55 protein-coding genes and 2 pseudogenes (2 of these 57 running past the window's edge) are annotated in these 55,184 nt (G+C 60.0%); 17 read left to right on the top strand and 40 right to left on the bottom strand.

Features of this window, described 5'->3' with window-relative positions; genetic code table 11:
- Nucleotides 1-301: the 5' end (the start) of a PhoX family protein gene (locus tag ACSQ3G_RS25910; protein WP_436112278.1), read on the bottom strand. 1,694 nt of this gene lie to the left of the window's left edge; the window shows 301 of its 1,995 coding nt (coding positions 1-301); its start codon is at nt 299-301; the stop codon falls past the left edge of the window.
- A 337-nt stretch (nt 302-638) separates the two neighbouring features.
- Complete coding sequence (locus ACSQ3G_RS25915) at nt 639-1,529, bottom strand: alpha/beta fold hydrolase (RefSeq protein ID WP_436112279.1); 891 nt, start codon at nt 1,527-1,529, stop codon at nt 639-641.
- 196 nt (nt 1,530-1,725) lie between these two features.
- Here ACSQ3G_RS25915 and ACSQ3G_RS25920 point away from each other — a divergent pair, with 196 nt between their 5' ends.
- Complete coding sequence (locus ACSQ3G_RS25920) at nt 1,726-3,279, top strand: MFS transporter (protein WP_436112280.1); 1,554 nt, start codon at nt 1,726-1,728, stop codon at nt 3,277-3,279.
- Nucleotides 3,280-3,590: 311 nt separating this feature from the next.
- Nucleotides 3,591-3,788, top strand: coding sequence for a hypothetical protein (locus tag ACSQ3G_RS25925; RefSeq protein WP_436112281.1), 198 nt, complete (start codon nt 3,591-3,593; stop codon nt 3,786-3,788).
- A 6-nt stretch (nt 3,789-3,794) separates the two neighbouring features.
- On the opposite strand, the gene ACSQ3G_RS25930 is transcribed toward ACSQ3G_RS25925, so the two are convergent.
- Nucleotides 3,795-4,679 carry an AraC family transcriptional regulator gene (locus ACSQ3G_RS25930; protein ID WP_436112282.1) on the bottom strand — a complete coding sequence of 295 codons (885 nt, stop codon included), beginning with the start codon at nt 4,677-4,679 and terminating at the stop codon, nt 3,795-3,797.
- Between the two features lie 154 nt (nt 4,680-4,833).
- Here ACSQ3G_RS25930 and ACSQ3G_RS25935 point away from each other — a divergent pair, with 154 nt between their 5' ends.
- The 3 genes from ACSQ3G_RS25935 (at nt 4,834) to ACSQ3G_RS25945 (ending at nt 6,629) form a co-directional block, all read left to right on the top strand.
- Complete coding sequence (locus tag ACSQ3G_RS25935) at nt 4,834-5,220, top strand: nuclear transport factor 2 family protein (RefSeq protein WP_436112283.1); 387 nt, start codon at nt 4,834-4,836, stop codon at nt 5,218-5,220.
- Between the two features lie 72 nt (nt 5,221-5,292).
- The gene (locus tag ACSQ3G_RS25940; protein WP_436112284.1) at nt 5,293-5,664 is read left to right on the top strand and encodes a nuclear transport factor 2 family protein; all 372 of its coding nucleotides are present in this window, start codon (nt 5,293-5,295) and stop codon (nt 5,662-5,664) included.
- 302 nt (nt 5,665-5,966) lie between these two features.
- Nucleotides 5,967-6,629 (top strand): SPL family radical SAM protein, encoded by a 663-nt coding sequence (locus tag ACSQ3G_RS25945; protein ID WP_436112285.1) that lies wholly within the window; start codon nt 5,967-5,969, stop codon nt 6,627-6,629.
- A 60-nt stretch (nt 6,630-6,689) separates the two neighbouring features.
- Here ACSQ3G_RS25945 and ACSQ3G_RS25950 read toward each other — a convergent pair whose 3' ends face one another.
- Nucleotides 6,690-7,232 carry a cysteine hydrolase family protein gene (locus tag ACSQ3G_RS25950; RefSeq protein WP_436112286.1) on the bottom strand — a complete coding sequence of 181 codons (543 nt, stop codon included), beginning with the start codon at nt 7,230-7,232 and terminating at the stop codon, nt 6,690-6,692.
- A gap of 90 nt (nt 7,233-7,322) precedes the next feature.
- On the opposite strand from ACSQ3G_RS25950, the gene ACSQ3G_RS25955 reads away from it, so the two are divergent.
- Complete coding sequence (locus ACSQ3G_RS25955) at nt 7,323-8,246, top strand: GlxA family transcriptional regulator (protein WP_436112287.1); 924 nt, start codon at nt 7,323-7,325, stop codon at nt 8,244-8,246.
- A 32-nt stretch (nt 8,247-8,278) separates the two neighbouring features.
- Here the strand turns inward: ACSQ3G_RS25955 and ACSQ3G_RS25960 are convergent, their stop codons facing one another.
- From ACSQ3G_RS25960 to ACSQ3G_RS25990, 7 genes are all read right to left on the bottom strand, one after another.
- Complete coding sequence (locus ACSQ3G_RS25960; RefSeq protein ID WP_436112288.1) at nt 8,279-8,803, bottom strand: cupin domain-containing protein; 525 nt, start codon at nt 8,801-8,803, stop codon at nt 8,279-8,281.
- Nucleotides 8,804-8,922: 119 nt separating this feature from the next.
- Entirely contained in the window at nt 8,923-9,606 is a 684-nt protein-coding gene (locus ACSQ3G_RS25965) for a hypothetical protein (RefSeq protein ID WP_436112289.1), read from the bottom strand.
- 48 nt (nt 9,607-9,654) lie between these two features.
- Nucleotides 9,655-10,176, bottom strand: a complete 522-nt coding sequence (locus ACSQ3G_RS25970; RefSeq protein WP_105403349.1) for a cupin domain-containing protein — start codon at nt 10,174-10,176, stop codon at nt 9,655-9,657.
- A 1-nt stretch (nt 10,177) separates the two neighbouring features.
- Complete coding sequence (locus ACSQ3G_RS25975) at nt 10,178-11,071, bottom strand: class I SAM-dependent methyltransferase (protein WP_436112290.1); 894 nt, start codon at nt 11,069-11,071, stop codon at nt 10,178-10,180.
- A gap of 190 nt (nt 11,072-11,261) precedes the next feature.
- Nucleotides 11,262-11,756 carry a hypothetical protein gene (locus ACSQ3G_RS25980; RefSeq protein ID WP_436112291.1) on the bottom strand — a complete coding sequence of 165 codons (495 nt, stop codon included), beginning with the start codon at nt 11,754-11,756 and terminating at the stop codon, nt 11,262-11,264.
- 171 nt (nt 11,757-11,927) lie between these two features.
- Complete coding sequence (locus ACSQ3G_RS25985) at nt 11,928-14,408, bottom strand: two-component system VirA-like sensor kinase (RefSeq protein ID WP_436112292.1); 2,481 nt, start codon at nt 14,406-14,408, stop codon at nt 11,928-11,930.
- Nucleotides 14,405-15,469 (bottom strand): cytochrome-c peroxidase, encoded by a 1,065-nt coding sequence (locus ACSQ3G_RS25990; protein WP_436112293.1) that lies wholly within the window; start codon nt 15,467-15,469, stop codon nt 14,405-14,407. Before ACSQ3G_RS25990 ends, ACSQ3G_RS25985 begins: the two co-directional genes overlap by 4 nt.
- A gap of 69 nt (nt 15,470-15,538) precedes the next feature.
- Here ACSQ3G_RS25990 and ACSQ3G_RS25995 point away from each other — a divergent pair, with 69 nt between their 5' ends.
- Nucleotides 15,539-16,270 (top strand): response regulator, encoded by a 732-nt coding sequence (locus ACSQ3G_RS25995; RefSeq protein ID WP_436112294.1) that lies wholly within the window; start codon nt 15,539-15,541, stop codon nt 16,268-16,270.
- A 456-nt stretch (nt 16,271-16,726) separates the two neighbouring features.
- On the opposite strand, the gene ACSQ3G_RS26000 is transcribed toward ACSQ3G_RS25995, so the two are convergent.
- Entirely contained in the window at nt 16,727-17,809 is a 1,083-nt protein-coding gene (locus tag ACSQ3G_RS26000) for a methyltransferase (RefSeq protein WP_436112295.1), read from the bottom strand.
- Between the two features lie 340 nt (nt 17,810-18,149).
- Here ACSQ3G_RS26000 and ACSQ3G_RS26005 point away from each other — a divergent pair, with 340 nt between their 5' ends.
- Nucleotides 18,150-18,974, top strand: a complete 825-nt coding sequence (locus ACSQ3G_RS26005) for a DUF2189 domain-containing protein (RefSeq protein WP_436112296.1) — start codon at nt 18,150-18,152, stop codon at nt 18,972-18,974.
- 28 nt (nt 18,975-19,002) lie between these two features.
- Here ACSQ3G_RS26005 and ACSQ3G_RS26010 read toward each other — a convergent pair whose 3' ends face one another.
- The 12 genes from ACSQ3G_RS26010 to ACSQ3G_RS26065 all read right to left on the bottom strand — a co-directional run bounded on the left by ACSQ3G_RS26010 (nt 19,003) and on the right by ACSQ3G_RS26065 (nt 29,530).
- The gene (locus tag ACSQ3G_RS26010) at nt 19,003-19,365 is read right to left on the bottom strand and encodes a cytochrome C oxidase subunit IV family protein (RefSeq protein WP_436112297.1); all 363 of its coding nucleotides are present in this window, start codon (nt 19,363-19,365) and stop codon (nt 19,003-19,005) included.
- 7 nt (nt 19,366-19,372) lie between these two features.
- A complete protein-coding gene (locus ACSQ3G_RS26015) occupies nt 19,373-20,092 on the bottom strand; it encodes a heme-copper oxidase subunit III family protein (protein WP_105403356.1) in 720 nt (239 codons plus the stop codon).
- Nucleotides 20,093-20,128: 36 nt separating this feature from the next.
- Complete coding sequence (locus tag ACSQ3G_RS26020; protein WP_436112298.1) at nt 20,129-20,848, bottom strand: cytochrome c oxidase subunit 3; 720 nt, start codon at nt 20,846-20,848, stop codon at nt 20,129-20,131.
- Complete coding sequence (locus ACSQ3G_RS26025) at nt 20,845-22,623, bottom strand: cytochrome c oxidase subunit I (protein WP_436112299.1); 1,779 nt, start codon at nt 22,621-22,623, stop codon at nt 20,845-20,847. Before ACSQ3G_RS26025 ends, ACSQ3G_RS26020 begins: the two co-directional genes overlap by 4 nt.
- Before the next feature lie 49 nt (nt 22,624-22,672).
- A complete protein-coding gene (locus tag ACSQ3G_RS26030) occupies nt 22,673-23,488 on the bottom strand; it encodes a cytochrome c oxidase subunit II (protein ID WP_436112300.1) in 816 nt (271 codons plus the stop codon).
- Between the two features lie 130 nt (nt 23,489-23,618).
- On the bottom strand, nt 23,619-24,008 hold the full coding sequence (locus ACSQ3G_RS26035; protein WP_436112301.1) for a c-type cytochrome: 390 nt from the start codon (nt 24,006-24,008) through the stop codon (nt 23,619-23,621).
- Between the two features lie 835 nt (nt 24,009-24,843).
- The gene (locus ACSQ3G_RS26040) at nt 24,844-25,062 is read right to left on the bottom strand and encodes a hypothetical protein (protein ID WP_172724371.1); all 219 of its coding nucleotides are present in this window, start codon (nt 25,060-25,062) and stop codon (nt 24,844-24,846) included.
- A 90-nt stretch (nt 25,063-25,152) separates the two neighbouring features.
- Nucleotides 25,153-25,848: a TfuA-like protein gene (locus tag ACSQ3G_RS26045; RefSeq protein ID WP_436112302.1), complete on the bottom strand. Its 696-nt coding sequence runs from the start codon at nt 25,846-25,848 to the stop codon at nt 25,153-25,155.
- Nucleotides 25,845-26,996 carry a YcaO-like family protein gene (locus ACSQ3G_RS26050; protein WP_436112303.1) on the bottom strand — a complete coding sequence of 384 codons (1,152 nt, stop codon included), beginning with the start codon at nt 26,994-26,996 and terminating at the stop codon, nt 25,845-25,847. The genes ACSQ3G_RS26045 and ACSQ3G_RS26050 overlap by 4 nt, the downstream gene beginning before the upstream one ends.
- Before the next feature lie 19 nt (nt 26,997-27,015).
- Complete coding sequence (locus tag ACSQ3G_RS26055; RefSeq protein WP_105403364.1) at nt 27,016-27,234, bottom strand: hypothetical protein; 219 nt, start codon at nt 27,232-27,234, stop codon at nt 27,016-27,018.
- 31 nt (nt 27,235-27,265) lie between these two features.
- Complete coding sequence (locus tag ACSQ3G_RS26060; RefSeq protein WP_436112304.1) at nt 27,266-29,020, bottom strand: tetratricopeptide repeat protein; 1,755 nt, start codon at nt 29,018-29,020, stop codon at nt 27,266-27,268.
- Between the two features lie 69 nt (nt 29,021-29,089).
- Nucleotides 29,090-29,530 (bottom strand): helix-turn-helix domain-containing protein, encoded by a 441-nt coding sequence (locus ACSQ3G_RS26065; RefSeq protein WP_436112305.1) that lies wholly within the window; start codon nt 29,528-29,530, stop codon nt 29,090-29,092.
- Between the two features lie 367 nt (nt 29,531-29,897).
- Between ACSQ3G_RS26065 and ACSQ3G_RS26070 the strand changes: the two genes are divergently transcribed.
- Nucleotides 29,898-30,854, top strand: a complete 957-nt coding sequence (locus ACSQ3G_RS26070) for a Bug family tripartite tricarboxylate transporter substrate binding protein (protein WP_436112306.1) — start codon at nt 29,898-29,900, stop codon at nt 30,852-30,854.
- Between the two features lie 92 nt (nt 30,855-30,946).
- Nucleotides 30,947-32,350 (top strand): MmgE/PrpD family protein, encoded by a 1,404-nt coding sequence (locus tag ACSQ3G_RS26075; protein ID WP_436112307.1) that lies wholly within the window; start codon nt 30,947-30,949, stop codon nt 32,348-32,350.
- Between the two features lie 52 nt (nt 32,351-32,402).
- Here the strand turns inward: ACSQ3G_RS26075 and ACSQ3G_RS26080 are convergent, their stop codons facing one another.
- The 3 genes from ACSQ3G_RS26080 to ACSQ3G_RS26090 form a co-directional block, all read right to left on the bottom strand.
- Nucleotides 32,403-33,899 (bottom strand): tripartite tricarboxylate transporter permease, encoded by a 1,497-nt coding sequence (locus tag ACSQ3G_RS26080; RefSeq protein ID WP_436113193.1) that lies wholly within the window; start codon nt 33,897-33,899, stop codon nt 32,403-32,405.
- A gap of 4 nt (nt 33,900-33,903) precedes the next feature.
- Complete coding sequence (locus tag ACSQ3G_RS26085; RefSeq protein ID WP_436112308.1) at nt 33,904-34,362, bottom strand: tripartite tricarboxylate transporter TctB family protein; 459 nt, start codon at nt 34,360-34,362, stop codon at nt 33,904-33,906.
- A gap of 433 nt (nt 34,363-34,795) precedes the next feature.
- Nucleotides 34,796-36,154 carry an MmgE/PrpD family protein gene (locus tag ACSQ3G_RS26090; RefSeq protein WP_436112309.1) on the bottom strand — a complete coding sequence of 453 codons (1,359 nt, stop codon included), beginning with the start codon at nt 36,152-36,154 and terminating at the stop codon, nt 34,796-34,798.
- Between the two features lie 69 nt (nt 36,155-36,223).
- Here ACSQ3G_RS26090 and ACSQ3G_RS26095 point away from each other — a divergent pair.
- Nucleotides 36,224-37,161, top strand: a pseudogene (locus ACSQ3G_RS26095) (LysR family transcriptional regulator).
- A gap of 11 nt (nt 37,162-37,172) precedes the next feature.
- Here ACSQ3G_RS26095 and ACSQ3G_RS26100 read toward each other — a convergent pair.
- Both ACSQ3G_RS26100 and ACSQ3G_RS26105 read right to left on the bottom strand, forming a co-directional pair.
- Nucleotides 37,173-37,361, bottom strand: coding sequence for a hypothetical protein (locus ACSQ3G_RS26100; protein WP_205837133.1), 189 nt, complete (start codon nt 37,359-37,361; stop codon nt 37,173-37,175).
- 19 nt (nt 37,362-37,380) lie between these two features.
- Nucleotides 37,381-37,659 (bottom strand): hypothetical protein, encoded by a 279-nt coding sequence (locus tag ACSQ3G_RS26105; RefSeq protein ID WP_436112310.1) that lies wholly within the window; start codon nt 37,657-37,659, stop codon nt 37,381-37,383.
- Nucleotides 37,660-37,984: 325 nt separating this feature from the next.
- On the opposite strand from ACSQ3G_RS26105, the gene ACSQ3G_RS26110 reads away from it, so the two are divergent.
- Both ACSQ3G_RS26110 and ACSQ3G_RS26115 read left to right on the top strand, forming a co-directional pair.
- Nucleotides 37,985-38,794, top strand: a complete 810-nt coding sequence (locus ACSQ3G_RS26110; protein ID WP_436109894.1) for a sulfite exporter TauE/SafE family protein — start codon at nt 37,985-37,987, stop codon at nt 38,792-38,794.
- Between the two features lie 42 nt (nt 38,795-38,836).
- On the top strand, nt 38,837-39,418 hold the full coding sequence (locus tag ACSQ3G_RS26115; protein WP_436109893.1) for a cation efflux transmembrane domain-containing protein: 582 nt from the start codon (nt 38,837-38,839) through the stop codon (nt 39,416-39,418).
- A 59-nt stretch (nt 39,419-39,477) separates the two neighbouring features.
- Here ACSQ3G_RS26115 and ACSQ3G_RS26120 read toward each other — a convergent pair whose 3' ends face one another.
- The 4 genes from ACSQ3G_RS26120 to ACSQ3G_RS26135 are packed head-to-tail and all read right to left on the bottom strand — an operon-like array spanning nt 39,478 to nt 42,222.
- Nucleotides 39,478-40,536 (bottom strand): arsenic resistance protein, encoded by a 1,059-nt coding sequence (locus ACSQ3G_RS26120; RefSeq protein ID WP_436109892.1) that lies wholly within the window; start codon nt 40,534-40,536, stop codon nt 39,478-39,480.
- Complete coding sequence (locus ACSQ3G_RS26125) at nt 40,533-41,243, bottom strand: cytochrome c biogenesis CcdA family protein (RefSeq protein WP_436109891.1); 711 nt, start codon at nt 41,241-41,243, stop codon at nt 40,533-40,535. Before ACSQ3G_RS26125 ends, ACSQ3G_RS26120 begins: the two co-directional genes overlap by 4 nt.
- Nucleotides 41,244-41,245: 2 nt before the next feature.
- Nucleotides 41,246-41,635, bottom strand: coding sequence for a thioredoxin family protein (locus ACSQ3G_RS26130; RefSeq protein WP_436109890.1), 390 nt, complete (start codon nt 41,633-41,635; stop codon nt 41,246-41,248).
- Nucleotides 41,632-42,222, bottom strand: coding sequence for a hypothetical protein (locus ACSQ3G_RS26135; protein WP_436109889.1), 591 nt, complete (start codon nt 42,220-42,222; stop codon nt 41,632-41,634). The genes ACSQ3G_RS26130 and ACSQ3G_RS26135 overlap by 4 nt, the downstream gene beginning before the upstream one ends.
- A gap of 77 nt (nt 42,223-42,299) precedes the next feature.
- Between ACSQ3G_RS26135 and ACSQ3G_RS26140 the strand changes: the two genes are divergently transcribed.
- Nucleotides 42,300-42,773 (top strand): MerR family transcriptional regulator, encoded by a 474-nt coding sequence (locus tag ACSQ3G_RS26140; RefSeq protein WP_436109888.1) that lies wholly within the window; start codon nt 42,300-42,302, stop codon nt 42,771-42,773.
- On the opposite strand, the gene ACSQ3G_RS26145 is transcribed toward ACSQ3G_RS26140, so the two are convergent.
- The 6 genes from ACSQ3G_RS26145 to ACSQ3G_RS26170 all read right to left on the bottom strand — a co-directional run bounded on the left by ACSQ3G_RS26145 (nt 42,750) and on the right by ACSQ3G_RS26170 (nt 51,133).
- Nucleotides 42,750-45,041: an AAA family ATPase gene (locus ACSQ3G_RS26145; protein ID WP_436109887.1), complete on the bottom strand. Its 2,292-nt coding sequence runs from the start codon at nt 45,039-45,041 to the stop codon at nt 42,750-42,752. The genes ACSQ3G_RS26140 and ACSQ3G_RS26145 overlap by 24 nt on opposite strands.
- A gap of 139 nt (nt 45,042-45,180) precedes the next feature.
- Nucleotides 45,181-45,588 carry a VPA1267 family protein gene (locus tag ACSQ3G_RS26150; protein ID WP_436109886.1) on the bottom strand — a complete coding sequence of 136 codons (408 nt, stop codon included), beginning with the start codon at nt 45,586-45,588 and terminating at the stop codon, nt 45,181-45,183.
- The gene (locus tag ACSQ3G_RS26155; protein ID WP_436109885.1) at nt 45,588-46,040 is read right to left on the bottom strand and encodes a hypothetical protein; all 453 of its coding nucleotides are present in this window, start codon (nt 46,038-46,040) and stop codon (nt 45,588-45,590) included. Before ACSQ3G_RS26155 ends, ACSQ3G_RS26150 begins: the two co-directional genes overlap by 1 nt.
- The gene (locus ACSQ3G_RS26160) at nt 46,033-48,393 is read right to left on the bottom strand and encodes a hypothetical protein (protein WP_436109884.1); all 2,361 of its coding nucleotides are present in this window, start codon (nt 48,391-48,393) and stop codon (nt 46,033-46,035) included. The genes ACSQ3G_RS26155 and ACSQ3G_RS26160 overlap by 8 nt, the downstream gene beginning before the upstream one ends.
- Nucleotides 48,390-49,922 (bottom strand): tyrosine-type recombinase/integrase, encoded by a 1,533-nt coding sequence (locus tag ACSQ3G_RS26165; RefSeq protein WP_436109883.1) that lies wholly within the window; start codon nt 49,920-49,922, stop codon nt 48,390-48,392. The genes ACSQ3G_RS26160 and ACSQ3G_RS26165 overlap by 4 nt, the downstream gene beginning before the upstream one ends.
- Nucleotides 49,919-51,133: a tyrosine-type recombinase/integrase gene (locus ACSQ3G_RS26170; RefSeq protein WP_436109882.1), complete on the bottom strand. Its 1,215-nt coding sequence runs from the start codon at nt 51,131-51,133 to the stop codon at nt 49,919-49,921. Before ACSQ3G_RS26170 ends, ACSQ3G_RS26165 begins: the two co-directional genes overlap by 4 nt.
- A 247-nt stretch (nt 51,134-51,380) precedes the next feature.
- Here ACSQ3G_RS26170 and ACSQ3G_RS26175 point away from each other — a divergent pair, with 247 nt between their 5' ends.
- The gene (locus tag ACSQ3G_RS26175) at nt 51,381-52,382 is read left to right on the top strand and encodes an IS30 family transposase (protein WP_436109881.1); all 1,002 of its coding nucleotides are present in this window, start codon (nt 51,381-51,383) and stop codon (nt 52,380-52,382) included.
- Nucleotides 52,383-52,509: 127 nt separating this feature from the next.
- A pseudogene (locus ACSQ3G_RS26180) lies at nt 52,510-52,752 on the top strand (helix-turn-helix domain-containing protein); the annotation flags it as partial.
- A 13-nt stretch (nt 52,753-52,765) separates the two neighbouring features.
- Here ACSQ3G_RS26180 and ACSQ3G_RS26185 read toward each other — a convergent pair.
- A complete protein-coding gene (locus ACSQ3G_RS26185) occupies nt 52,766-53,647 on the bottom strand; it encodes a LysR substrate-binding domain-containing protein (RefSeq protein ID WP_172746460.1) in 882 nt (293 codons plus the stop codon).
- Between the two features lie 123 nt (nt 53,648-53,770).
- Here ACSQ3G_RS26185 and ACSQ3G_RS26190 point away from each other — a divergent pair, with 123 nt between their 5' ends.
- Nucleotides 53,771-55,184, top strand: partial view of an ABC transporter substrate-binding protein gene (locus ACSQ3G_RS26190; RefSeq protein ID WP_436112311.1) — the 5' portion only. Its footprint extends 194 nt past the window's final position; the window shows 1,414 of its 1,608 coding nt (coding positions 1-1,414); the start codon lies at nt 53,771-53,773; the stop codon falls past the right edge of the window.

Below are 55,184 nucleotides of genomic sequence, written 5' to 3' on the forward strand. Positions count from 1 at the left end.
CGGCGTCATAACCATCGGCCACGTGGTGGCTGGCATCAACGCCGGCTTCCACTTCGGTGAACTTGAAGGCGGACCCGCTCTTGTCCTGGGCACGGGCCTCGTCGGCGCTCATCAGGGCGACGGGGCTGACCGTGGCCGCGATAGCCGAGACGGCGAGCGAACCCTGCAGAAAATTCCGGCGCGAGAAACGCTTGCCGATGATTTCACCCATGGTCGGGTTGACGCTCGTGTTGTGGCCATCACCATCCGCGTCTTCAAGCTGAGTCGTCGGGAATATCTTCTGGGAAGTGTGCTCGTTCATTGGCTCGCCTCTAAGTTAGGATTTGCCCCAAGTCTGGAGCCGTTCTAACCTAAGGTTACACTATTACAGGTATGCGACAGGCATCGCCGCGCCGTCCATCTCTTGTCTCAGGGGCTCCAAATCTTTTTGGAGCCTGGCGAAACCACAAGTGTTACCGCTGCGCGCGAGGCCGTCAAGGAAGCGAACTTCAGGGGGAGGGCGGAGCCTACCGCGAGGTAAGCAAATTCTCGATGCAGCTGCCTATGCCGAACACCGCCTCAGCCACCGTCCTGGGTGCGCCAGTGGGCGAAAAAGATCGAAAACCGGCCGGTTCGAACCCATCTTGATCTCGGTGGGGCTATGTCGATTTGGGCATTGCGCTCTGTGAATTTACGATGAACTCGCACATAAGAGCGGCGCATTCCTGATGATGCGTCTCAAGCAGAAGATGCGCCCCGTCGTAAATGTGCATATCCAACCGGTCGAGTTCGCGGGCATAAGCCAGTACCTCATCAAGCTCGAAATACGGGTCGTGCCGCCCCCAGATTAGCAGCGCCGGCGGCTGATGATCGCGGTGGTAGGCCGAAATCTCCGGAAAGCGGGCGACGTAGCGGCCATAGTCGCTGAAGATGCGAAACTGTATTTCGACCAGTCCGGGCCGGCTCATCCGTTCCCAGTCGAGATGCCAGCCTTCCGGCGCGAACTGCGGTTTGAGCCTATCCGGGATGTCGCCGACATATGTGTGCCGCACCCCTTCGAAATTCAGCCATTCGGGCAGGTTCGCGCGGTTCTCCAGGGTGGGTTCCGCCCAATAGGCTTTGCTGGCGTCCCAAACTGGACCGAGGCCTTCCTCATGGGCATTGCCGTTCTGAATGATGAGCCCAAGCACGCGGTCGGGTCGTGCCAGCGCCAGATAGTAGGCGACCGGCGCTCCAAAATCGTGGATGTAGAGGAAGAACCGCTCCAGCCCGATCTCCCTCGTCAAGGCATCGACCGTCCGCGCCATGGCGTCGAACGTGTACTCATAGTCTTTAGGTGCCTCCGTGAAACCGAAGCCGGGCAGATCGGGCGCAACGACCCGCGCTACGCTCGCCAAGGGGCTGATGACGTCTCGAAAACTGTAGGATGAGCTGGGTTGGCCATGGAGCAGCAACACGCCGGGCGCATCGCGGCGCCCCGCCTCGCGATAGAACAGGTCTACCCCATCTACTTTGACTGTCTGATGCCTGGCCTTTTGCACGTCAAGCATGCCGACCTCCTCGTTTTTCTGACCCGCATGTCAACATTCAAGGAGTGAATTGGTTCACCTGAAAATCCTGCCGTCCGCCCCGTCGTGACCGCATCTGGCTGGATCGGGGCATCTCCAACCGGGCGCGACAAGGTTGGAGCGTTGCCATTTATCATCTGGCGCGCCACATTGCCGCCGCCGCTATAGGAGGAGTTCCATGCATACCGGAAGTGCCAAAGCAGGCCAGAACCTTGCCGGACGCAGGGAGTGGATCGGGGTCTGCGTGCTCTCGATTGCCTGCCTCATCTATTCGATGGATCTGTCCATCCTGTTCCTGGCCATTCCCGCGATCGTCGCAGATCTCAACCCGTCGGCCTCCGAACTCCTCTGGATCAACGACATCTACGGCTTCATGGTTGCCGGCTTTCTGGTTACGATGGGCACGCTGGGAGATCGGATCGGTCGCCGCCGCGTGCTGCTGATCGGAGCAGCCGCCTTCGGCGTCGCCTCGGCGCTCGCGGCCTTTTCTACCACCGCGCAACAGCTCATCGTGTCGCGGGCGCTTCTCGGCATCGCCGGAGCGACGATCGCACCCTCAACTTTGTCGTTGATCGTCAACCTGTTCAGCAACGAGGCGGAGCGTAACCGCGCCATCGGCATTTGGGGCACGGCTTTTGCCCTCGGTGGCCTGATCGGGCCGCTCCTGGGCGGCTTTCTGCTGCAATATTTCCACTGGGGCGCGGTATTTCTCATCAACATCCCGGTCATGCTCATCCTGCTGATTGCTGCTCCCATCCTGCTGCCGGAATACAAGAGCGCGGACGGCGCCAGGCTTGACCTCCTGAGCGTACTGCTGTCGCTCGCGACCGTGCTGCCCATCATCTACGGCTTCAAGCATGTGGCGGCAGACGGTTTTGACACTCGTCATCTGCTGCCCATCGGCGGCGGGCTCATTGTCGGCTGGCTGTTCGTGCGCCGTCAGAAAACCCTGCCGGATCCCCTGATCGATCTGAAGCTCTTTGCTCTGCCCGCCTTCACGGCCTCGCTTCTGGTAAACCTTGCGGGGATGTTCTTCGTGTTCGGCGTCTTTCTCTACCAGAACCTGTTCCTCCAGTTCGTGCTTGCCCTCACACCGCTCGAAGCGGCTCTCTGGTCGGTTCCCTCGTCGATCGTCTTCACAGTCATGTCCTTGCAAGCCTATCGGTTCACCAACCGTTTCGGCCCGGTCCGTACCGTATTGCTGGGCTTGGTGATAAACTCCGCGGGCATGTTTCTGATGTCGATCGCCGCCTATTGCGAAAGCCTGTTCGGGGTTCTCGGCGCAACCATGGTGATCGCAGTCGGTTTCGTGCCGGTCGTGCTGACGACAACCGGCCTGATCGTCGGAAGCGCGCCGCCGGAAAAGTCGGGCTCCGCCTCGGCGATTTCGGAGACAAGTGCCGAATTCGGAGGCGCGCTCGGCATCGCATTGCTCGGCAGCCTCGGCACCTTGATCTATCGCATGCTGATGGACGGGGTGAATGTTGGAGGCCTCGATGCCACTGAGAGTGCAGCGGTGAAAACGACGATTGGTGGCGCTGTCGAAACCGCAAGAGCGCTTCAAGAGAACGTCGTGCCGGCCTGGCTTGAAGCGGCCCGCCAGTCGTTCTCAACAGGCTTTGCCAGCTGTTGCCTAGTTGGGATGGTGACGCTGCTCGTGCTCGCGGCCATCGCCCGAAAGATCTACGCCCGCGCAAATATCGACGAGCAGGCCGTTGCGTCTGCCCATTGAGAAAAAGGTGGTTACATCGCCGCGCCGTTGGGTTGCTGATCCTGTCAACGTGAGTTCTCAGCTGAGAACTTACGTTCGAGCGCGCTCGCCTGCTGCATCCCAGCGGATGTCTAGCGCCGAATAGTGCCGCTACCCTTGCCGACTGAAAGCGCTGCTGGCGAGAGCCTTCTGCCTCTGATTTTCTAGCAGGCCAAAGAGAGCTTTGAAGGCAGGCTAGCGAAAGTCGACACTGCAATGGTCTCGATAAGGGCAAGGTATTACAGTCGCTTACCGGTGGCGCAGCACAAGCTCAGGCTGAAGCGGACTTCGCCTTGACCCGCGCCCTGCGGGTATCTTCATATCCGACGCTGCTCTACATCGATGGCACCAGCGTCCACCAGCTTCCCGCCACCGGTACGCCACTGGCCACGCTGAACGGTATCCTTGACGAACTGCTCGCGGAAAAACAGGCGGCCACAGCGACAGAACCGCCTTCAATATTGGCCACCCTTACTGGAGCCGAAAGGTAGCCATAACTAGCCCTTGTATTGCCGGCGAAAGCCAATCGGGGTGCGGTCCGTTTCACGCTTGAAGAACTTGGCGAAGTTGGTTGCTTCCTCGAAGCCCAGGCCCTCGGCGATAAGGTAAATGGGCCGGTCGGTGTGAACGAGGAGTCGTTTTGCCTCGAGGGCAATACGAGCCGTGATGACGCTCTTGGCGTTCTGGCCGGTGGCCTCCAACGCCGCTCGCGTCAGGCTTTTCTCCGTACAGCCCAGAGCCGACGCATAGGCGGATACCTGATGCCAACCAGCATAGTTCTGCTCGACCAGCCGGCGAAACTTGGCGAAGCGCTGCACAGCCAAGCTCCGCGCGTCGGCACCGCCCACCTGCCGGTCCTGCAGAATCGTCAGGCGTAAAAGCAGTGCGCAAAGCTGGTATCGCAGCAGGGCGTGGACATCCTTGGCCATCGCGTCGATCGCCGCATCCAGCTGCATCCTGGTGATGATCTCGCTGACGGCATGAAAGTCCGCGGTCGACAGCGACAAATGATCCGGCAGCCGGTCCAGACCGAGAGCCGGCAACAGATCGGCAGTCGTCTGCGCTTCTGATGGCAGGAATTCGGCCCGGAACAGCACCATCCATCCATCCCACCCTTCATCACTGCCAAAGCTGTGAACCTGCCCTGGCCTGAGCACGAGGAGGGATCCGGCCGAGCAGGTGACCGGCTGAAAGTCCACCAGCTGGGTCACCGCACCATCGGTGACGCAGATCAGGGTGTGAAAGGTATAGTGGTACAGCGCCAGGATTTCCGCGCGGGCGACCCGGCGCCGCAAGTCAGTGAAGCGGAAGACCTCGACGTCGAGCTCGCGACCCCGCGGACGGTACGCGAGTTGATCCACCTTTGACGCGTTCCTTGCCATGTTTCGCCCTCATCAATCAGCAGCGATGTCCATTAAGTATCAGATTTTGGCCCGTATGCACCACGACGGAATGGCGCGTCGCCCGTTATTACCACTCCATGAATAGCGCGGTTTCTCCGCGGCAGGTTTCAACATCGGCAATGAAAGATAGAAAATGACCAATATCGATATCGCACGGAGCTACATCGAAGCCGTCCAGACCAACGATCAGGCCACGCTTGGCAACCTGCTTTCCCCGCAGGTTATCTGGCATCAGCCGGGCGCCAACCAGTTCTCGGGCACCAAGAATGGCATTGCCGAATTCGGCGCCATGATGGGTGCCATGATGGCCAAGTCTGGCGGCAGTTTCGCCATCACCCATGCCCATCGCTATCTCGCCAATGGCGACCTGGTGGCCATCGAGATCGAGTTCGCCGGCCAGCGTGAAGGCGCCCAGGTCAACCAGCCCGGTATTGATCTGCTGCGCATCGCCGACGGCAAGATCGTCGAAGTGTGGCTGTTCTCCTCGAACCCCGAGCAGGAAGACGCCTTCTGGGGCTGAAACGTCACCGATCCACGGCGGCAGACGAAGGCGTCCCCGCCCATACTGTTTTCCAAATTCAGGAGTTTCACGATGACCGCAAACCACAAGCAGCTCGCCATGACCGCCTATCAGCGCATTTTCGGTGATCTGGATGTGTCGGCCGTAGACGAATACCTGAGCAAGGATTTTATCCAGCACAACCCGACAATTGCTGATGGGCCCAAGGGTGTAAAGCAACTTGTAGAAATGCTTGCTTCGCAGGGAGTCCAGAAACAAAAAATCGAGTTCAAACATGTGGTTACGGACGGCGACATCGTCATTCTGCATACCCGCTACGAAATGGCGGGGGACGAATGGAGGTTCATCGATATCTATCGCGTCGAGAATGACAAACTGGTCGAGCACTGGGATGCGATGATGCAAATGCCCGGTACGCGCGCAAACAACAATCCGATGTTCTAGGGCGGAAATCCCGGTGAACCAGCAACGCAGCCGTTGCCGCCTTACATCGTTGTTGCGGCGATAATCTGCGGCATGAGGCATGATCATGAAAATCGTCGAAACCGAAGCCGAAAGCCTCATTCAGAAATCGAAGATCCCCTCGATTGCCTATGTGGCCAATCCCCATACCGGCTGCATTCTTGGCTGCGCCTATTGCTATGCCAGCTTCATGGGCCGCTCGGTTGGCGAAACCGTCAAGGAGTGGGGCGAGCATCTGCGTCAAGAAGAACGCAGTGGAACTGGCGCGGGAGGAACTCCGGCGCATGCCGCGCGACAAGTGCGAGGGCACATTTCTTCTCAGCTCCGTCACCGACCCGTATCAAGGACCCGAACGCCGATACCTATTGACCCGCGGGGTGCTCACAGCGCTTGCCGAGGAGCGCTATCCCGGCATCGTGCGCATCCTGACCAAATCACCGCTGTTAGTGCGGGATATCGACCTGCTAAAGCGCTTGCCGCGGGCGGATGTTGGGATAACAGTGACAACGACCGACAAGATCAGCCGTTGGCTCGAGGTGCGCGCACCCCGCAGTTCGCATCGCCTCAAGGCGCTCGGGGCCCTGCATGAGGCCGGCATCCCGACCTTCGCCTTTGTCGGACCACTGCTACCGCACTTTGCCGAACGGCCAGATCTGTTGGGCCGGTTGTTTGCCCGGCTGGTGGACGTCGGCGTGCGCGAGGTCTACATCGAGCACATTAACCTCAAGCAATATATCCGCGAACGGATGAATCTTGTGCTTGCCGAAAATCTTGTGCTTGCCGAAGAAGAGGCGCAGGCGCGCGAGGCCTATGTACGGGCGCGCGCTAAAGGGCATCGTGAGACGCCCGGCGCAATCGTCGAGAAACTAATGGTCAAGCACGGCCTGAAGCTTTGCTTCGAAGAAGTCATCTACCACGAGGAGTTCCAGGCCAAGTACGCGATGTGAAGCGTGAGCCAAGCGTCCCGCCAGCCGCGCAGAGGCAGGCGGGACGCGAGCCCACAATAGCTACTTCAGGAAATCATCGGCTGCGACGACCTTGCCATAGGCGAAGCCAAGTGCCGCCATAAAGGCCGCGTGGACCTGGCCTGCCGGCACGATCATGCCGTTGAACTCGGCGTCGCGCGTGGCTGCGGCGTCTTGGACGACCGTGACGTTGTAGCCGTGGTCGGCGGCAGCTCGGGCGGTTGCGTCGATGCACATGTGTGTCATGGCGCCAACAATGATCACATCCGTGACACCCTCAGCATCGAGCTTGGCCTTGAGGTCAGTATCCCGGAACGCGTTCGGATAATTCTTCACCACGACCTGCTCACCGTCGTTGGGACCGACTGCCGGAATGATCTCTGCGCCGGGAGAGCCGGCGACGAAGAATGGCGCGCCCTCGGGGCTCTCATGGCGCACGTGGATGACAGGCACACCCTTGGACCGGGCATGCTTGATCACCTCGGCCGCCTTTTTTACGGCGGCGTCAATACCAATTAGCGGCCAAGATCCCGAGGTGAGATAGTCGTTCTGGAAATCGACGACAACGATTGCTTGCTTGTTCATGGAGTTCATCCTTTCGAAGCGTCTCTTATGGACGGCAACCAAAGATGACGCTATTGGCGGTAATGACAAAGAACGGGTTGGAAACGACATATGCCCGAAACCATCGACATCGGCTTGCTAGAGTATCCTGGCGCGCAGGAGGCCGCTCTACTCGGCCTTACAGACCTATTTGAGATCGCCAACCGCCCTGACCGACCGACCCTGAGAGTGACGAGATGGCGGATCGAGAGCGATTATCTGGTCCCTGCCGAACGGAGCGGCCACCCAAGCGTGGTCATAGTTCCTTCGGGCAAAGGCGGACCAGTCCCTTCCGAGGTCGCCCGTACTTTCGCAGCGAGTTTGCGACGACTGCATTCAGCCGGCACGATCTTGGCCTCAGTTTGCGTCGGCGCTTTCATTTTGGGCGAAACCGGCCTGCTGAACAGGCGGTCAGCCACCACTCATTGGGGCGCTGCTGAGGCGTTCGTGGCGCGCTTCCCCGACGTCAATCTAGACGTCGACCGGCTGATTATCGATGACGGCGACATCATCACCGCTGGCGGCATGATGGCCTGGACGGATTTAGGGCTGAAGCTCGTCGATCGCTATCTCGGCCCCACGGCGATGATGGAGACCGCAAGCACACTGCTCATCGATCCTCCCGGCCGGGAACAGCGATATTACAGTACCTTTGTGCCTAGCTTGAACCACGGTGACACGGCGGTGCTCAGCGCGCAGCACTTGCTTCATGCGTCGTTCGCGGACGACATCACGCTCGCCGACCTGGCGAGCAAGTCGAGGCTCGAGGAAAGGACCTTCCTGCGCCGGTTCCGCAAGTCAACGGGCATGACGGTCACCGAGTACCTCCAGCGGTTCCGCATGAACAAGGCACGCGAGTTGCTCCAGTTCGGCAAGTATCCCGTGGAAGTGATCGCCTGGCGCGTTGGGTACACGGATGCAAGCGCGTTCAGGAAGGTGTTCCAGAGGATCGTAGGTCTGTCGCCATCCGAGTACCGGCGCCGTTTCCGCGCGTAGTATCCGCTTTTGATGAAGGATAGGGTCCGCCATCATTCCAGCCGGCCCAAAGCAGACGTTCTGGAATCGGCCCCATAAAAGACCTTCCGAGCGTTACTTGGCTGCGGCCAATCCGGGAGCAAGGTGATGCCGAATCTTGGCGCGGCCTCGCGGAGACGCGCGATCTCCTCAGGCGTCGGCGTTCCTACGATTTCGTTCGGTTGCAGTTCGTGGCCACCCTCCTCGAGAAAGCGTTCAAATAGTGCGGGGGTCCCGATCAAGATGTATCTGCAAGGATTGCCGCTCATGTTCGTAAGCTGGTGTGGAATGCCGCGGGGCAGGAAGATGCTCTCGCCGGAAGTCAGGCGTCGAGGCTGGCTATCGAGCACCGCGGTCAGTTCGCCTTCTATGACGTAAACCGTCTCGTCGTCCCGGGTGTGGACATGGATCGGTGTCTTTGTGTTTCCGTCACTCTTGTTCTCAAAGAGGCAAAACTGGCCGGCGGTCTGTTCTCCGGACAACAGGCACTTCATGACGATGCCTGCAAGAACGAACTCCTTGCTTTCGATGTCGCGCATTGTCTGCTCCTTCCTCGAACGAATCGCCCAGGCAAAGGGTTGAGGAAACCATTCGATGCCTGGAGGACCTTCAAGCCGCTTTTCGCGCTTGGTAGGCTTCGATGACCCCGCGGGCAGCTTCAGTGTCTTCTATCCAGGGGAAGAGATTCTGCGGCCTCGAGAAATTCCCGAAGAACTTCTGGTCTGCGAACAGTCGATTGCGGCCGCATTCTCCCAGCACCGCGGCTGCCGGTTCCGTAAGCGGCTCCAGGAACATCTTGGTAAAAGCGTATGCCCACCACCATTGCGAGGTGGCGTTGCGGCGCGTCATAGACACTCCTTCCCGGGTCGCGCGGAACAAGGTCGGCCAGCTCGGATCGACCGGCTGCCAGTACGGTTAGATCGGAATGGGTCGCAATCTCGTCAATTCGTTCGGCCGTAACGGACTCGACAATCAGTCGCCCACCACGACCCTCCAAGTCACTGAGCCAACGATGGATGCGCATCCGCATGTCGATGGCACCTCCGTACGATCCAAAGGAGCCGGCAACCATCATCCGTTCGGATCCTTCGATGGCCGGCTTCATGTGGACCAGCGCGCCGCTCGCGCCCAACATGTCCTGTGACCAGTAGTCCATGCCCAGCTCGCGTTCGACGTCGATCGTCTCGCCAAAGAGGAAGGCGTTTCCCGTTGGTTTCGAATGATTGAGCCACTGGTCGGGTGTGCGATCGGAATACACCGCCACTTCATATCCCTTGCGCAACAATGCGTAGGCGAAGATTAGACCGGCCGTGCCTGCGCCGATCACTGAGATTTTTGTCATCGTATCAATCTCCTGGTCGATTGGAGGCGTGGGCGAAAACCGCGCTGTTCACGGCGTCGTCAGGACGATTCCCACGCGGGCGTTTTCTTCCGGGCTGGCATTCCAGTAGCCGTAACGCTTCGAAGCCTGAAGAAAGCGTTCGAACGGGTCGAACGGCCGCACCTGAGGACCGTCACGTACCGGCGAACCTACTTCTTGGAAGAAGCGCCCGATCCTGTCGGTGCTGACGATCAGCATGATGGCCGGTTCGCCTGTCTGGTTGCGAAAAGCGTGCATGGCTCCGCCGGGCACGTGGAAGATGTCGCCCGGCCGGACCTCAATCCATTCGAAACCGTCTGCGGAATGGCTGAGTCCTTCCACGACACCGAAAATCATCATGAACGTCTCCGGGTCAGCATGAGAGTGAAGCGGCACCGAAACATGCGGCGGGATCGTGCCCCGCATGATGCACGGTTCTCCATCCCGAGGCTGTGTCAGGTATTCCACTGTCGGGCCGAAGACCTCGAAAGCCTCAATGTCTTCGCGCCTGATAACGTGCGCAACAGGTTCTATCGATGTAGTCTCACGCATTTCATCGCTCCTCGTTGAGTGGGACGTCCAGGCGTGTCCACGCGCCCACGAGTGGTGGCGGCATGATGCAGGCTGAATTCTCAGTGGCCTCGGCGCGCAATCGATCCGCGAGCGTATCGAGTTGCACCTCCTCGGCCGAAGCAATCCCAAGTCGCTCCATGAACGGCAGCAGACTGCGCAATGTTTCCGCGACATAGTCGTAGACGAAGGATTGCGGACCGCCTTCTACGCGCCCGGCAGCGATCATCTGCGGTGCCGGCAGTCCTGCTTCGAGAAAGGTCGTATGCAGCTTTGGCCCCATGTCCACCTCAAAGCCGCCGCGCTCGAAGGTTTCCAGGATCCAGCGCCTGCAGCGGCGGAACTCCAACCCGTCCGGGACGCTTCGCACCGAAGGCATCGCCATTTCCTGAAACGCCACTATTCCGCCGGGCCGAAGGCGATCGGCGAGCCGCCGCAGCGTCGCCCCGGGATCCGGCAGATACATCATGATCAGACGGCCGATGATCGCGTCGAACTTCCTGTCCGGATTGAAATCTTCAAGTTTGGCGACGTCGAACCGAACCCAATGGCATTGCCCACCTTCCACCGCCCGCTTTTCGGCGATCTCGATGGCCTCCCTCGAGCGGTCGACGCCCAGCACCGCCCCGGAAGGCCCGACAATTTGGCCTGCAATCAGCGACACGTCGCCGACCCCGCAGCCCAGATCGAGTACCTGCATGCCACGCGCAAGCCCGGCTCGCCGCAGGAAATCTTCGGTGAGATCGCGAATGAACGCGGCCTGCAAGGCAAGCCGCCTGAGTTCGTGTTTCGAATAGCCCAGCGCATAGGAAGCCTCGTCATACGATCCAGGCCCGATGCCGTTTGGCCGCCTATGATCAGGAAGAACCTTCTGCATGGTCCTCTCCCGTGTTCGTCTTTGGTTGGCGAAAACCACCGTCAACTCGGTGAAACAATGTCGCTCGTGTCTGCTACGTCCCGATTTCAGCGGCGAGGAATGAGGGTTACAGCTGCAACAGCGGCGCTCTGCGCCCAAGTCCGCGTGAGACGGGAAGCATGTCGAACCTCATGCCCACGGGCCAACCGCGTTAACCCGGCGCCTGCGGCACCATGACGATGTGGGGCGTCGAGGGACGCTGCCCGGGCGGCACGAAATCGGGAACGCTGCGATTGTCTTTCGGTAGCGAGCGGATGTAGCGATGCATCGCGCGCAGGTCGTCTTCCGCAAAAGCCTGCAGATTGAACCAAGGCATCGGTGGCCGCGTCTGCAGCGAGCGAGCATACCCCACCCATTCGTCTTCGGTCATTTTCGCGAGCAAACCGCGTAGATTGGAAGGGTAGGTGGTACCCCAGGGACCGCTAAATCCAATCGCATCTCCAACAAGCCAGTTTTCCTCCGGCACCTTGCCTGCAGTCGTAAGATATCCCGGGGTATGGCAATCGTTGCATCCGCCGATCTTCACGAGATAGCGACCGCGCTCGATGTCGGTTGATTGGGCCATGCCCTGAACCGACCCGACGATCGCAAGGCCGAGAAGCCCATACAGAACGAGGCTTGTACCCAGTGTGGCGTAGCGGATCATCATCGGCTCCTTTCAATTCGGTTGAATAGGCTACGGCTGGCCGACGTCACGTTGCAGGCCGACACGTGGCGATCTTACGGAGACGCGGCTACCTGGTGATTTCAGTGCAGGGGCTGTTGCGTTACGGATGTAACGGCGGAAAGGGTTCGTCGCCGGTACTGAGAACGTTGTTCAGGCGGGCAGTTGACGTGCGAGGCAATCGCCGAGATCTCTCGAGAGCAGCGGCTTCTTCAGCACTTCGCGTATCCCTGCGGCCTGCAATCGCTCGGGCTTGAGGGTCCTGGTATATCCCGTCATCAGCACGATAGGGACGTCGGGACGAATGGTGTGTATGACACTTGCAAGCTCTGTGCCTCTCAACTCCGGCATGATCTCATCGGTGAGAATGAGATCGAAGCGTCCGGGATCGGCGCGGAATGTTGACAGCGCTGCCTTGCCATGTCCGAAGCCCACCGGCTCGTAGCCGAGCGCCGCGAGCATGTCTTCGCCGAGCAGCATGAGCGACTCGTCGTTCTCGACGATCAAGATCGTCTCGCCGTGACCTTGCGGGACGGATCGGTCGTGGTCAGGCTCCGGGTGCACCGTCGCCTCGATTTGCGGGAGGTAAACGGAGAATGTCGCGCCTTGTCCGGGTTTGCTTTGCACATCGGTGGCGCCGTGGTGCGCGGAGACGATTCCGTGAACGGTGGAAAGCCCCAGCCCAGTGCCCTGGCCGGCGGGCTTGGTGGTGAAGAATGGTTCGAAGATCCTCTCCATCGCCGCGGGGTCGATGCCGGAACCGCTATCCGAGACCTGTAGCAGGACATGGCGCCCGGCCTGCGTCGCGCCATGCGACAGCTCGCGTTCGTGCGGCATGAAGACGGTTTTCAGAACGACCCGGACCGCGCCGCTGCCGTTCATGGCCTGAGCAGCATTGGTCGCTAGGTTCACGACTACCTGTTGCAGCTCCGTTCCATCGCCCATGACGGCGGCATCGTGCACGGCCAAATCGACATGAAGGGATATGGTGGCGGGCAGCGACGCCCGCACGAGATCGACGGCCTCTGCCACGACGGTTCGCGCATCAAGGAGTTTTTGTTCGCGTTCGCGAAGGCGACCGAAAGCCAGGACTTGCTCGACGATATCCTGCGCCCGTTCGCCCGCCTTCATGATCTGCAGCACATATCTGCGTGCGCGCGAATCCTTAATCAGGATGGCCAGGGCCATTTCCCCGTAGCCGCGGACGGCACCCAGTATGTTGTTGAACTCATGGGCGATCCCGCCCGCCAGAGTTCCGATCGCCTCCAGCCGCTGCGAGCGATTGAGCCGCAGTTGCAGGTCTTCGCGCTCGGCCTCGCTGCGTTCACGGATCGTCGCATTGGCGAACACTTCAGCTACAGTACGAACGAGCGCGACGTCGTCCTCCCCCCAGGCATGCGGGCGCTCGTGGAAAAGGAGTACCGCACCCCGGCCTCTTGCGGCCATGTCTATTGGGATCGAGAGCAGGGACCGGATCCCAAGATGCGCCAGCGCCGCTTTCTCGTCGCCGTCAGGGAGTCTTGCGATGTCCGGAACATGAATGCTGCCTTGCGTTTCATGGCCATCCACGCGCCAGTTATGGATAAGTCGAGCCAAGCTTTCGGTCCGGCCGATGCCGTCGGCAGGCTCGTGCTGAACGCCGTCGTAGTCGTTCGGCTTAGGCAGAACGAGTTCAGCTCCGGTGATTTTCAGGTGAGATGCCAGATGCGCAAGCGCCCCCTGCGCTGCAGGCTCGATTTCACTGCGTGGCAAATTGATGAACCGGGTAGAGATCTCGGCGACTAGCCGCTCCAGTTCAAGCCTCGCCTTGAGCCGATCTCTGTTGGCGCGCAGCTGGACGAACAAGTAGGCGACATAGCCCATCAATACGACTGCGACGCCGTAAAGCAGGCTCATGAAAATGTTGGCTCGCCTGGTCGCGCGGGAATGCGCTTGGAGATAGGAGTTCTGGAGCAACCGTGCGGCACGGCCCAGCGGGGCAGACTGGATGTTGGCAACGAGACCGTCGACGCGCGGCAGTGTGCCAATGATGAGTCGGGCGTGGGAAATCAGCGAGTGGACGTCGCTTGTTGCTGGCGGCTCCACTGCACGACGCTCCAACGCATTGATCGAACTCGTGACTTCTTCCGCAAGATCCCGCCGGGGCGCGTTGATGAATCGAAGCATGGCTGCCGTCAGCATGCCGATCTCGCCCGCTACGCCCGCTTGTCCGTTTCGAGAGGTCAGGCGCTGGCTGAGGTGATTGAAATAGGACAACGAGTTCTGCAGCAATGCGTTGTCCGACTTGAAGGATTCGACGAGCGCCTCCTGCTCGGCGACCGCTCTGGCGACCTCGGCGGTCTTTTGCCGTATGTCGGAGCTGGCATTTCCAATCGAACCGTCGTCGGAGGGTAGGTCGGCCGCGGCCACCCGCAAGTTGTTCATCGACCCGACAAGTGGGTCATAGTTCGGCAGCAGCCCCGCCCGTCCGAGCAGCACGTCCCTTTGAAGCTCGGCGTCATACAGGATGACCGATTGTAGCGCGTCCGCGCGTTCGTACCGCGGAGCATTGATGGAAGTGCCTTGCGCCAGGAAATAGGTCAGGACAACGAGGAACACCACCAGTGTGGCGGCGAGGAACGGAAGTCGTCTCATGGCTTTCGCCCTTCGCCAAGATGCCGCCCACGGTACTCGCCCGTCAGCGTGTTCAGGAAGCGAGTGATCGATGCGATGTCGTCTTGCGGCAATTCGCGACCCAGCTGCGCGCGCGCCATGATGCTGATCGCTTCCTCGAGCGAAGCGGTGCGGCCGTTGTGGAAATAGGGCGCCGTGAGCGCGACATTGCGAAGGCTGGGAACCCGGTACACATGACGATCTTGCTCCAGACCCGTGACGGTAAAGCGGCCAAGATCGCTATCGTCTTCGCTCGCGCGATCCGTGAAGGGATCGGCAAAGATGCCGAACCGCTGGAACAGGTTTCCGCCCACATTCGCCCCCTGGTGGCAGGCGATACAGCCATATTCCTTGAAGAGCTCGTAGCCGCGCAGTTCCTCGGAGGTGAGCACACCCTTTTGGCCCATAAGATGTCGGTCGAAACGCGCGTTGACAGTGATGAGGGAACGCTGGAAGGTGGCCAGTGCGTCGAGGACGCTGTCCCTTGTGGGGGCGGAACTGTAAGCAGCCGCAAATCTCCGGAGATAGCCAGCGTCGCCCTGCAGTCTTCGAAGCAGTTCATTCCAGCTCGCGCCCATCACGTCGGGATCGAGCAGGGCAGCCTCGTTCTGCTCCTCGATCCTGCGGAACTCGCCGCGCCAGTTCAGGCGAAAATTGCGCGAGACATTGAAGATCGTGGGGGCGTTGAAATCCAGCAGTTTGCCCTCGGCCCCGGCGGGACGCTCGAGGCCGTCGTCTCCTCCGGCGGTTAGATCGTGGCAAGACGCGCAGGCGACCGTCCCGTCACCCGACAGACGCGGGTCGTGAAAGAGCAGCTCGCCCAGCGACAGCCTGGCGGCATCAGTTGCCTCCGAGGGCTGTAGGGGCGCGATGGGTTCTCCGGCATCCTGCGCGGTCTGGCCGAGCGCCGCCATCGGCGGCCATGGCATCAACGCGGTGAAGCAAAGGAGCAAGAGTCCGGCACCGGCCACGCCGATGGCCGGTGTTCTCATCACCCGGTCGATTCGGGAGCCGGGCTGCAGCCAGGCGAGGTGCACGACCATTTCAACACGAAACCGCCAAAAATCGGCGCTTTAATGGTAAAAGCGGCGCGAGCGATCGGAGCAATCATCATGACCTCCTCCGCAGCGAGCCATGTGCTGATCGTTGATGACGATCCGGACATGCGCAGTATGCTCGCCGAGTACCTGGAAGGAGAGAACTTCACCGTCAGCGCAGTTGCCGACGGGCAGACGATGGAATCGGTCCTGCGGGAAAAGCCGGTCGACCTGATTATCCTCGATATGAAGCTGGGAGGCGAGGACGGGCTCGATCTGATGCGTCGCCTCGGCACTCCTCCCGAAGCTCCGATCATCGTCGTCACCGGACACCGCCGCGAGGAAACGGACAGGATCGTCGGTCTCGAACTCGGTGCCGATGACTATCTGACGAAGCCCTTCAGCCCCCGTGAACTGCTGGCGCGCATAAGAGCGGTGCTACGCCGTTCCGCCGCCGCTCAGCAGCGCCTGCGCAGCAACGAGCGCAGGGTCCGCTACTGGTTCGCCGGCTGGCATTTGGACATGCGGATGCGCCGCCTCGTTTCTCCAGAAGGAAAGCCGGTTCCGCTGACCGCGGGCGAGCTCAATCTGCTGACGGCATTCCTGCGTTCTCCGCAGCAAATGCTCACGCGTGACCAATTGCTGAGTGCCAGCCGCGTGCACGACGAGGAGGTTTTCGACCGCAGCATCGACGTGCAGATTCTGCGTTTGCGCCGCAAGTTGGAGCAGGATCCCAGCGACCCGAAGCTGATCGTCACGGAGCGTGGAGCAGGCTATTTGTTAACGACCCCCGTAACAATCTCCTAGCTAGGCGTGAGCTTTCATTGGGTTGGTCCATCCGGTCTCGACCGGGAAGCTGAGGTTGTCGAAGCTTCAGTGATTCTCGGAGGACCGGATGAAAGTCCATAAGAATGCCCGGCGGTCGTCGGAATTCGGTTCGCTACTTCATCGACATCAGGTTCGTGATCAGACATGGCTTGATTTCAAATACTGGCACGGGAACCTCGGAACAACCGATATCTCTCAGCTGTTCGGGGGACAAATGCGCGATTGCCCGACGTCTTGTGGTGGTCAGTTGCCAGGTTATGAGAACCCGGATTACAGCTACCGTGGTTTTCAGCGCGGATCCAGGCGGGCGCATTCTCGACAACTTACGGCTGCTGCGGGTTTCGGTGTGAAGCATTTCGGCCTCCCATTTTTCCAGATCGGGGGCATATTCTTGGGAGTGGACGGCAGAGCGCCTATTCCACTCCGTTTTAGACCTTACGGCTTGCGGCCGATCACGCCGCCGCTGGCGGCGGGCGCGCCGAACCAGACCGTCTCGACGTGCCTAAATCCGGCTTCCTCGAGCCATGCCGAATATTCGGCCGGCGTGTAGTTTCGTCCTCCTTCCGTCTCGATCAGCATGTTGAGGCTCATCAGCGCGGCCGGCACTGGCCCGGTCTTTTCGTCATCGACAAGAAGCTCGCTGATGACGACTGCACCGCCGCTCGGCAAAGCCTCGAAGGACCGGCGCAGCAGGGCGCGGTTCGTCGCCTCGTCCCAGTCGTGCAGGATCATCGACAAAAGATGTAGGTCATGCCCGTCCGGAAGACCATCGAAGAAACTGCCGCCGACGGTATCCACGCGGTCAGCGAGGCCGGCCTCGGCAATCTTGCCTGCGGCGATCTCGGCGACATGCGGCAGGTCGAACACGGTCGCACCAAGCTCGTCATATTGCTTGCAGAGCTCGATGTCGTAGGCGCCAGATCCGCCGCCGATATCCAGCAGCCGGCGGAAACGACTGAAATCCACGGCTTCGCCGAGCTTGCGCGCACTCATCGCGGACATCGAATGCATCGCTTCCCAGAAGTACGCCAGCATTGTCGGATCCTCGCCGTCGAACAGCGAGGATTGTACCTCCGGGTCCCACGTGGTTGGCCGGTTCGTTCGCAGCGCTTCGGTAAGTTTGCCCCAGCCTGCGTAGAGCCGCTTGTCGGCCATCTGCACGAAGCCACCGAAGTAATATGGTGTCCCGCGCACTAGATAGGCTTCGCTTAACGGCGTATTGCGATAACGCCCGTCCGTTTTCTCCAGAAGCCCGAGTGCAGCGCAGCCGGTCAACAGCATCTCGGCCGGGCGTGGGTTCAGACCAAGCTCTTCCGCCAGCCCGGCAACCGTAGTGCCGACGCCGCCCGCAAGGCGGCTAAAGAGGCCCAACTCGTGCGCAGCGGCCAGCGTCTTGAAGGCCCAGAACCCGGTCGAAAGCGCCATCAGCGGGACGGCGGAAGGAAGTTCCGGCGTAGCCATCGGCTGGACGTTCGTATGCTTGGCCGGACGTGCTGCCTGCGAAAATTGACTGGCCATGATCACCTCTCTTTCAGAGCATGTCACAGCCGCAACCGGCTGGCTTGTGGCCATCCATTCGGCGAACTGTGGCTTCTGTCTGCTCAGGTGCGAATCTGGGCGCTCAGGGCTACGCCACGATTTCAGAAGGAGAAAATTTGGTTACGGTTGAAACTTATGTCATTTGGTCGGAGCCGGCTGACTTGCGCAGCAATTCTGCGCCGTAGGGTGCGCCGCTGGTCAAGTTTCGACCGGGGGTGTATAATCTTCAGGCGTGCAGGTTCAGTCCTATGGCGCCGTTCCTAACGCGGGTATCCGTTGTGGTCGTTGTTGTCTGTGACAAGAATGGAGAGGAATTGTTATGGCACATTTTCACGTGATCGCGGGAGGCGCCAGGAAGGCGGCCTATCCCACCGTGCGGCGCATCAATGTGGCGGATGTCTTCACCTCGCTGCGTCAGGGGTTGGATGATTTCTGGACCAAGCCGTCGCACTACGTCTTTCTTTGTCTGATCTACCCTATGGCCGGTGTGGTCCTGGCGTATTGGACATCCGGTGCCAATGCGCTGCCGCTGCTGTTTCCGCTGATGTCAGGCTTTGCCCTGATCGGTCCGATAGCGGCGCTGGGTCTTTATGAGATCAGCCGCCGGCGGGAGCTTGGCCTTGACACCTCCTGGCAGCATGCGCTCGAAATCAGGCATTCCCCGGCGGTCCCGGCAATCCTTGCCATCGGTCTCATGCTGGCGGTGATTTTTATCCTGTGGCTTCTGACGGCGCAGTCGCTCTATGTCAGCCTGTTCGGGCCGGAACGGCCGGAATCGCTGTTGATTTTCGTCAACGAGGTGTTTGCGACGAGCAGGGGTTGGCAGCTGATCCTCTACGGAATTGCCGTCGGCTTCCTCTTCGCTCTGGCCGTGCTTTGCACCACAGTCATTGCATTTCCGCTGCTTCTTGATCGCGACACTGGTGCGGCGACAGCGGTTTATACTTCGATGAAAGCCTTCGTGGTCAATCCCATGGAATTCATGCTCTGGGGTCTCATCGTGGCGGTGCTTCTGGTCGTCGGCTTTGCGATGTTCTTTGCGGGTCTGGCTATCGTGATCCCCGTACTTGGGCACGCGACCTGGCATCTGTATCGCAAGGTCGTTGAACCGGAATCCGTCCTGGGGAGCGGCACCGGTCGGTAGGTCGGAAAACCGGCTTCGGCACTGCCCGTCAGGGACCAGTGCCGAAGAAGGCGAGGCGGGTGAAGATCGTATAATCCGCTTCCGATACCATCAGCGCGACGAAAACCAGCACCAGCAGCGGCGGCAGCAGGATGGCGTAGACGAGCGCCAGCCGCTCCCAGGCCATGTGCATGAAGACCGCAACGATCAGCCCCGCCTTCAGCATCATGAACAACAGGATCAGTGTCCATCTGAGATAGCCCTGGAGGCCGAGATAATCGACCATGTAGGAAAAGGCGCTGAGTACGAACAGCAGGCCCCAGACGAAGAGGTAGAGCCGGATCGGATGCTGCTGCCCGGTTTGTAGCTGCTGTCCAGATTGGATGTGTGCATGCGCCGTTGTCTCGTTCATGACGACCTCACCACAGATAGAAGAATGCGAAGATAAAGACCCAGACCAGGTCGACGAAGTGCCAGTAGAGGCCCATGATCTCGACGGCCTCGTAACGGCCTCTCCGGCTGGTGAAGAAGCCGCGCCGTTCCTGGTCGAAATCGCCCCGCCAGACCTTGCGGGCGACGATGAGGAGGAAGATGACGCCGATCGTGACATGGGTGCCGTGAAAGCCGGTGATCATGAAGAAGGTCGATCCGAACTGTGCCGCCCCCCAGGGGTTTTCCCAGGGGCGCACGCCTTCGGTGATCAGCTTCGTCCATTCAAAGGCCTGCATGCCGACGAAGCCTGCCCCGAGGAGCGCCGTCAATAGCATCAGCATTGCGGTCCTGTGGCGTTCCCGGCGATAGCCGAAATTGACCGCCATCGCCATGGTGCCGCTGCTCGAGATCAGCACGAAGGTCATGATCGCGATCAGGATCAGCGGCACGTCCTGGCCGCCGATATGCAGCGCGAAGACCTCGCTCGGATTGGGCCATGCGACCGGCGTCGACATGCGGGCGGTCATGTAGGCGATCAGGAAACAGCCGAAGACGAAGGTATCGCTCAGGAGAAAGATCCACATCATCGCCTTGCCCCAGGAGGCGGTCTTGAAGGCGCGCTGATCCGACGCGAAATCGGCGGCGACACCGCGCAGGCCCGCCGGCCTGAGGTCTGGCTCGCCATGTGTCCCGATAGTCTGTGCCATCTGCAAATCTCCTGGTTGAGCTTCCTTGGTTCGGCCCTAGGTCAGCAATGTGCGGCAGAGATCGAAGAAATCATTCGCCCAGCCGGCAAAGAGCGCAAAGAGCAAGAGCCAGACGGCGAGCATGAAATGCGAATAGATGGCGGAAAGATCGATGCTGAGGCGCAGCCTGTCCGGCGCGACGTCGGTTGAAAATGCCCTGGCCGTCGTGTGCGCGAGCACGGCGAGCCCGCCGAGGATATGCAGGCCGTGCAGGCCGGTGAGCATGTAGAAGAAGCTGTTGGCGGGATTGTCGGCCAGCACATAGCCGGCCGCCGTCAGTTCCCGCCATGCCTGGACCTGTCCAACGAGAAAGAAGAGGGCAAGGGCAAATGCGGCGGCAAGCACCGGCCGCAGGCTTTCCATGTGACCGTGCCCCGCTTCTCTTCTCGCCCATTGCAGCGCGACACTGCTTAAGGCCAGTGCTGCGGTGTTGACCCAGAGCAGCCGGGGAACGGGTGTGCCCCACCAGTCCGTCGATGCCATGCGCATGAAATAAGCGCTGACGGCAAGACTGAAGAGTGCGCCGACGACGCCGAGAAACACGAAGAGGCCGATTTTCACCGCCGGTACGGGCGGCTGTTGCCGATCGGTGCCGTGATGATCCGGCAGCTGCACGGACCCGGTTTCGAGCCAGGGTTTCGAGGCCAGCCGCTGTCCGGAAAGCCACCAGACGATGATGGCGGCGATAACGGCAAGGAAGATCAGCGTGACGCTCATGCCGGAACCTCCCGTGTGATGCCGCGATCTGCCGGCACGGTCTGCGGAATGAAGTCCTCGGCCGCTCCCGGCACGCTGTAGTCATAGGCCCAGCGGTAGACCACCGGCAGCTCCTTGCCCCAGTTGCCGTGGGCAGGCGGCGTCTGCGGCGTCTGCCATTCCAGCGTCGTTGCCCGCCATGGATTGCCACCTGCCTCCCTGCCGCGGAAAAGGCTCCAGACCAGATTGAACAGGAAAACCATCTGCGCGGCCCCGACGATCAGCGCCATGACCGTTATGAAGATGTTCAGCGTATGGGCCGAAGGCGGAACGAAGGCCGTCTCTCCCATCTCGAAGTAGCGGCGCGGCACGCCGAGCAGGCCGAGGTAATGCATCGGGAAGAAGATCGCATAGGTGCCAAGGAAGGTGGTCCAGAAGTGGATCTGGCCGAGCGTCTCGTTCAGCATGCGTCCCGTCACCTTCGGATACCAGTGACAGATCGCCCCGAAGATGACGAGGATCGGCGCCACGCCCATGACCATGTGGAAATGCGCGACGACGAACATCGTATCCGACAGTGGCACGTCGACGACGACATTGCCGAGGAACAGGCCCGTCAGGCCACCATTGACGAAGGTGACGATGAAGGCGAGCGCAAAGAGCATCGGCAGCGTCAGGTGGATATCGCCGCGCCATAGCGTCAGCACCCAATTGTAGACCTTGATCGCCGTCGGGACGGCGATGATCAAGGTCGTGGTGGCGAAGAAGAAGCCGAAGGCCGGGTTCATGCCGCTGACATACATATGGTGCGCCCAGACGATGAAACTGAGCGCGCCGATGACAACGATCGCCCAGACCATCATGCGGTAGCCGAAGATGTTCTTGCGCGCATGCGTGCTGATCAGGTCCGAAACGATGCCGAAGGCCGGTAGTGCGACGATATAGACCTCCGGATGGCCGAAGAACCAGAACAGGTGCTGGAACAGGATCGGGCTGCCGCCGCCATGTTGCAGCTGCTCGCCCATTTCGACGATGGCAGGCATGAAGAAGCTCGTGCCGAGCAGGCGGTCGAACAGCATCATGACGCAGGCGACGAACAGGGCAGGGAAAGCGAGCAGCGCCATCACGGTGGCGGTGAAGATGCCCCAGACGGTGAGCGGCATGCGCATCAGCGTCATGCCGCGCGCGCGTCCCTGCAGCACCGTCACCACATAGTTCAGGCCACCCATGGTGAAACCGATGATGAAGACGATCAGCGAGGAGAGCATGAGGAGGATGCCCCAGTCCTTGCCGCCGGGCGTACCTGACAGGACGGCCTGCGGGGGATAGAGCGTCCAGCCGGCCCCTGTCGGGCCGCCGGGGGCGAAAAAGCCCGCGGCCAGGATCAGTACGGCCAGCAGATAGATCCAGTAGCTCAGCATGTTCGCGTAAGGGAACACCATGTCTCGCGCGCCGACCATCAGCGGAATGAGGTAATTGCCGAAGCCGCCGAGGAACAGCGCGGTCAGGAGATAGATCACCATGATCATGCCGTGCATGGTGATGAACTGATAATAGTGATCGGCATCGATGAAGGCGAAATAGCCGGGAAAGGCAAGCTGCAGACGCATCAGCCAGGAGAGCACCAGCGCCACAAGGCCGATCGAGATGGCGGTGACCGAATATTGCACGGCGATGATCTTGGCATCCTGGCTGAACACATATTTCGTCCACCAGCTTTTCGGATGATAAAGCTCGACATCCTCGACCTCGGCGGAGGGGATGGCGCCGGCGCTGCCGGATGGAATCTCGACCATGATGTCTCTTCCCTTTCCTTCCGATGCGGCCTGAAACCGCTTCGCCGGTTCAATTTGCCGGCGGCGGCTCTCCCGATGCCATAAGCTGGGTGAATGTCTGCTGCTGCCCGAGCCAGGTCTGATAGTCCGCCGCTTCCTCGACGACGACGGTCCCGCGCATTTGCGCATGGCCGATGCCGCAGAGCTCGGCACAGAGAATCTCGAAGCTTCCCGTCCGCGTCGGCGTGAACCAGAAATAGGTGATCATGCCGGGGATCATGTCCATCTTGGCGCGGAATTCCGGCACATAGAAATCGTGGAGGACATCGACGGAGCGCAGCAATATGCGCACCGGCTTGCCGACCGGCAGATGCAACTCGCCGCCCTCGATAATCACGTCGTCGAGGCCGCTTGCGTCGTTCTTGTTCAGGCCGAGCGGATTTTCGGCGCTGACGTCGCGCGTCTCCGCGCGGCCGAGCTTTCCGTCCGCGCCCGGCAGGCGGAAGCTCCACAGCCACTGCTGGCTGACGACCTCGACCGGTACGGCATCGTCAGGCACCGTGATGAACTGGTTCCAAACCACGAGGCCAGGCGCCAGCATCGCCGCGACGCCGACTGCCGTTCCCGATGCGAGCAGCCATTCCAGCCTGCGGTTTTCAGGCTCATAGGCCGCCTGGCTGCCTGGCTTGTGCCGGAAGCGGAAGACGCAATAGGCCATGAACGAAACCACCGCCACGAAGACGATGCCGGTGATCCAGAAGGTGATGACGAGCGTGCTGTCGATATAGGTCCAGTTGGACGCGATCGGCGTCCACCACCACGGGCTCAGCACATGGAACAGCACGGAGCCGACGACAATCAGGACGAGAATCAGCACAACAGCCATTTCCGCCCCTCCCTGAGCAGGTCGACCGTGAAACCACATTCTGCAGAAATATCGGGTTATTATCGCACGAATGGAAAAGATGGGCAATTACTGCAATTTAGGCATGTCCACCCGGTCGTCTCTCAGACTGTCACTGGGAATATTGCTTGAGATAGGCGATGAGATTGGTGATCTCCTGCTCGTCCTTCACACCAACGAAGGCCATCTTGGTGCCCTTCACCTTCGCTTTTGGATTGTGCAGATAGTCGCGCAACGCCGCCTCGTCCCAGACAAGACCGCCGTCTCCGGCCGCCTTCATCCCGGTCGAATAGGCGAAATTGGGATGCGTTCCGGCCTTTCGGCCGAACAGCTTGTTCAGCGACGGACCGACTTTGTTCGTATCGGAATCGACGACATGACAGGTCGCGCATTTCTTGAAAACGGTGGCGCCCGCCGTCGCGTCACCTTCCTGAGCTAGGGCATCAAACGACGAAACGGCGACGATGGACGCGCCGATCAACAGAACAACACGATAAGTCATGGCAAACCTCATCCTCCTCAAGGTTGCCCAATTGCCACATCATCCGCCATCATCTTCGCGCGGATATGTTTGCGATCACTGAAAGAGTAGTCCTCCGAGTTGGCAAGTCAACCGGCCCCACAAGAGGTCGCGGATCATATTTGGCTCAATGGCCTTTTGAGGATGCGATCAAGAAAGCCTGGACCTGTGACGGCTGGAAGCCCCGAGGCGGGGCACGTCCGCGCCGTCTGTCAGGAAGCCCTCAACGCGGGAACCGACACGCAGTGCAGCATGAGATCAATCAACGCTCTATGTGAGTAGATAGACAAGGATTGCGGCTCCCAATAACCAAAGCCCGCTCAGAAGGCCTAGAGAAACAGCAACCGTTCTGCGGTCAACCTGAACCCACGACCACTTTGGGCCGCGCAGGCTCATGGCAGACGTGCCATTGGGCGTGGTCGGAACTCCGAAGGCCGATATACTTTCCTCAGCAGAAGGTGCTTTTGATGGTCTCGCGTTCATGCCAGTCTCATCCAATTTTGACGGTGTTCAGCCGGAGTTGATTGCTGTCAGGTTGACCCGGTGCGCCCACGAGATCATGTGCCTGCAAAAGTTGTCCCAATACTCGTCGGTTGCGGTGGAAGTTTACCAGATATTCGCTACACTCCCTGACCGAACTGGACGACGGCGACAGCCGTGTGGAAGTTCCACTGCCGCAGGGCCGCCCCCAGCGGTTACCCCCACTGCGGCAAGGGCTCGACGTGCTTTCCATACCGCCCGTCGAGCCCTTCGTGCCGCCCCCACTGCACCGTCCAGCGACCTCAACCGTCGACCATGATCCGATCGCGGTTCCCGCTCATTGATAGGTTTGACTTGATGTTTTGCGTGAGTGCTTGGTCGCCGTAACATCTGGATCACCAGTAAGCTCCTTGGTGATCGCTTCAAGCGTCACGGAGAGTCCAGCCTCGACCTCGATCGATTTGAGGCCTTTTGCGATCTCTCTCGCGTAGATCACTAGCCTCGCCAGAGCGACGAGTTCTACTTCCATATCAGTTTGCAAATCCGAGTATGCCATGCACCGACCCCCAACTTGTGCGGGCAACCTAAAACTCTTTGAGGGTCGTCGGGCGTGACATCGGCGTGACACAACGCATGGCTGATGACGCTAGCCATCACGCCAGAGAGACGTTCGGTTAAATTCAAAGTGGGTGGAGGGAGAATACGTGCCGGCCCGGCGCAGAGCGTCGATCAGGGCGATGGCGTCCGCTCTTTTTTGGTCCACATAGTTGTGGCGAAGAATTCGCAGCACCTCGTTGGCGCGGGCACTCGCAATTTCCGGGCAGTTTGCCACGATCGCGTTCCAGCTGCGGACCTTGAAGAACAAAGATCGCGCGCTTTCTTTGAGACGCCGCGCCTCCTGAACGTCGATCAGGCCGTGCGTGCAACAGCCGGCGATCGTCGCGTCGACATTGACCATCGGGATGGTGACGGCGACATATCCAAGCTCTTCCGGTCCATGCAGCAGCGCGACGTCCGCATCGTCGATACGGGTTTCGCTCGCATAGGCCGCGAAGATTTCTCCAATGCCAGTCATGCCGAAGGCGTGACATTCTGCCGCCCGCAAGGCTCCCATGCTCGCTGCTCCAAAGATCGCCACGCCTTTCGAGAGACCGTAGAGAATTTCCTTGTGCCAGACGGGGGCCACATACTCGAAAGCACCATCAATCAATCCGATGGCCCGCGCACCTTCGTCGACCGCCCGCCGCACATCTCCCTGCATCGCCGGCGGCCTCACAGTAATATCATCAGCGACGAAACGTCTTGCCTCCGGCAGGCTTGGACCGACAAAGAGTACTTTCATGAGGTAAACGATGCTGTCATCGCCCTGTCGCCAAATCTGTGCCGTCGCTCTCCCTCAGGACTTTCCAGTCCAGGCACCAATATCTTGACGACCGCGAAGGGTAATGCCGGCTCGCTCAATCGAACGGCGATTGCCTGCGTGATACCCGACCGTTTCAAGTTCCCCAAGATTCCTGCGAGGTCGTTTGGACCGGGCAAGGGCACGCCGCGTGAGGGATCAGCAGAAAACAACTTTAGCAACCTCTCGGGCAGTGGTCGCCGATAGGTCTCATGGAATACGTCGTCACGTGCGCCACTGATATAGGTGACCCGGGACTGTGCGGCTTCCGTCAGCGCGCGCACTGCAGCGCGCTCCGGGGATGGGTGGGCACCAGAGCCGAACGTCACGTCGACATACCTTGGCGCATGGGACGCGAGCGCGGTTTTCGCCGCAAGGAAGGCGCCGATACATGGTATGCCGATATCGCTTGTCATGTCGAACATGCGCAGCAGGATGCCCGCATCCTCGATCTTCGCGATAAGGGACCTAACGTCCTCATCGCTGAATGCGTCGGGTTTCAGGCACCTGGAGTGCTGGCTCGATTCGGGAAGAACCTGCCACAAGACATGAGCGTCGCGTTCGATGCGCTCGAGAAGGCCGTGGAAAATGGCCTCGTCATGCGTGTTACCCGATGCAAGGCCATCCGAAGATTGCCAGTACCGGCAGTTCGACAGGCTCCGATCGAGTGACACGGCCTCGGCCGGAACGTAGACGCGATCAAAACTAAAGAGGTCTTCTCCCGCCACAAATGCCATAGTGTCAGTTGCCCGGGGAGGGGACTGGTTCCGGCCAAGGAGCGGCACAAGCAAGTCGACACGCTCGCCGGCATCCGAAAAAGCTGACGCGGAAACATTCCTGATTGACAGGAACGGATCGCAAGCGACAGCCCGCTCTATGGCCTCCATGACCGCGGACGTTCTCGCATCGGCATCGGTGAGCCCTTTGCCTTGAGCAACCACGATCGATTTGGCGTTTGGAGTATAGGCGCACCAGACCGGAATATCGATATGATCCAGTCCGGTCTGGCGGCCAATGCGGGTTATCCCGAGCGTCTTCAGAAAAGGACGCACCCGCTCATAGGTCTCCTCGGGCGAGCAGATGCGGTCCATCGCTTACGCCGTCGGCAGCTTAGCCATCGAAGACACCGGAGAAAGCCTGTTCAGAGGAAGAGACTGCAACCGCCAAATTGACGTCTTTGACAATTGTTCCCCCAGCATTTCTAAGATCGTTTGCCGCAGCCAGCGGCCCGGAAACGGGCGGCTGCATCGGCAGGACCGTTCCCGCATCAATGTCCGCCAGATAAAGCTGATTGTCTCCGGGCAGCCCGATTATCACAACTCTTGCCATATGTTACCCCCTTGGTTTTGGTACTAAAAATCTAAAAACCGGCTTTTACCAGGCCTTCCCGGTAGAGTTCCTTCTGCCATTGCTCTTTGACCGGCAGCACGGAGAGCCATTTGTCGAGATCGAATTGCGGATTGAGCTCCTGAGCCTTGCGGCGATGGGCGCGTGCCTTCGCGGTATCGCCAGCCATAGCATAACTCGCCGCAAGCAATCTCCGGGCCGACGAGGAGTCTCCCATTCGGTCGATGTAGCTGATAGCCTGATGAAATTCACCCAGGAAATAGCTGGCGCCGGCCGCAATCCAGAAATAGTCGTCCGGGCATATCGGATTGAGACGGATCGCTTTGTTGATCTTTGCCAACCCATCGGCGGGCTTCGATGCATGAACCAGAGCGTCGGCATACCCGCATATTGCGTCGGCAAGGTGTGGGCTCAATCCTTCCGCGCGATCGAATGCCTCCAGGCTCCCGTCGACATCGCCGCGGTAAAGCCTCGATAGCCCAAGCTCGCGGTGCGCCGATGCCAGTTCCGGCTCCAGGGCCACCGCTTTTCTTGCTGTTTCTTCTGCCTGAACCAGCAGTTCGGTCTCTCCCCGTGCCGTCAAGACCCATTCCCAGGAGTAGGTACGGGACAAACCCGCCAACGCCGGCGCGAAATCCCCGCGCATTCGCAGCGTTTCTCGAAATGCATTTCTGGCCCGGCGCACGTCAGGGAGCGTGAACTTGTTGAGATGCTGGGCGCTTGCGAGATAGGACCTATAGACGTCCGGATGAGCACGGTAATCGGCGAGCACAATTTCGGTGCGCTGGAGGTGGCCGCTGATTGCCATCACGATCATCTGCGCCACTTGTCTGCGGTGTGAAGCAAGCGAGCTGGCATTGAGGCGGAAGCGTTCCGCCCACAAAACGCTGTCCGAGGGAAGGAAGATCATCTGCACGAATAGACCTTCGCTGCTGATGTTCGTGTCGAGGACGTAGGAGATGGAATGTCTCTCCAGCTGAGCCATCTTATCCGCATCCTGCCGGATGCGGGCAGCCGTATACGGAGCAACGACCGCCACCGTCCTCAAGGAGCAAAGACTTATCGTGATATCTTCCATCAATGCGCGGGCTGGATAAGCCGCGTTTTGCTCCGCTTCCTGGGGAGGAAGCAATACCAGCCGGGGCAGTTCCATGGGCATTGAGGGGACGATCGCTGTCCCCATGGGCGACGTGAACTCAGCTCGACTGACCGATGATCTGGAGGATCCAATTTGGTCATCGTGACGATGCGCCCCAAGCAGCACCTCACGTACGGCGGAATCGCCCGGATCGCGTTCGAGGAGTTGTTTTGCGCTATCCTTGACATCGGCCCATTCCGACCGACTTGCCGCGGCGGCTTGTGCCTCGAAGAGCCCCGCGCGAAAACGTTGCCACTGGACCGACCGTTGTTTCTCGACCCATGGTTTCAGGCCGACGGGTAAATTGGCTTCATCCATAAACTGCCGCGTCATCAATTTCGACATCGCGTTCAATCGCGGCAGCGCTTCAAGATCATTGGAGAAGACGGAGAAATCCGCCTCAAGGGGCTCGGCGGATCGCTGTACGGTCGAAGCCGTGAAATCGAGTGGCGCGGGCCAGCCGTCCATGGCGCATTTGCGCACGCGCTCGGTCATCTTTCGAAAGTTGATCTTGGCGGCGTCTTGATCGCCTGCCCAAAGCAGCCGCGCCAGATAATCCCGCGGCAGCTCAGATTCACCGCTGGCCAACATATAGGCGAGGCCGAACAGTGCCTTCTGTGGCAGTGGCACTGTCCCTCGTTCCCCGTTAGCAAGCCAAAGGCCTCCGAATGTCACAAGCCGGAGCATCGGAACGGTCCGCTAACGCGTTGCGCCCGGATCCGCGTGATCGCGATCCAGACCTGACGGGGCCCCCAAGGATTTGACGAGTTGAACGATGTTTTGGCGCAGCTTCGCATTCGCAACCCTCTGGAATGCCAGATTGAGTTCCACGCCCTCGCGGGTTGCCAGAAAGGAGGTCACCGCATCTTCCTCGTGCACGACAGGCTTGCTATCGGTCGTCGATGACGGGATTGGCGCATCGGCAAAGAAATAGCCAACAGGCGTGTCCAGTATAGTTGCAATCATCTGAAGACGACTGGCGCCAACCCGATTGGCTCCCTTTTCGTATTTCTGCACTTGCTGGAAAGTAATCCCAAGTCCGTCGGCCAGTTTCTCCTGAGACACCTTCAGCATGGCCCGCCTCAATCGGATTCTTGATCCCACATGTACGTCAATCGGGTTCGGCTTCTTCTGATCCATCACTGCACCCTCTGTCACCGCTACACAGTGGTATAAACGGAGACTTCGTGCAACTGGGACCTGTCGGCAAAGGTGTGCACTATGTAGAATTCATGGCGAACCGCGACCTGCGCGCTTTCCAAGCTTATCTGGTGTGCCTGATCTGGGCGCGGAGTTTCTGTCGGGACACCTCCGCCAGCGTCTTATAGCCAAAGCTTCTCGATGGCGAAGAGCATCTGCGTCGCCTCGTCTGCTCTTAAAAGCTGCAATTCCGCGCTTCGAAACGTCCGTAGCAATCTTTTGCAATTCCGCAATGCGGATACCAATATGCGATCTCTGCAGTTGCCGGGCATCAAGGGAGGGGATCATGGTTCGCTGGAAAAATTGGATGAGGAATGGCCTGGGTGCGGCGGCGGGGGTGCTGTTTTATACGGTGGGCGCCTGGGCGGCCGATCAGTATCCCATCTCGACGGTGCGCATGATCGTGCCCTACGCCCCTGGCGGCGGCGGTGACATAACCGGCCGTATGATCGCGGAGGAACTCAGCAAGCGTCTCAAGACCACGGTGGTCATCGAGAACATCGGTGGCGCCAGCGGCACGATCGGCACCGAAAAGGCGGCTCGCGCCAAGCCGGATGGAGGGACGCTGCTTCTCGCCGGCAGCGCCATCTTCACGACCGCACCGCATATCACCAAGATCGGTTTCGATCCGCTCAAGGATTTCGTCGCCATCGCCAATGTCAGTGAATCCGTGCGCATGCTGAGTGTGCCGGCATCGCTCGGGGTGAAAAACTATCAGGAACTGGTGGCCTACGGAAAAGCTAATCCGGGAACCCTGAACTATGCCTCGGTGGGTGTCGGTTCGACCGGCCATATTATCGGCGTGGATTTTCTGCGGACTGTAGGCGTCACTGCCAGGCATATTCCCTATAGTGGGGCCTCGCAGGCGGTTCAGGCGCTTCTCTCAGGAGATGTGCAGTTCGTTATCGATGCAATGGTCATTCCGCCGTCGCGCGAAGGCAAGCTCGTGCCCATCGCCGTGCCGAGCGAGGCACGCTTGCCTGACTTCCCCGATGTGCCGACGTTCCGGGAAGTGGGCCTGAAGGACATCCGCTCCGGTGGCTGGCAGGCTGTCATGGTACCCGCCGGCACGCCGAAGGAACTTGTCGCCATGATCGAGAAGGCGTTGAAGGACGCCGATGCCAGCCCGGAATTCCGCGCAGCTCTCACCCGCGCTGGCTTCTCGCCGCGCTTCCGCACCAGCGTGCAGCTTCAGCAGGAGCTTGAGGCCGAATATGCCTATTTCGGCGAGTTGCTGAAGAGCATGGAGCTCCCCAAGAAATAACCCATCCGAGCAATCCGTATAAGACAGCCACACCAACATGCGCGGACCTGCTGGCGCGTATTGTTTTAGTATAGGCCAACAAGGATCCAAATATGCAGGAGAGACGCTCGACCGTCCCAACCCTGAGCGCCAAGGTGGCGGAATGGATGACAGGGTTTCCGCTCGATACGGTTCCGGCAGACGTCCTGGAAAATACGAAATTGCGGATTTTGGACGTCGTCGGCGTGATGATCGCATCGAGCCGGCTCGACTTAGTTTCGGCCGCACGGCGCTCCGTGGCGGAATCGGACGGCGGCCAGGGGAGCGCCTTTTCCGTGACGGACGCTGCGCCGTCGACACCAGCGAGTGCGGCCTTCATCAACGGGGTCATGTCCGCGGTTCTCGAATTCGACGACACACATATCCAGTCGAACATCCATCCGACCGGCGTCGTGCTGTCGGCCCTGCTGCCGGAATGCGAGCGTCTCGGTCTTTCGGGTAAAAACCTGCTGGACGCCGCGCTGATCGGCAGCGAGCTGTTATGCCGTCTCGGCCTCGTCTCACCGGTGCGGATGCATGAGGTGGGGTTCCATCCGAGTTCCGTCTATGGCGTCTTCGGCGCAGTCTGGGGGCTTGCGCATCTACGGCGCTTTTCGGTCGAGCAGACGGTGCATGCGATCGGCACGGCGGCCAGCCTTTCGGCGGGCTCGATTGCCTCGTTCGAGGACGGTACCTCGACCAAAACCTTGCATATCGGCATGGCGGCATCGTCGGCAATCCGCGCTGTCGCACTGGCGAACCAGGGCATTTCCGGTCCCTATCCGGTCTTCGAAGGCAAGTTCGGCTGGTTCAAGAGCTATTTTCAGTCCAAGCCCGAGTTCCGTTTTTCGGCGCTGACGGACGAACTCGGCGAGCGCTGGGAAGTGTTGAATATCGCCTCGAAGGCGCATCCTTGCGCATATACGATGATCCCGTTCATCGCCGCGGCGATCGAGCTTCGCGATGCTCATGGCGTCAAGCCGGAAGATGTGGACGTCATCTATTGCGATATAATGCCCCGTTCCTTTGCGACCGTCTGCGAGCCGGTCGAAGAAAAGCGCCGGCCGCGGACCTCCTGGCACGGGCGTATCAGCTTGCAACATACGGTCGCCGAAGCTCTGGTGCTTGGCCGGATGGACAAGGATGCCTACGCGCCGGAGAGCCTCGTCAACCCGGTCATCAACGCGATGGCCGATAAGGTCATCCACCGGCCGGATTTGCTGGCCGCACACGATATCAGCCGTTCGCGTGCGACGGTCTCCGTCCGCCTGAAAGATGGACGAGAACTCTCCCACGCGATCGAGGATATGCCGGGTACCCGCCGCAACCCGGTCGCCCGCGAGGGCTATCTGCAGAAATTCCGGGCGAATGTTCGTGGCGTGATTTCCGACGCGGCGGGCCAGGAACTGGCGACGGCTCTTCTCAATTTGGAGGAAGCCGAGGAGATTGGCGCTCTGTTCCGAAAGCTGCGTGGGTAGTGCATCGTTAACATTCCTCGGATTTACGGCCGCCCGGAGGACGACGTAGGCCTCAATCCGCCGCCTCCTGTGCGCCTTTCCTTACAAAAGATGTGGTGGCAGCCAGCAGGATCGCGATGCCGAGGACCACGAAGGTGAGGCTGATCGGGCGGTTGATAAAGGTCATCGGATCGCCGCGCGACAGAGACAGGGCACGTCTGAAATTCTCCTCGAACATTGGCCCGAGCACGAAGCCGAGGATGAACATGGCAAGGCTGCAGTCGGCACGCTTCAGGAGGTAGCCGATGGCCCCGAAGATGACGAGCGTCAGGATCTGCAAGGATGAGAAACCGATCGAAAAGACCCCAACGCAGGCAAAGGCGAGCACGAACAGATAGAGCCAGTGATAAGGCACCGTCAGCAGCTTCACCCACAGGCCGATCAGCGGCAGATTGAGGATGACGAGCATCAGGTTGCCGATCCACATCGATCCGACCAGTCCCCAGAAAAGCTGCGGATTGTTGGTAATCATGCTCGGGCCCGGATTGACGCCCTGGATCAGCAGCGCGCCGAGGAAGAGCGCCATGACCGGGCTGCCGGGCACGCCGAGCATCAGAGTGGGGATGAAGGCGGTCTGCGATGCCGCATTGTTGGCCGCCTCGGGAGCCGCAACACCTTGAACCGCGCCGCTGCCGAAACGACCGGGCTGTTTCGAAATGCTCTTCTCGACCATGTAGGCGGAGAACGAACTCATCGCCAGGCCTGCGCCGGGCAGCATGCCGAGGAACGACCCGAGCGCCGTGCCGCGCAATACGGCCGGCCAAGCCTGACGGAATTCCTCGCGGTTCGGCCAGAGACGGCCGACCTTGGAGGTGACCAGTTCCGGCGTCCCCGTGCTGCCGATTGTGGTGATGATTTCCGATACCGCGAAAAGGCCGACGGCAAGCACCGCGAAGTCGATACCGTCACGCAGTTCCGCAATCCCGAAGGTGAAGCGGAAGACGCCGGAGGCGACATCGGCGCCCGCCAAGCCCAGAAGCACGCCGAGAACTGCTGAGCCGATGCCCTTGACGAAACCGCCCTTGGCAATCGAGGCGGTAGCGACAAGCGCGCAGAAGACGAGGGCGGCATATTCCGCTGAGCCGAATTTCGCGGCCACCGAGGCCATGGCGGGTGCCGCAAGCGCGATCAGCAGAGTGCCGACGGTGCCGGCAAAGAAGGAACCAAGCGCGGCAATGGCGAGCGCCGAGCCTGCCCGGCCCTGACGTGCCATCTGGTAGCCATCCAGGCAGGTGACCGCCGACGATGCTTCGCCGGGAAGATTGAGCAAGATCGAGGTCGTCGATCCGCCATAGGCGGCGCCATAATAGATGCCGGCAAGCAGGATCACCGAACCTTCTGGCGGTAGTCCGAAAGTCAGCGGCAGGAGCAGCGAGATGGTGATGATCGGGCCTACGCCCGGTAGTACGCCGATTGCGGTTCCGAGCGTGACGCCGAGAAAGCAATAGAAGAGGTTGTCGATGCTGGCGGCGACTTGCAGCCCCAGCGCAATGGAAGAAACGAAGTCCAGCACGCTAGATGCTCCAGTCGAACAGGTGGAATGGAATGCCGAGACCGAAATGGAAGATGCCCAGGATGATGGCGACGATAGCCAGGGTCAGGACCGGCAATTCTTTCAGTCGGCCGCGTTTGTCCGCAAGCCAGCCGAGTCCGACCAATGCGACGACGCTTGGCAGCAGTCCAACACGATCGATAAGCAGGCTGAAGGCAAAGAGCGCCGCGAGGATCGCCAGGAAGGGCCGGATTTCCTCGCGCGGTATGAGCGCAATTGCTACCGTGCCCGCATTCGCTAGTGTGGCTTTCATCAGGAGCGCTATGCCAAAGAGGGAGAGTGTCGTGCCAAGCAGCACGGGCAGGGCGCCCGGCCCCATTTCCGAAAGGTCGCCGAAGCCGTAGTCCAGGCCGAGATAGACGGCGATGCCGCCAGTTGCGGCGAACAGGATACCCACCGCATGGTCTGCATGAAATGTCATGATCGATCCCAATGTTCGAGGCCAGTGCCCAGGCCTATGTTCAAGCTATGCTGGCGTGCCCAATCTGCGCTGGAGATCTGTTGGAGGCCGACCAAATCCCAAGTTGCTCCCATCCCCTTCGCAATGACCTGAAGATATCCGCCGAGACAGATGGCTAGCCTAGAAGAGGGCGGCTATACAAAGATAAAGACGGTTCGTTCCGATGATCGAAACGGGCAGGCGCATATAGCACGGTATGGTCGTTTCAAGGCGTCGATGCGACCGACCGAAAGGCCGGCGGTGACCTCCTCGCTACCCGTCTCCCACGCTTCGATCCACCAGCGGTCGCACTGGAAGGTAGCCGCAAGGTTGATTGGCGTCCACCGGATGTGGTGCAAGCATTCGTTGAAACGGTGCGGACTCATCATGTCGACCTTCGTATGTGCGCCCCCGTTCAAGACGACGCCGCAAGCAAATTCAGGAGATTTGATACCGACGTCGACTGAGAGAGATCCTGGAGATTGTCGTAGAGATCATCGGTCGCATTTCCGGAGCCCCAATGAACGCAATCGAAGAATTTGCTTCGTCGCTGGCCGGCATCGAGGGGGGCCTCGATCGATCCCTTGGCATGAAGCCGTTGGCTGGACAGGCCCGTACCGTCCCGCAATGTCACAGTCAGCACATGCGGAAGACGATCATGACCGTGCTCCTCGCCTGATGTGTAGGAATGCATCTCGATCCGCGACATCAGCGCAAGGACGCCGGCCTGTCGAAGGGCGGCGGGCGCGAAGTCCGACAGGCTGAGCGTGTCCTGCAGCATCGCCCTCGCAAGGCAATACGGCATCGAGAAGCGGGCCTGCATCTCGTTCTCGGGCCGCGGATAAGCAAGATTGCGGGCGGCTGAAATCCCGACTTTGACGTCGATACGATCGATCTCACCGGCACTCAGCCGATGTTCCTGTTTCAGGTCGAAAAGTGCGTCGATTGCCCGATGCGTCGAGGCGCAGCAGGGATGGCGCTTGGTGACGAGACCGCGGGTTTCAATGACATGGGCTTCATCCAGCCGCCAGTCCGCCCAACCTCGGGCTTCACCGCCGCCAAAGAGATCCAAAAAACCCTGCGGTCGCTCGAGGATGTCGAGCCGGCCGCCGCTGCCTGACATTGCCAGCAAGGCGGCTTCGACTGCATTGCGCGCTGCAATTCCGGCATGCAGCGGTTTGGCGGGGGTGCCGAACTGGCCCTTGGGGCCGGATGCCATCGAGGTGGCCAGGCTCATGGCCTGCGCCGTCTCCTCGATGTTGGCGCCGAGCAGGCGCGCGACGCCGGCGGCCGTTCCGATCGTGCCGACCGTGGAAGTGCCATGCCAGCCTCTGTTGTAATGGGAGGGATTGATCCCGAAGCCGACCGCCGCCTGGGCCTCGAGCCCTGTGAGATAGGCTTCCAGAAACTGCTTGCCGCTGATCGGGCGCTGCGGATGTAGGGTAGCGAGCAGGGCCGGCACCAGAACTGCGGACGCATGAGCCCGGGCGGGATGAAAATTATCATCGAAATCGAGCGCATGGGCCGCCGTGCCGTTCACAAGTGCCGCCACCGAGGGCGACGCGTATCCGCCTGTGACAAGCCATCCGGAACCGCTGCCGGATATCTCACTGCCGAAAGCCGCGGTAACCGCCGCTACGCTTGGATCCTTGATGCCCGCCATCATGCATCCGAGCGTGTCGATAACCGCATCGCGGGCACGCTCCATGGCAAGAGACGAAAACTCCGTCCGCGCTGAAAGCTGTCGTGCGATATCGAGTAGGATCGTGGTCATTGACGAATGTCTTTCGCTGCGCTTGGTACACGGGCAAAAGTGTTCGACTTCGACGAAGGCCGCAATCTTATGCGGTTTTCGAATAAGTCTATCGAAGGAAGGGGTTCTCCATGGTGAAGGCGGCGATCAGCCTGAAGCATATCGAGGCCTATGACGCGATCGCCGCCACCGGCTCGACGGTTGCCGCAGCATTGGAGCTCGGCATTTCGCAATCGAATGCAAGCCGGCTACTGCAGCAGCTGGAGGATTATCTCGGCGTTCGCTTGTTCGAGCGTGACAAGAACCGCCTGGCGCCGACGCGTGAAGGCCTGCAACTCGGGCCGGAAATCCGAGCCATCGCAGATCGCCTGCGTGTGCTTAAAACGGCGGCCATCGAATTGGAGAGCGGGCGTTCCCGCGACATGCTGCTGAGACTTGCTTTTCCGGCCAGTCTGTCGTCGAACCGGATACCTAAGATGATCCGAGATTTTCTTGCCGCCAACGGCCCGATGCGCGTGGAACTGGCCTCCGGCAATTATCTGGCACTCGAACGTATGGTTGCCGATGGCGAAGCCGATATCGGTTTCGCGCGCCTGCCGCTGGCAACTCCTGGACTGCGGCAGGAAAAGCTGCTGCCGTCGCGGATCGTCTGCGTAATGCATCGGGATCATCCGCTCGCCGAGCGGTCGTCGCTGACGATCGCCGAGCTGAAGGGCCACGATCTCATCGTCCTCAATCGTGAACGGCCCGTCCGCCATCAGCTTGAGGCGCTGTTCTATCAGCACGGCTTGCGACAGCGGCCGTTGCTGGAGGCGCATTCCGTCGCAAGCGCCTGCGCTCTGGCCGCCGAGGGTCTTGGCATTGCGTTGGTCAGTGAACTGATCGCCCGCGAATACGCGGCGCTGCCCTTGCGATTCGTCGCGCTTGAACCGGACCTGCCGGTCACATATTGCCTGCTCAGCGGCGAAAAATATCCGCTGTCACGGGCCGCCGGCCTGTTCCTGCAGAGCATTGCCGGCTGGTCGTGAGCGAAATGTTTTCACCCGGGACGCTGCCAACAATAACAGGCAGCCGAAATCGTCGCTGCACTAGAAGCCGGCAGCGCGAATTGTCGACCGCTGGCGATCAATTGCCAGGCTGCGAGGATGGCTGTGGCGATTTCGAAATCGCCGATCTCCATAGCCTCCTGCGGATTATGTGATCCGTTGCGGTTGCGGATGAAGATCATGCCCGACGGAATGCCGGCCTCACGGGATCAACGCCGGCTGCACGCGGACGGTTTCTGCCGCCTCGGTCAGCCTGGCGATCAGCGGCTGGCTGCAGAGCGCCGGACTGGTCCGCAGCGTCTGGCCGAGATCGAAGTGCACGGCGCGTTCGTTCTCGATACGCGTCACGTGCTGGAGGACGAGTGCGTGCATTGCCTCCAGCATATTGCGGTCCTGGCAGCGAACGTCGAGGCTGAACTCGGCGCTGTCGGGGAGGTCGCGGCCCTTGGCGACGAAATCATGCCAGGCGGCGTCAAGCACAGCTCATTAGCCTTTGCTCTCCTCTCTTCCTGTTCCAAAGAGTGCGGTTTCGGCACTGAAGCTGGGTGAGTGAGTGCGTAATGCTCCCGACGTTGTATGGGGTTGGCGTCGTACACAACGGATTACGGTGTTGCAGCTCGGTTTTTAAGGCGATTGTTGCTTTTGATACCGCCCCGTTTCACTACACTTGGTAACATTGTTGCACGCTTCAAAGTGCCCCCTGTTGCTTATTGCATGGCCCGGAGGGACGGCTCGATCTTCTTGTCTCGACGTGTGCCGCAATGGTCGATAGGTTCCACCAACTATATCGATCCGAAGGAACCGCATGTCCGAGCCTGCTGCTGCTATGACGACGTCACAAAGTGCTCCAGCATCTTTCGGCGGAGGAGCCTTAATCGGTACGCTCGGGGGACTGATCGGGCTCGGCGGAGCCGAGTTCCGGCTACCGCTTCTGATCGGGTTCTTCAATTTCGCCGCGCTTGAGGCCGTTATCCTAAACAAGGCGATGAGCCTTGTCGTCGTGGCGTCAGCTCTTCCATTCCGTGCCGCGACCGTCCCGTTCAGCGCCATAGCTGACCATTGGACCATCGTCGTCAACCTCTTGGCAGGAAGCCTGCTGGGCGCGTGGTTTGGCGCTGGTTGGGCAGTGAGGCTGCGGTCTGAGACGCTGTATAAAGTAATCAGCATCATGCTGGCGTTGATCGCAGTCGTCCTCATACTCGGCCACGATGCCACCGCAGGGCAGCCTGTTCTCATAGGGACAGCTCAAATCGTTGCTGGCATCGCGGCAGGCTTTATCATCGGGATCGTGGCGTCGCTCCTTGGGGTAGCTGGAGGGGAGCTTTTGATCCCGACGCTCGTGCTATTGTTCGGGGCGGATATAAAGCTGGCGGGCAGTCTGTCGCTAGCGGTCAGCCTCCCAACGATGCTCGTAGGATTCACCCGATATAGCCGTGACCAGAGCTTTTCCGTCCTCGGCCGCAACAAGGTGTTTCTCCTCACGATGGCGGTTGGCTCGATAGTTGGCGCGTTCATTGGCGGGTTGTTGCTTGGGATCGTGCCCAACGGACTTCTGCTACCACTGCTTGCCGTGATCCTGATCGTCTCGGCATGGAAAGTCTGGCACCACAAGTGAGTCCGATGTAAGCGATGCTCCAGGTAACAGGAGCAATAGTTTATGGACAACGCAATCCGGCGGATAGTTTTGATCGTCGCGCTCGCGAACCTAGCGTATTTCGGCGTTGAGTTCGTTGTCGCACTGAGGATCGGATCGGCATCACTTCTGGCGGACAGCGCCGACTTCTTCGAGGACGCTTCCGTCAATCTGCTGATCTTCGTGGCGATGGCCTGGTCCACCAGGAACCGGGCGCGTGCCGGAATGGCCATGTCGATTATACTGCTCGCTCCGGCAATCGCGTTCCTCTGGACGGCATGGCACAAATTTCAGGTCCCTGTTCCCCCGGAGCCACTCGCCCTCAGCCTGACAGGCGTCGGTGCCCTAATTGTCAACGTCTCATGCGCCTATCTTCTGGCGGCTTACCGTGATGCAAGGGGCTCACTTACCAAGGCGGCTTTCCTCTCCGCGCGTAACGACGCCATCGCCAACATTGCGATCATCGCGGCCGGAGCTGCAACGTTTTACCTGTGGCATTCGCCATGGCCAGACCTGATCGTGGGCTTAGGTATAGCCTGGATGAACTTGGACGCGGCAAAGGAAGTTTGGACGGCTGCACGAGCGGAACATCAGGCTGTGGCATAATCACCGGAGAGTTTCATCGCAGTGTTCCGTTCAAGCGCCCTGGGCGGCTCTTCTTCCTGTCAGATGCTGTCGGCTGCCCGGCCTGAAGGGTTTTTGCCGAATCTTGGAGCCAACCGCACATAGACCAGCTCGCTCACAAGCTCGACCAGCGTCTGCGTCACAATGATTGCCGGGAGCAAGGGGACAGCACCGGGAACCGCAAAGGCCAAGGGCAGGACAACCAGCGAGTTGCGCGTGGCCGCGCTGAAGGCGACGGCCCGTCCGGCAGGCGCGGAGAGCCGGAACAGCCTGCTCACACCCCAACCGGCCAAAGGAGCAACGACCGCAAACGCCATATAGATCGGCACCACCCGCAAGGCATCATCGAGAGCTGCGCCTAGTTGCGGAACTACAGCCAAGACGACGATCAGAAGGACGAGTGCGGTTGCAGGGACGGGGAGCAGTCCGAGTCCCGACGAGACGCGGCTTCCTCCACTGCTTCGCCCAGCCCATATCTGGACGACAACGGCAAGCACGAGGGGGACGGCGATCAGCCAGACGAACGCATGCACAAACGGTCCCACCTGAATGAGAGACCCCGCTTCAGGACCAAGGAAGAGACCAAGATACACGGGCAACAACAGCATCTGGACGATCAGGAGTGCGGGCGTCGCTGCGAGAAGAAGTCGTGCGTCGGCGCGGCCGAGATGGGAGAAGGTGACCACGTAGTCGATGCATGGCGCGAGGAGCACCAGCAGCACGCCGAGACGCACCATCGGATCGGGTGGCAGGAACTGGACGAGGATTCCCACCAAAGCAGGAACAACCACGAAGTTCGTTAGAAGCAGGACCCCGAGAAAGCGGAAGCGCGAGAAAGCCTGTCGCAGGTCTGCAAGCGGAACCTGCAGGAAGGTCACGAACAGCATGAATGCGAGTGCGGGATTGATGCCGATCTCCAGCGCCGTTGTTCCGGGTAGAGTAAGGGCGGCAATTGCACCGAGGACGACAGCACCAAAATAGATGCTGATCTGATGGTCTTCGAGTGTTTCGCGGAGGATCGTCAATGGCAGCGCTTTCGTCGTTTTCGTGTTCATAAAAGTTTCCATGGAATGACAGGGATAGCTACCGGAAGCCGTCAAATTTTCGTCGTCAGGCCGATTATCCAGTCCGGCACCACACGTTCGAGCGCCGTCTGTACCGTCCTGTCCGTTCCGGTCAGGGTCATCGTCCCAGCCACGATCAACAACACCCCCAAAGCCATCTTGATGCCGCCCGCCGATCTCGCCATCTTCCCCCGCCAACGCAGAAGCGCCTCGCGCGACAGCATCCCCAAAAGAAGGAGTGGAAGGGCAGCCCCAATGCCGAAGGCCAGCATCGTCATGCTTACGGTCCAGAGGTTTTCGCCTCTTGCCGCCATGACAGAAGCCGCGCCAAGCGTAGGTCCGACGCACGGCGTCCAGACCGCGCCGAGAAGCAACCCGACGCCGAATTGCCCTCCGATCCCGGACGTGGACATTCCACGAAAGCGGTTCTGAGTCCAGTCGCTCAACGGCCCAGCAGCCGTCGCGAACCTCGCGTGGAGCTGCGGCATGACGAGGACCGCGCCGACAAGGATCAGCAGCACGGCCGAGGTTGTCCTGAACATCGTCATGTCGAGGCCGATGGAGAACCCTATCGCAGCGATAAACACGCCTATCGCCGTGAACGACATCGCGACGCCAGCAGCCAGCGCAACCGGAGCGGCCCTGTGCTCAGCCGCCGCGCCTGCCATGACGACGGGCACCAATGGCAGGACGCAGGGCGACAGGATCGACAGGACGCCCGCTAGGAATGCGAGTGCCACCATCGTCAGAGCGCCTTGCGCAAGAATGCTTCGATCTTGGAGGGATCGCTGACGCCCACACTCCTGTCGATCTCCTTGCCATTCTTGAACAGAACCATCGTGCTTTGCGACTGCACCCTCAGCTTTTTGAGCACGTCCTTCTGACTGTCGAAGTCGATGTCAAACTTCTTCATCTTCGCAAAGTCACCAGTTCCGAGCAATTTGGCGACAACCGGCTTCTGCGCCCGGCAGACCTCGCACCAAGGGGCGGTGACGTGGACGAGCACCGGTACTCCGGCTTCGGCTGCCGTTGCGAAGCCGGGAACAATTTCATCGGCCGCAGTGGCGATCCGGCCTGCGGAGAGCGTCAGAAGGAGGGCGGAAGCGGTGGAAAGGAACAGGCGGCGGTTCATCATGCAATCTCCAGGTTCTTGGATATGGAAGGCGGTGCAAAGTGGGCGAAGAGCGTGTCGGCGGCGTCGCGGGCCGCCTCGGGCGCGGTAATCTTCAGACGTACACCATCAGGGCTCGCGGCGAGATCGAAGTCGAGGAAGGCGCAGCATTCGGTTTCCTTGCGAACAAGGTCCCGCAGCTCGGGTAAGGCGTCGGCGGCATAGGTCAGTTCGATTGACAGCGGCTTGCGCGACACACTGCGCAGATGGCGCGACGCAAGCGCCTCGATCCTCGCCGTGCGAGTCTTGAAGTCGCCCGCATCCAGCGTGCAGGCGATGGGCGTTTCCGCCTTCGCGTCCGTAGTACATGAACCGCAACCGCAGTCGCTGGCAGACATCGCAAACGTGCTTCCGCCCGCAACAGCTTTGTGGCGCGACAAGAGGAGAAGACTTCCCATTGGCAAGGCAACCATGAGGGCCAACGGCCCCCAATAGGACACGGCGGCCCCGGCTGCGATGCCCGCTCCAGTGGCAAGGGTCAGCAGCGGAGCAGCGCAGCAGGCGGCGCAGGCCACGAGGCCGATGCCCGCGAGCTTGGTCGTGTTGTTCATTTTTTCTATCTCCTTGAATCGTGAATGGTCGAAGTCTACTCCTTCAAGTAACTTGAAGGGCAAGGAGCAATGCCGCCATGAACCTTCACATCGCCGTGTTCACTATCGGAGCCCTCGCCAAGGCGTCGGGACTCACCACCCCGACCATCCGGTACTACGAGGAGATCGGCCTGATTCCGAAGGCACGACGCTCCCCGTCCGGGCAGCGTTACTATGAGGAAGCGGACCTTTCGCGCCTAACCTTCATCAGGCAGTGCCGGGATTTTGGGTTCGGGATCGAGCAGGTGCGCCTGCTGCTCGATCTTTCGATTAGCAGGGAACGGGACTGCATAGAGACGCGCGACATCGCCCAGGCGCATCTGTACGAGGTGAGACAGAAGCTCGATGAACTGCGGGGGTTGGAGGAGCGTCTTGCGGTTTTTGTAGATCGGTGCAACGAAGCGTGCGCGGGCGGTCCAGGCACGGATTGCGTTGTCTTCAAGGACCTCACGTCGAAGCCGCGATCCTGCTGCGAAGCTGAAGCCCCGTCAAATCGTCATCCGGAAGACTAGACCATTGTCCCGCGACAGGCTCTTTGGCGGGTGGCTGATAATTTCGGAGATCAGTTCGGCGTCGCCCACCAGCACGACCGTTTCGACAGCGCGAGTTATCGCGGTGTAGAGCATGGTCCGGTCCAGCAGTTTCGACCGGACGACAGGGATGATGACCCGTTTGAATGCCGACCCCTGCGCCTTATGGACACTGATCGCCCAGCCATGGGTGAGCTTCTCAAGATCAGCCGTGGTGATTACGTCTTCAGCGCCGTCGTCAAACCGCGTCCAGGCACCCTTGGGATGTGGCTTGGTAATGACGCCCAGGGAGCCGTTCATGAAGCCCGTGCAGATCGGATCGCCCGTGACCTTGTCGAGAACGGACTTCCCGTCGGCGTCGACCTGGGGTGCCTTCGAGTAATCGTTCTTCAGCCACATGATTTTCGAGCCGACGCTCAGACCCCAATCCTCGACGTTCGGCTGCTTGCCCATATATTCGATCTCGATGGCGCGGTTCAGCTCCTTTGATCCGGCGGGGCCGTTCTTCACCTGCGTGAGTATCTGGACGTCCATCTCATGCAGGGGGGCCGTCTTGCCATATGCTGGAACGAGGCCACACATGGCGCGGAAGGCAGCTATGGTCTTTCCGGCCACATCGTCTTTCGACGCAGGGAAGAGATAGACGCCAGGTGTCAGCGCGACGTTCGGATCGAAGCGCCGGAGACCTACCGCCTTTCCGGTGCGCACAGCGGATGCGACGGCCGGAATGCCGGTGGCGTCGTCCTGTCTGTGGACAATGTCCAAGGTGACCGAAGGTATCGCCGTTGCCTTGACCATGGTGTGGAAGGGCAGGCCGGGTCCGATGGGCGGAAGCTGACCGGGATCGCCGATGAAGATCAGGTTGACCTCGATAGGTAGCTGGGCGAGCACCCGGTAAATTGACGGCGTATCGAGCATGGAAGATTCGTCGAAGATGACCGTCCCCGCCTCGATACGACGGCCTGCGTCCTCGATGTCGTGAACTAGCCGAGAGAGGGTGCTCGCTGGACGACCTGTCGCCTCGCTGATCCGCCTGACGGCGCGGCCTGCCAGAGCCACCTGCAGGTGCTCGACGCCGTGGCTTTTAGACTTCGGAAGACCGTCACGGACAGCCTCCAGGGCGGCAAGGATGGCCCGGACGACCGTCGTCTTGCCCGTGCCCGCGCCGCCGCTGATGACGCAGACGCCGCAGGTAGTCGCCATGAAGACCGCCTCGCGCTGCGCATCGGTCAAGGCGTAGCCGATCTCCGCCTCGACCTTGGTCATGGCATCGACCACGAGCTTACCGTCAAATCCCGGAACTTCGCGACCTATGCGCTCGCCGATCTGTCGGGCGACTTCCTCCTCAATGAACCGACAGGCTCTCGACTGAAGAAGGTCGGTTGACGGTGACACCACGCGCCCCGTGGTCGAGGCCAGATCGATGGCACTCGCCGCATCGCCGATCCAAGGCGCGAGCAGGCGTTTCACCAGTGGTCTCAGGACAGAGGCGGGGGAGGCCATGTTCCCTGCCCGGAAGCGGATGGCCAGCGCCTCCTCGACGGCGGCCGCCAGGCGTCTCGGATCGTCAAGGGCGACACCCAATCGAAGCGCTCGGGCGTCCACATCCTTCCACGGCTCCAGCAGTGTCATCGTGAACGGATCGGCCTTAATGCGGTCGATGGCTCCGAGACCCCAGACACGGGCGGCTGCACCCGCCACACGGGGCGATACTCCGTACCGATCCAGCCAACGGAAGATTTCGACCTCCTCGGCAAGCATGCCGAAGCCGTCGACGATAGCGATGGCCCGATCCGCCCCCATGACCTCCGCGAGCGCCTTCAGGTCGCGATCCCGGATGATGTCGTAGATAGTCTCGCCGAAGCGGTCCCAGACCTTTTCGGCGGTCGCCCAGCCAATACCGACGAAGCGCTTGTCGCTGGCAAGGTGCCGGATGATCGCCCGTCCCCTGGTCACCAAGGGCAGGGCTACCTCGGCATGAAGCTGCGGACCATATTCTGGATGGAGTTGGATGGGACCAGTGACGCGCCACGTCTCGCCGACGGCCGGATCGCGCGGTGATCTCTTTGCGGGGACGAGGGCGCGGCGGAGTTGCTCGGTCTCGTCGCGGCCGATGATGACATGGTCGCCGAACCGGCTGGCATGGACGGAGGTGAGGGAAAGCTCCCAGGAAGACTGCTCAGAACGCTCACCAAGGACCAGCAGCGTCTGGTCCTCGGAACCACGCCGTCGTTCAGTGGCCCCTGCCATGGGTTCTGGCTCTCCGTTCACTGCGGCCACCCACGACGTGCCGTCGCGGGTCCCTGTGCCTCATTCACTACGATCCAGCTCCCACGGCCTGTCGGGGCCACGACGGCGCGGCTCCGAGGACCAGACTTCAGACACCCAATCATGGAAGTCTCCCAGTCTCGGCGATGACGGCGCTCAACCTTTTCAGGCGGTCCAGGTCGCGGCGCAGCGAGGCGTTCTCTGCCTTCAGGCGCAGGTTCTCCTCTTCCAGAGCCATCTGGTTACCGTCCACTTTGGCCTTCTGCTCGCGGTCCGCTTCCGCCTGTTCGAGGCGTGTCAGATTGGCCTTGCGATCACGGTCGTCGGCGTTGCCGAGGATTTCGGCGCAGCGAGGATTGGTGCGGAACACCTGTCGGTCGAACCCGCATTCCTTGGCGATGAGGCTCTTGTTCAGATCGACGCCGTATCTGGGAAGCGGCTCGTCCTTGTGCTGCTCCAGATATTCGATAAGAGCGTCGACGTGCTCCTGGGCGACCTCGACGCCGCTCTTGCCAGACCCTTTCGCCATTAGGACTTCCTCGGCGGAAGGGTGACGACCTCGCCAGATGGAATGGCATTCATCTCGTCGAGTTTGTCGACTGTCGCCTGATATCCCTCGAACAGACGTTTCCATTTCGAGAAGCCGCCCATTTCGGCGACAGCCAGGATCATCATGCGGTGTGACGCTATCACGAGCTGCCGATCAGCCTGAAGCTGGTCAATCTCGGCATTCTTCACCTCGACCAGCCACTCTAATTCGGTGCGGGATTTCTTGCTGCTGCGGTCGATGGCAGACCGTATCGTCTCCTGCCTGCGCTGGGCGTTTTCGAACTTGGTGCGCCTGTCGGCGTTCCGGGTGATGTCGGTAGCGTTCTTGAAGACCTCGCCACTGCGCCGCACGATAGCTCTGGCGGTGATGGTTTCGTTTTCGGCGATCATCGCCTCCAGCAATTCCTCAAGATGGGCGATCTTATCAATCATCGAGGTCTCTCAGGCGGCTCATGGTGTCGATGATGGTGTTACCGAACTTCTGCTCCGGCGTCACGGACAGGTCTTTGCCATCGGGGAAGGGGCGGTCACCGGGTTCAGTTGCGAGCGCCTTGCCGATGTTCTCGTAGCGGATGCGGGCATGGGCGATCTGGTTCGCCCACCCAGCATATCGACGGCCCTCGGGCACGGATTCCAACTGGATGATGATTTTCGCGAAGCGGTCGCGCATCTTTTCGAGATGATCGTGCTCTTCGACGACGTCGGTCCGGGCAAGATGAAGGCAGCCGTTGAAGCATTCGAGGTGTTTCGGGCAAGGATCGCTGGTGAAGCTGTTAACGCACAGGCCATACGGCGTGACGTGGAGACCGTCCGCCTCGGCATTGAGATAGTCGAAAGCCGCGTCGTCCCCATACTCGCGCTGGACACGCCGGAACTCGTCGACAATAGGGCCACGTACCTTGTTGGCGGCGATCATCTTGTAAACCTGAAGCGCCTTGTCACCGAGCGCGTCCTCGGCCTCCGGAGGGACGTCGATTTCGCGGATGTCCTCATGGAGGCTTCGATGATCGTACTCATAGCTCTGCTGGACGCTGCGCCGACCGAACTTCTTGGTGATCATCGTGTCGGCGACGCCGAGCCGGAACAGCTCGGTATTCTGCAGGTGCCGCAGGGAATGAGATGTCAGCGTCAATGCGCGGTCCTCGTCCGTCTGGCCGTAGCGCCGGAACAGGGTTTCACCGCTCGCCTTGCCGCTCAAGGAGCCATTCAGCGAACCTTTCTCCAAATGGCCGACTGCAGAGTAAAGCGTGGTATCAAGGATTCCGTTGTTGCGGCCTTCGATCAGGTTCCTGATGGGCATCAGGAACAACAGTTCATGAGGGTGGAACTCAGTGCCGTCAGTAGTTCTGGCTGGCTTGGTATCGGACAGCTTGGTGGCACGGTTTTCCCGGATATGTTCCTCCACATCGCCCACCCGCACAAATGCGTTCCGCCATGGAATTGCGCTCGTGTAGGGCATGCCAACCTCATTGCGTATCGGAATATGCCTCTGGGCGGGATTGGTCCAGAACTTCGTCAACATGGCTGGTCGGCCGAGAAGCTGATGTTCTCTAACCTCTGCAAGCAAGCTTGGATTATAGGACTGGCGATAACGCGCGATCAGCTCAGCAGGTGGCGGCTCGTGGGAGAAGACGGGGTTACCAGTCATCCGGACGTACATTTCCCAGGCGGGCAGCAATCTATCATCGGGATATTCTGGGAACACCCGTCCTGTCTGGGACTGCAGCCGGAGCCTTTCGCGCAAGGGAGCGGTGATTGTCGCGATGTAATCGAGTGCCTCAACGAGAATTTCCTCGAACATCGGCGGTACGTGCTGACTGTTTTCGTACAAGGCCAGGCCCTCGGCCAACTCATCCTCGTCCTGTTTTTCCGCGAAGTACCGGATCACAAGCGAGCGCGAGAACCCCCCACGCTCTCCGGCTGGTCGGCCATCCGCGTCGAGATATTCACGCCAACGCTTCCAATCCAGAGGAAGCATTGCGGCCTCTCCGATCCGGAAGCCCATAATGATCTGAACCTTGAATGCAGCGAACCTGATCGCGTCCGAGAATGTGAGCGGCGTCTCCGTGAAGACAATCCGCACCAGCTCCCAGAAGGCCTTTTCATCCGGAAGCTTCGACGCCGACTTCCTTTCCACCAGACTGCGCCGAAGGCTCTTGCTGCCACCGTGGGCGTTCTGGCGGTCGCGGATCGCATCGGCCTGCTGTTGCGCCGCCAATGCTTCTTTGGTGGCATAGGGCTGGCAGAAACGGGCCAGAGAAGGAATGTCGGCGAGCTTCTGTTTGTCGATGACGTTCCTGACCATCGTCACGAAGTCGAGCGCCTGTTTGCCAGATTCGAACGAATGCAGAACTGCATTGTAGGCCTGCTGGATATGATCAGGGGTGATAGCCCAGGGCGGCGTATCTTCCGCCGCAGGAGCCAGGCGTCGGATACCGGCCACCACTTGGATCGCGCTTCCGGGCTTCGTCTGGCTGAGGAGAAGTTGGTGGATCAATACGGCCTGGTAAAAGTCCAGCCAGTGTGGAGGCATCGGTCTCGCGACCAGTGAACCTTGCCCCATTTCCACTCTGATTTCATTCAGCTTATCGAAGGATGCAGTGTCCACGCCGACCTGGCCGAGCCATGAGACCGGGTTGGAGAACCCGCCTCGTAGTTCTGTCAGGTTCCACCGCGTATCTTTGCTGACCTTGCCATCGCCATCGAAGACTAGCTTCCAGCTTAGGCCGCGCTCTCCAGCCAGCCTCTTTGCGGTAGCGATAAATTCGGCATAGAACGGGTTCATACCTCCTCCTCACCATCGGATTTCAGCTCCTCGGCAACACGCCTTGCGGCGTCGAGAGTGCTCTTCAACTGAGCGTAGGCCGGAGATTGCTGGTTGTTGCGGGAGGCGGCGGCGAACTCCGTCACGACTGGACGGAGGCTCTCCACGACCTCCTGATGGATTTCAGGGTCATTGAGCGGCATGAACTGGGAACAGGTGTAGCAGGCCAACACCGGATTCTTCATGCAGAGGTTCTGGCCCAGGTTACATCCGCCTATTCCCGCAATGGGTATTCCGTGGGGCACGCCTCCGATCTGCTTCTCGGCCGGGAGGCCGAGAAGCATCGCCTTGTCGATGGTTTTCGTTGTCGCGATCTTTGCAACATTGCTGTAGATGGGCGAGATCGCCAGCGCGTCGTTGATGCGCTTGGCCTGCGGGGGCGATGCGTCGAAGTATACGTTGGCGACGCGGTCGCTGGAGTGCCCCATGAACTCCGTCAGACCGACGTGAGAGATGCCGCCGTCCGCGAGGCGTTGCGCCGCCGTGTGCCTCAGGTCGGTTGGAGACCAAGCCTCTCCCGTCAAATCCGCCGTAAGCTCACGAATGGCCCGGCTAACGCCAGATGGTGTCAGGCCGAAGAGGAGGCGAGGGGGCACGCCCTCCTCCATGCTGATGCTTCCTGCATCCCGACGTTTCACGAACTCGTTGAAGAGCGGACCCCACTCCCGCTTGATCCGTCGGGTTTCGCGGATGCGCTTGCGGTTGTCCTTCTGCTTGATCCGGGTGACCGCTACATGGACAGCGCCAGTCGTGTACAGCCGAACATCGGCCGTCTCGATCCGCGCAATCTGACCGGGGCGGAACGCATACTGGTACGACGTGACCAAGATGCATACGTCGCGCAGTGTCTCGTCATCTATCGACTGCGGATCATTCGAAAGCGCCGCGCACATTGTGTCGATGTGATCGACGATCAGGCTTTGGTGATCCAGGGGCAGGAAGCAGTCGCCGATGCGGACAACCCTATACTTGTCGACCTTCGGACTTCTCAAAGCACGGATGATCGATGCTGTCGCGGGCGTCCAATGACCAATGTTGAGCCGACAGAGGGAATGGAGAATAGCTCTTAGCGAGTAGCTTTCTCTCGCAGAGACTTCTGCAAGTACGGATGTGTTCCAATGAGATCGAGCGTCGAACGGCTGTGACACAACCAGTTCGATGAGCGAGAGGACGCCGCGACGCGCGAGATAGCTCAGCGTGCTCCCAAAGAGGATCGTTACGTAGTGGAGGTCATGTTCGCCAAGCCAATCAGCGAACACATGTTTCATGACCTCCGTTGCAGAGCCAAACGCATTGAACGCTATTTGATGCTGGCGGCCGTCCAAGGCAAGGAAGACTTGGTCGGTTTCGGCCAGGTCTCGGACGGAGCATATCTCGTTCGCAAAATCATCGTAGTATTTGACCACTGCGGGCAGCGGCGGCAATCTTGATGTCAGGCGATCAATCTCGGCGACTAGGTGGTTGTTCTGAAGCGTGACGGCGGGCTTCAACGGGACGTCTCCGGAACAGCGCGTCGAAGAGCATCCACGAAGTGATCGAACTTTTCGTCCCAGACTTCGGCTAGGCTGGTTTCGAAGTAGGCCTTGGCATAGAGGCGGGGCATGTCCGACTTCTTCGACCATCCGAAGAACGTCCGCAACTTTTCCTGAGCCTTGTCCAAATCATTGCCTGTGTCCTGATACCGACGCATCCTGACGACAGCGGATGTATGACGCAGATCATGACAGGAGACGCCTTTAAGTCCCTGCTTTTTCAGTGATTGCTTGGCATCATTGGACAGAGCCTTCGTCGCAACCTCGAAGATTTCACTCAGGGATCGCAGCGAAAGCGGCAGGCCTTTTTGAGAGATCAAAAGGTGTGGGTGGTTTGCCCGTCCGCGATGGTTGCGGATGTAGAACCTGACGAGTTCAACTATCTCTTCCTGTAGCGGAAGCTGGCGTCGCGACGTCTCGGTCTTCAGTCCAGGCTGTTCGTATCGAGGGTCCAGATCATCGACTTCCTCGACATCCAACCAGTGAACGGTCTTGCGGGCGACCGGATCGAAGTCCTCCTTGAATGAGGAACCGTACAGCAACGCGCCTTCGCCACGGCGAAGCCCAAGGCGCAACAGCAACATGAAGACCAAGAGGTTGCGCCAGCGCAGTGTATCAGTCTTGAAGGGGTTTCGCGGCGAGTCAGGCCTGAAGATTTCGTACAGGTCCTCGATTACGAGCGGCGGAAGCGCCCGGATAGGCGGCGGCGGCTTCTGCGGGTTCGGGACGAGATTGCGGTAGAATGTCTCAAGGCGATGCACTTTCGCCTGGATTTCGTTCGCCCGCGCACGAGCCGTGCTACCGGCTTGGCGAAGCATTTCGGTCGCGAAGTCGAGCGCAAACTTCCATGTGGACGACTTGTCCGCGTTCTCGATAACTGCCTCATTCCTGAGTTGAGCGAAGAAGCCGAGAAGACATTCTTCCAAGGCATCGCCATCGGCTTCGGCTATAAGACGGTCAAGACAGTCGGTACCGTGTTGCTCGCAGACGGCCTCGTAGAAACGATCAATGGCTGTCAAATATTTCTGTCGGCTAGACGGCTCCAGTCTCGGGTTCAGGACGTCACTCCAGATGGTGGCCCAAAACCGTGGGACACCACGCGGCCCGACAACGACAAGCCCGCGTGCGGATGGCGGCAGCGCCGAATTTCTCATATTGATAACCGGCATGGTGACTCGCGTTTTTCAATGAGCGCAACCATGCCATCCGTTAGCCCCAACGCAACACCACAAACCGCAGGATGTTGAGTTTTCCACAATCGCGTAAAATGCGGTTCCAGGTCAGAATGCAACAGCAAACAAACCGCCTAGATGTTCCATAATTCCTGTTATGCGACATTTGGATGTAGCCGGGTACATTCTAATTTCAAGTGCGACATGCCAATAACATCAATGGCTTCGCCTTGGAGAAATTTGCATGTCGCCCTGCTATTCGCAACTCACCCTGTCCGACCGCCGCCATCTGTATCAGTTAAAGGAACGCAAGCTGCCGGTTGGTGAGATCGCCCGCCAACTCGGCCGTCATCGTTCGACCATATACCGCGAGCTCAAGCGCAACACGTTCCACGACCGCGAGTTTCCAGAATACACTGGTTACTTCGGCACCATCGCCAACGACATGAGCAAGGAGCGCCGCCGACGGCTGCGCAAGCTCAGACGACATCCACAGCTGCGAGACCTGATTATCGATCGACTGAAGGCCAAATGGTCACCGGAACAGATTGCCGGCCGGCTGTTGATTGACGGGATCAGCCCAGTCAGCATCTGCCCGGAAACGATCTATCGCTTCATCTACTGCAAGGAGGATTATCCACTTGGCCTTTACGAGCACCTGCCTGAGCGACGTCGCCGACGCTTGCCGCGTGGATCCCGCAAGCCGCGTGACGGGCTCATCCCGTTTGAGTGCCGGATCTCGCAACGGCCTGATTTTGTTGATGATCGGTCCGAGTTCGGCCATTGGGAAGGCGATCTGCTGATCTTCAAACGCGAGCTTGGCGAGGCCAACATCACCTCGCTCGTCGAACGCAAGAGCCGCTACACCGTGTTGATCAAGAACCGCAGCCGCCACTCGCGGCCGATCATGGACAAGATCATCAATGCGTTCTCGCCGCTGCCGTCTTTTGCCCGTCGCAGCTTTACCTTCGACCGCGGTACCGAGTTTGCCGGCTTCCGGGCTTTGGAAGACGGGATCGGCGCCAGGAGCTGGTTCTGCGACCCGAACTCGCCCTGGCAGAAAGGTGCTGTCGAGAACGCCAACAAGCGGATCCGCCGCTTCCTGCCTGGTGACACCGACCTATCCAACATCACGCAGCAACAGCTCGTCGACCTCGGCCATCACCTGAATGCGCAGCCACGCAAATGCCTAGGATACAAAACACCCGCCGAAGTGTTCATCGCCCATTTGCGTGAAACAGGCTGATCCCCTACCCTCCAATCGCGTATGTTGCACTTGGCGTAGATTCTCCACCGCAAAGTTAGAATGTCCTGTTTTTGCAAAGTTGGAATGTCACACTCCCCGGCGCTGAGCGACGTCTGGGAGATTGCGGATGGGACTGATTGCGATGAGCGAGCGCGATCTGCAGCGGATCGAAGTTTTGACGAAGGTTATGGCCGATCGGATGACGCTGGTGACGGCGGCGCATGTTCTCGACCTGAGCACACGCCAGGTCCGTCGGCTTCTGGAGCGGATGCGCACTGGCGGCGCGGCGTCGATCCGACACAAGGCTATCGGACGACCTTCGAACAACCGGATCAGCGACGGGGTTCGGGGTGCGGCGTCTAGCCGGATTGCTTGAGTCCTACTCACACTGCATTCTTCAACCAGCTCCGGAGCGCACGAAAACTCTCCGACCTTAGTTTCGGTTCGGCGAACACGAAGGCATAATGTTCCCGCACCGTGTGGTCGGCGAAGAGAGGAATGAGCTGCTCCTCCGCCAGTTCCTGTTTGACAAGTTTCTCGCGTACTATGGCAATACCCAGCCCTTCAATCGCAGCCGTCAGCTCGAGGCCTGAACTCTCCAGATCGATGAAGCGAGCGTTCGCGAATACCCGCGCGGCGCGAATTCCGAGCCACAGTTCCCAGTTGCGCGTAAATTCTGCGGAGCGCAGCAGCACGTGCCGCTCGAGGTCATCCGGTGTTTCAAGCGGCGGGGCGCGGCGCAGATAGGCTGGACTGCAGATGGGCATGAGGTTGGCGTCGGCCAGCACTTCGCAGAGGAAACCCGCGCGGTTCATCGGCTTGCCCACATAGATCATGCCGTCCAGAACCTCCGTGTCCTGATTGCCGGTCACGAAGCGCACATGGATGTCGGGATGCCTTGCATAAAGGCTGCCGAGTGCCGGCATGATGCACTTCTGCAGGAAAACGCGCGGGCTTCCGATCACCAGCGGCCGTTGCTCGATACGGACGGAAATATCGCTGGTGACCGTACGAATATCGCCGAGGGAGGCATGGATCCTGGCCCAGTAGACTTCTCCGGCCGGAGTGAGGGCGATCTTGCGATGCATGCGTTCAAACAGTTCGCATCCCAGGAAGGCTTCGAGGTTCTGGATCTGCCGGCTGACTGCACCGGGTGTCAGACAAAGCTCCTGCGCCGCCTTGGCGATGCTCGCATGCCGGCCGACCGCTTCGAATACAGGAAGCGAGGTCATGGGCGGCAGATCGCGTCTGCGTTTTCCCGTCATATGCTCCTCCTGCATCGTTATACGAATTGATTGAGAAATACTCAATCGAGCGGAGAAAAATTCGATTTTTCGGCGGCGGCGGCAGCGGTAGGGTCTAGAACCTGAACAAAGTGGGGGAGGACCATGAAAAGTTCATCAGTGGCATTGATGTGCCTGACACTCGCCGGCGGAACCGTGCTTTCGTCTCTTCCGGCATCTGCGAAGCAATTGCGCGTGGGGCTTTCGGCGCTGGCAACGTCCGTCGATCCGCATTTCCATCGCGCCGGCTACAATTTCGACCTGCGCGAAAACATTTCCGACGCCTTGGTCTACGCCAACGGGGTTAACGGCGAGGTAGAGCCGCGGCTGGCGAAATCCTGGGAAATTCAGGGGGATACCAAATGGGTCGTGACGCTGGAGCCCAAGGCCAAGTTCGACAGCGGCAAGACGCTGAGTGCCGATGACGTCGTCTATTCGCTCTGCCGGGTGCGCAACGTACCGAACAGTCCTGGCCTTTTCAGCAGCTTCATCTCCACCGTCAAAAACATCAGGGATGCCGGCGGCGGAAAGATCGAGATCGAGACCAAGAAGCCGGACCCGAACCTTCTGCGCAACCTGAGCTATATCGGTATCGTCGAAAATCCGACCGGCCGAATGCTGACCTATGACGAAAAGAACTGCGGCAACGACAACTGGCTGGCAACGGGTGATTTCAACGGCGGCAAGACCTCTGCGGGCATAGGTCACTACCGGGTGAAGAAGTTCACCCCGGATGTCGAGATCGAGCTTGAGCGCAACCCGCAATATTACGGCGCGGCTGCAGGCTATGAAACGGTTCTGGTCAAGTCCTTGCCGGACAACAGTGCCCGTATTGCGGCGCTGCTCGGCGGTTCTGTCGACGTCATCAACGCCGTCCCGATCAACAGCGTCGACAGCATCCAGACCTCCGGCAAGTATCATCTCGCCTCAATGCCGTCGACGCTTCTGATTTTTCTTCTGCCCGACCAGGGCCAGGAAAAGACGCCGAAGGTCTCCGGCACGGATGGCAAGAACCCTTTCCTCGATCCGCGGGTCCGAAAGGCGCTGAACCTGGCGATCAACCGCGAGCAGATTGCCGAAACCGTGATGGGCGGCATGGCTCAGCCTGCAAGCCAGATTGTCGTCGACGGCGTATTCGGCCACGATCCAAACCTGCAACCCTATGCCTACAACCCTGCCGAGGCCAAGCGACTGCTGGCGGAAGCGGGCTATCCGAATGGCTTCTCACTGACGCTGAACGCCCCGAGCGACCGTTATGTCAACGGTGCGCAGGTCGCCCAGGCCATAACCGCCATGCTTTCTCAGATCGGCCTGAACGTGACGCTGGAGACCTTCCCCTTCAGCATCTACTTCACCAAGGCGAGCGCCTATGAATACAGCCTCTACCTTGCCGGCGCGGCCGCCGATACGGGAGAAGGCCTGAGCCAGATGATCAATCTCGCCGGCTCACGCAATCCGGAAAAGGGCTGGGGCGGCGCGAACCGCGGGCGTTATTCCAGCAAGATCACCGACAAGGCGC

Origin of the sequence: Neorhizobium tomejilense, assembly GCF_964254135.1 — a bacterium.
GTDB classification, from domain to species: Bacteria; Pseudomonadota; Alphaproteobacteria; order Rhizobiales; family Rhizobiaceae; genus Neorhizobium; species Neorhizobium tomejilense.

What these genes read in the sequence shown, in the direction of transcription:
- ACSQ3G_RS25915 (WP_436112279.1), bottom strand. Translation starts at nt 1,529, where the DNA reads ATGCTTGACGTGCAAAAGGCCAGGCATCAGACAGTCAAAGTAGATGGG.
- ACSQ3G_RS25920 (WP_436112280.1), top strand. Translation starts at nt 1,726, where the DNA reads ATGCATACCGGAAGTGCCAAAGCAGGCCAGAACCTTGCCGGACGCAGG.
- ACSQ3G_RS25930 (WP_436112282.1), bottom strand. Translation starts at nt 4,679, where the DNA reads ATGGCAAGGAACGCGTCAAAGGTGGATCAACTCGCGTACCGTCCGCGG.
- ACSQ3G_RS25935 (WP_436112283.1), top strand. Translation starts at nt 4,834, where the DNA reads ATGACCAATATCGATATCGCACGGAGCTACATCGAAGCCGTCCAGACC.
- ACSQ3G_RS25940 (WP_436112284.1), top strand. Translation starts at nt 5,293, where the DNA reads ATGACCGCAAACCACAAGCAGCTCGCCATGACCGCCTATCAGCGCATT.
- ACSQ3G_RS25945 (WP_436112285.1), top strand. Translation starts at nt 5,967, where the DNA reads ATGCCGCGCGACAAGTGCGAGGGCACATTTCTTCTCAGCTCCGTCACC.
- ACSQ3G_RS25950 (WP_436112286.1), bottom strand. Translation starts at nt 7,232, where the DNA reads ATGAACAAGCAAGCAATCGTTGTCGTCGATTTCCAGAACGACTATCTC.
- ACSQ3G_RS25955 (WP_436112287.1), top strand. Translation starts at nt 7,323, where the DNA reads ATGCCCGAAACCATCGACATCGGCTTGCTAGAGTATCCTGGCGCGCAG.
- ACSQ3G_RS25960 (WP_436112288.1), bottom strand. Translation starts at nt 8,803, where the DNA reads ATGCGCGACATCGAAAGCAAGGAGTTCGTTCTTGCAGGCATCGTCATG.
- ACSQ3G_RS25965 (WP_436112289.1), bottom strand. Translation starts at nt 9,606, where the DNA reads ATGACAAAAATCTCAGTGATCGGCGCAGGCACGGCCGGTCTAATCTTC.
- ACSQ3G_RS25970 (WP_105403349.1), bottom strand. Translation starts at nt 10,176, where the DNA reads ATGCGTGAGACTACATCGATAGAACCTGTTGCGCACGTTATCAGGCGC.
- ACSQ3G_RS25975 (WP_436112290.1), bottom strand. Translation starts at nt 11,071, where the DNA reads ATGCAGAAGGTTCTTCCTGATCATAGGCGGCCAAACGGCATCGGGCCT.
- ACSQ3G_RS25980 (WP_436112291.1), bottom strand. Translation starts at nt 11,756, where the DNA reads ATGATCCGCTACGCCACACTGGGTACAAGCCTCGTTCTGTATGGGCTT.
- ACSQ3G_RS25985 (WP_436112292.1), bottom strand. Translation starts at nt 14,408, where the DNA reads ATGAGACGACTTCCGTTCCTCGCCGCCACACTGGTGGTGTTCCTCGTT.
- ACSQ3G_RS25990 (WP_436112293.1), bottom strand. Translation starts at nt 15,469, where the DNA reads ATGGTCGTGCACCTCGCCTGGCTGCAGCCCGGCTCCCGAATCGACCGG.
- ACSQ3G_RS25995 (WP_436112294.1), top strand. Translation starts at nt 15,539, where the DNA reads ATGACCTCCTCCGCAGCGAGCCATGTGCTGATCGTTGATGACGATCCG.
- ACSQ3G_RS26000 (WP_436112295.1), bottom strand. Translation starts at nt 17,809, where the DNA reads ATGGCCAGTCAATTTTCGCAGGCAGCACGTCCGGCCAAGCATACGAAC.
- ACSQ3G_RS26005 (WP_436112296.1), top strand. Translation starts at nt 18,150, where the DNA reads ATGGCACATTTTCACGTGATCGCGGGAGGCGCCAGGAAGGCGGCCTAT.
- ACSQ3G_RS26010 (WP_436112297.1), bottom strand. Translation starts at nt 19,365, where the DNA reads ATGAACGAGACAACGGCGCATGCACACATCCAATCTGGACAGCAGCTA.
- ACSQ3G_RS26015 (WP_105403356.1), bottom strand. Translation starts at nt 20,092, where the DNA reads ATGGCACAGACTATCGGGACACATGGCGAGCCAGACCTCAGGCCGGCG.
- ACSQ3G_RS26020 (WP_436112298.1), bottom strand. Translation starts at nt 20,848, where the DNA reads ATGAGCGTCACGCTGATCTTCCTTGCCGTTATCGCCGCCATCATCGTC.
- ACSQ3G_RS26025 (WP_436112299.1), bottom strand. Translation starts at nt 22,623, where the DNA reads ATGGTCGAGATTCCATCCGGCAGCGCCGGCGCCATCCCCTCCGCCGAG.
- ACSQ3G_RS26030 (WP_436112300.1), bottom strand. Translation starts at nt 23,488, where the DNA reads ATGGCTGTTGTGCTGATTCTCGTCCTGATTGTCGTCGGCTCCGTGCTG.
- ACSQ3G_RS26035 (WP_436112301.1), bottom strand. Translation starts at nt 24,008, where the DNA reads ATGACTTATCGTGTTGTTCTGTTGATCGGCGCGTCCATCGTCGCCGTT.
- ACSQ3G_RS26040 (WP_172724371.1), bottom strand. Translation starts at nt 25,062, where the DNA reads ATGGCATACTCGGATTTGCAAACTGATATGGAAGTAGAACTCGTCGCT.
- ACSQ3G_RS26045 (WP_436112302.1), bottom strand. Translation starts at nt 25,848, where the DNA reads ATGAAAGTACTCTTTGTCGGTCCAAGCCTGCCGGAGGCAAGACGTTTC.
- ACSQ3G_RS26050 (WP_436112303.1), bottom strand. Translation starts at nt 26,996, where the DNA reads ATGGACCGCATCTGCTCGCCCGAGGAGACCTATGAGCGGGTGCGTCCT.
- ACSQ3G_RS26055 (WP_105403364.1), bottom strand. Translation starts at nt 27,234, where the DNA reads ATGGCAAGAGTTGTGATAATCGGGCTGCCCGGAGACAATCAGCTTTAT.
- ACSQ3G_RS26065 (WP_436112305.1), bottom strand. Translation starts at nt 29,530, where the DNA reads ATGGATCAGAAGAAGCCGAACCCGATTGACGTACATGTGGGATCAAGA.
- ACSQ3G_RS26070 (WP_436112306.1), top strand. Translation starts at nt 29,898, where the DNA reads ATGAGGAATGGCCTGGGTGCGGCGGCGGGGGTGCTGTTTTATACGGTG.
- ACSQ3G_RS26075 (WP_436112307.1), top strand. Translation starts at nt 30,947, where the DNA reads ATGCAGGAGAGACGCTCGACCGTCCCAACCCTGAGCGCCAAGGTGGCG.
- ACSQ3G_RS26085 (WP_436112308.1), bottom strand. Translation starts at nt 34,362, where the DNA reads ATGACATTTCATGCAGACCATGCGGTGGGTATCCTGTTCGCCGCAACT.
- ACSQ3G_RS26090 (WP_436112309.1), bottom strand. Translation starts at nt 36,154, where the DNA reads ATGACCACGATCCTACTCGATATCGCACGACAGCTTTCAGCGCGGACG.
- ACSQ3G_RS26100 (WP_205837133.1), bottom strand. Translation starts at nt 37,361, where the DNA reads ATGATCTTCATCCGCAACCGCAACGGATCACATAATCCGCAGGAGGCT.
- ACSQ3G_RS26110 (WP_436109894.1), top strand. Translation starts at nt 37,985, where the DNA reads ATGTCCGAGCCTGCTGCTGCTATGACGACGTCACAAAGTGCTCCAGCA.
- ACSQ3G_RS26115 (WP_436109893.1), top strand. Translation starts at nt 38,837, where the DNA reads ATGGACAACGCAATCCGGCGGATAGTTTTGATCGTCGCGCTCGCGAAC.
- ACSQ3G_RS26125 (WP_436109891.1), bottom strand. Translation starts at nt 41,243, where the DNA reads ATGGTGGCACTCGCATTCCTAGCGGGCGTCCTGTCGATCCTGTCGCCC.
- ACSQ3G_RS26130 (WP_436109890.1), bottom strand. Translation starts at nt 41,635, where the DNA reads ATGATGAACCGCCGCCTGTTCCTTTCCACCGCTTCCGCCCTCCTTCTG.
- ACSQ3G_RS26135 (WP_436109889.1), bottom strand. Translation starts at nt 42,222, where the DNA reads ATGAACAACACGACCAAGCTCGCGGGCATCGGCCTCGTGGCCTGCGCC.
- ACSQ3G_RS26140 (WP_436109888.1), top strand. Translation starts at nt 42,300, where the DNA reads ATGAACCTTCACATCGCCGTGTTCACTATCGGAGCCCTCGCCAAGGCG.
- ACSQ3G_RS26145 (WP_436109887.1), bottom strand. Translation starts at nt 45,041, where the DNA reads ATGGCAGGGGCCACTGAACGACGGCGTGGTTCCGAGGACCAGACGCTG.
- ACSQ3G_RS26150 (WP_436109886.1), bottom strand. Translation starts at nt 45,588, where the DNA reads ATGGCGAAAGGGTCTGGCAAGAGCGGCGTCGAGGTCGCCCAGGAGCAC.
- ACSQ3G_RS26155 (WP_436109885.1), bottom strand. Translation starts at nt 46,040, where the DNA reads ATGATTGATAAGATCGCCCATCTTGAGGAATTGCTGGAGGCGATGATC.
- ACSQ3G_RS26160 (WP_436109884.1), bottom strand. Translation starts at nt 48,393, where the DNA reads ATGAACCCGTTCTATGCCGAATTTATCGCTACCGCAAAGAGGCTGGCT.
- ACSQ3G_RS26170 (WP_436109882.1), bottom strand. Translation starts at nt 51,133, where the DNA reads ATGCCGGTTATCAATATGAGAAATTCGGCGCTGCCGCCATCCGCACGC.
- ACSQ3G_RS26175 (WP_436109881.1), top strand. Translation starts at nt 51,381, where the DNA reads ATGTCGCCCTGCTATTCGCAACTCACCCTGTCCGACCGCCGCCATCTG.
- ACSQ3G_RS26185 (WP_172746460.1), bottom strand. Translation starts at nt 53,647, where the DNA reads ATGACGGGAAAACGCAGACGCGATCTGCCGCCCATGACCTCGCTTCCT.